This is a genomic window from Paraburkholderia sp. RL17-380-BIE-A (assembly GCF_046028085.1).
GTDB lineage: Bacteria > Pseudomonadota > Gammaproteobacteria > Burkholderiales > Burkholderiaceae > Paraburkholderia.
Window position 1 is genome coordinate 1 of sequence record NZ_JARESQ010000004.1, and the last position, 57,671, is coordinate 57,671.

The following is a 57,671-nucleotide window of genomic DNA, read 5'->3' on the forward strand; positions in this document are numbered from 1 at the left end:
CTGCTTTGCGCCAGATTCCGAAGAATCCGGCCCGCATCGCGCATCAAGCGCCCACACTTATCGGCTGTTAATTTTTAAAGATCATTCGCTTGGAGAGCTCTGCTTTCTTCGCGTCCGTCATCTAACGGGAGGCGAATTATGAAGATCAGCCACCACCCCGTCAAGTACATTTGAAAATTTCTTTTTGGGGGCTGCTGAATTGGATTTCGTCACTGAGAAGTCAGGCATTGTCAACATCAAGTCACGCACGAGCGTCATGCGTAGTTCCAAGCAATTCAGGAACGCCGCGATCACGCTGGCGGGTGTTGAATTGATGCATCGCCTTCGCAAAGGACAATTTAGCCTCACCCAACTTCGCCTCGAGGACATCACTGTGCCTGTGGTTTGGAATGTGCTCCTCTCGGATCAATGAGGCATCCTATCAAAACAGATTTCCTCGACAAGCTCCGCCATTTGCACCAGAGCCGATCAATCTGCAAATGATTCCGCGCTTCAACTACGGTTCGAATCTCGCCGCGCATTGGGGCCATCTGTTCACTGACTTCGAGAAGGAACGCGTCACTATCTACGAACTCGATCAGGCATCGAACACGGCTCACGCGCTGTATGCGTATGACTATCCCGGCAAATATCTCGTGCCGGGCAAACGCTCGGAGATCCGCGACCGCTGCCGCGAACCCGCGCTCGAAGGCATTCGCGTACCGGTGCGCCGTCATCTGGGCACGGCAGGCGTCGCGCCTGACGTGGCAGGTCGCGTGAGCACCGTGCCGCCGGGCGCGCACGGCGGCAATATCGATAACTGGCGCATCGGCACGGGCTCCAGCATGTACTACCCGGTCGCCGTGGACGGCGGATTGTTCTCGATCGGCGACCCGCATGTATCGCAAGGCGATGGCGAAATCAGCGGCACCGCGATCGAGGCGTCGCTCAATGTGATGTTCCAGATCGTGCTGCGGCGTGACTTCAGATTTCCCTCGCCGCGGCCGGAAACGTCGGACTACTGGATCGTCCACGGCTTCGACGAAGACCTCGACGTCGCGACCAAAAACGCTTCACGCGGCATGTTGCTGCTGCTTACGGAACAGCAAGGCCTCTCACGCGACTACGCCTATTCGCTAATGAGCGTCGCCGCGGACTTCTCCGTCACGCAGGTGGTCGATGCCCGCCAGGGAATTCACTGCAAGATCCCCCGCAGCATCTTTCCTCCGAAATGGAAAACAGCCCCCCCCAGCATTTCTCTCAGGCAGAGCCGGGGCGTCGCGGGGGCGTTGAAACGACTACCTCCTGGCACGCGCGGCGAGTCGCTTGACTTTACCGGTCATCGTTGTCGACAGCGGTCACGTTCTGGTTTGATGGACGGGACGTTCCCGGATATACGCTAGTGCCGGCGCCGCACCGTTCCCCGACGCTGCCCGGCCACCGGCAATCCTGCCGAAACAGGTGTTCGTTCGGAGTTCTGACAAGGACAGCGCCTATCCGTCGATCGGTTTGGATCCGAGCAATAGTATGCCCACCAGTCGCCTGGCACTTTGTTGCCAGTCTGGAGCCGAAGCTACGTTCGATACTCCAACCAGTGCGCGCAGAAGGTCCAGTGGCTCGAGATCTGCACGGACATCTCCACTCTCAACCGCTCGGTCAACCAGCGTCCGGATTGCAGCCTTGATTTGTTTTCCCGAGCACTCGAACAGTTCGGACGACGCCCCGCCCACTATCGAATTCAGCGCAGGCGCAATGATCTTCTTTGTCGCAATGTAATCGACGAACAGCAGCATCCATTCTCTGAGAGCGTCGAGTGCAGGCAACTCGTCTGTCAGGCGGAGCTGCTCTTGCGCGAGCCGCTCGACCTCCGCGCGATAAACGCTCTCCAGCAAAGCTTCGCGCGTGGGGAAATGGCGATACAGCGTTCCTGGACCAACGCCGGCCTGGCGGGCGACATCATCCAGGCTGATATCGCTGCCTTCGTGTGAGAAAGCCTCCTTTGCAACCTCAAGGATGCGCTCGCGATTGCGCTGAGCGTCCGCTCTCGGTTTCCGTTCTTTCGGTATGGAATCAGTCATGGGCGAATCGGCACTTGCAAACGGAGAGATACTCCGTTTATTATGTATGAAACGGAGGATGTCTCCGCTTTATCGGATGGCAGGGTGGCGTCAATCTTACAGTGACGGAGAGATGACATGAGCGAACATTTTGGTGCGACATCAACAACCGACGACGTACTGTCTGGCATCAAGCTTCACGGAAAACGAATTCTGGTGACAGGCGTATCTGCCGGGCTTGGCGTGGAGACGGCAAGAGCCCTCGCTGCCCGCGGCGCGACCGTCGTCGGAGCAGCGCGCGATTTGAGTAAAGCGGAACGAGCAATCAGCGGCGTGCAGAGAGAAGCGGCAGCAGGTGGCGGGAGTATCGAGCTCATCGAGCTTGACCTGGCAAGCGCAGCGGCTGGGAGCGCCTCGCGCGCGAAATCACTGATGCGGTAGATGAGGTGCGCCGAAGCGGCTTCTGCGCTACAAGCTGGCAGCCGGAAGTGATCGCACTCGCGACGCCGCTCGCCATTCCCGGTCATCGTTTGCTGGTGCTCAACTTTAGCGTCCGCACAGCGGCGTCAAAAGACAGCGTTGTCAGCGAGCTCGGGGCGCCCCTGCTGCGTCTACGCGACGACATTACAGCCGCATGCGCGCGCCAGGAAGGCTGAAGACAGCCAGCGTCTCCTTCATTCCCGGCGTTCACTGATCGCGCGCGCTGGAATACCCAGTACCACTGCAAGACCGCCAAGAACGGAGACGACTGCAACGGCATAGAGGCCCACGGCGCTGCTACCAAAGTGCGTCGATGCGTAACCGATCACCGAGGGCGCAGAAATCCCGCCAAACTGCCCGAGGCTGCTAATGAGGCCAATGCCGCTTGCGGCGACCGAGCTCGACAGATACGCGGGTGGCATTGTCCAGAACAGCGACAGCATGCCCAGATAACCTGCAGTCGCAACGCAAAGCAGTGCCACCAGAATCGCTGCGTGATTCGCCGCCGCCGGCAGAAGCACGACGCCCAGCGCGGCCATCAATGCGCTTGCCATGAAGTGCCACCGCCTCTCCAGCATACGATCCGAGTTCCGGCCGAGCAGATACATCACCACTGCGCCGACCACATAAGGAATCGCGGAAAGAAGCCCAATGTGCCAGTAGTTCGACACACCGCTTTTCTGGATTACGCTCGGCGCCCAGATATGCACGACGATGCTCGCCCACGGCACGCTGAAATAGGCGAACGTCAGGAAATAGAACTTCGGCTCCTTCAACGCAACCCAGATCGAACCATGAGCGCGTGCAGCCTTCGTTTGCGCATCGCGGTTGAGCTCTGCCAGAAGGAGGGTCTTCTCGTCGTCCGTGAGCCAGGTTGCCTGCTCGGGCCGGTCCGTCAGATAGACATAGGCAAAGACACCGGCGATCACGGACGGAAGTCCTTCGAGAAGGAACAGCCATTGCCAGCCGTTGTAGCCAAGCAAGCCCGACATGCTATTGAGAATCCATCCCGACACCGGCCCACTGATAATGCCGGATACACAGATCGCCGTCATGAAGATGGACGTGACCCGCGCCCGGCGCGCGGCCGGAAACCAGTAGGTGAAGTAGAGAATCACGCCGGGAAAAAATCCTGCTTCCGCTGCGCCCAGCAACACCCGCGCGATGTAAAACTGCGCCGGCGTTTGCACGAACGCGGTGCCCGCCGAAACGATGCCCCATAACGCCATGATCCGCATGAGCGTTTTTCTCACGCCGACTCGCGCGAGCCACAAGTTGCTCGGTACTTCAAAGAGCATGTAACCGACGTAGAAGAGGCCTACGCCCAAACCGAATGCGGCGTCGGAAAGACCGATGTCGCGCGAGAACTGCAGATGCGCAAAGCCGATATTGGCGCGATCCAGATAAGCGAAGACGTAACAGATAAAGAGGAACGGCAGCAGCCGCCAGGTGACTTTCCGGTAGACGGCCTCTGCCTGTGGTTGCGCGACGGCGCTGACGTCGATTGGATTGGAACGGGCTGCGTGCATCATGTCTCCAGACTTGTATTGGGCCGCAGGTTAGTCATGGCCAGTGTCCTGCGTTGGAATCCATTATCGGCGCCGAACGCGCGATGACAATCTTCCAATTCCATGCAGTGGAATTGCTCGATCCCTCGGATGAAATACGCTCCGTTCCACAGAGTGGAATTGACGGGGTGTCCTGGGATGGCAGGTGGGGCTAAGCTGCATCAGCAGATCGACCTTCTCGGTCGACTCCAATTCAACCATCGAGACACGCATGACCACATCCACTATTCAACTCACTATCGACTCGCAGATCGCCACGATCGCGCTGAATCGTCCTGAAAAGCGTAACGCCATCACCAACGAAATGCGCGCCGAACTGATCGCGGCGCTGGAGACTGTGTCGCGCGACCGGGAGGTACGCGCCGTGGTGTTGACCGGCAACGGTAAGGGGTTTTGCGCTGGCGGTGACGTCAGCGGTATGGCGCAGCGCATGGAAGCCCCAGCGGGCGAGGTTGCGTTCAATGGCTGGTCACGTCAGCAGATCGTTCATCACACGGTCAATCTGCTTTACTCGATGCCCAAACCGACCATCGCGGCAGTCAACGGCGCAGCGGCGGGCCTGGGTGCCGATATGGCGCTCTCCTGTGACTTTATCCTCGCGTCGCACGAGGCGAGCTTCACGTGGAGCTACATCAAACGCGGGCTGATTCCCGATGGTGGCGGCATGTACTTCTTGCCGCGACGGGTCGGCCTCGCGCGGGCGAAGGAACTGATCTTCAGCGGGCGCAAGGTGGATGCGAAGGAAGCGCTGGAAATCGGGATCGCGGATCGCCTGAGCGAGCCTGATTCGCTCATTGCCGACGCCCACACCTGGGCCGCCGAATTGAGCCAGGGTTCGGCCACGGCACTCGCGCTTGGCAAGAGCATCCTCAATCAGAGCTACGAGCTGTCCGCGCATCAGGTGTTTGCACAAGGCAGCCAGGCACAGGCTGTCTGCTACACAAGCAGTGAACATCGCGACTCGGTGCTCGCATTCCTGAACAAAGCCCGGTGAGCACGAAGGAGATCGACATGAACGCAATTTCAAAGTTGATGCGCCCGACGAGCGTAGCAGTGATCGGCGCATCGGCGGACGCAGCCAAGACTTCAGGCCGCCCGGTGGCTTACCTCAGGAAGCACGGATTCGACGGCGACATCTACCCTGTCAACCCGCGCTACGACTCGATCGACGGCTTGCCCTGCTATCCCGACGTAGCGTCGTTGCCGCATGCGCCCGATGTCGGTATCGTCCTGCTCGGCGCTGAGCGCGCCCACATTGCGGTGCGGGATCTGGCAAGCCGCGGGACGAGCGCTGCAATCGTGCTGGCGAGCGGCTATGCGGAAATTGGCGAGGAAGGTGCGAGGCGTCAGGCGCAATTGATCGAGGCAGCAGGATCCATGCGCTTGCTCGGCCCCAATACGATCGGACTCGTCAATCTCACCGATCGCATCACGCTGTCGGCAAGCGGGGCGCTGGAGACCGACGCTTTCACGGTCGGCGGGATCGGCGTGATTTCACAAAGCGGCGGGATTCTTGGCTCGCTGTTGTCGCGCGCGGCGGCGCGCGGCATTGGCCTGTCAAAGCTGGTGTCGACGAGCAATGAAGCAGATCTCGACATGGCGGACTTTGTCGATTATCTGGTTGACGATGATTCGACTTCCGTTATCGCGCTCTACATGGAAGGGCTGCGTCATCCGGACCGGTTCCGGCGCGCGGCGCTAAGGGCGGCGGCAGCAGGCAAGCCGGTCGTGGTCTTCAAGATCGGGCGCTCCGAATCAGGCGCGCGCTCGGCGGTCTCGCATACGGGCGCGCTGGCAGGTTCCGACCGCATGTACGACGCGCTTTTCAGCATGGTCGGCGTGATTCGCGCCCAGACGTTCTCCGACTTGCTCGATATTCCTCATGCACTCGCGACGCGCCGCAAGCTCTCCGGGCGAAGGGTGGCGATTCTGACCTCGACCGGCGGTGCCGGCACGCTCGTCACCGATAGCCTGGGCATGGCGAACTTCGACACCCCGCCTCCTGACGAGGTGACGGCCGCGAAGCTGCGCGCGCTCCAGACCGGCGACCATGCGGTGCTCGACCGCAATCCGATCGATGTGACACTTGCTGGTCTGCAACCGGCTCTCCTGCGCGGCGCGATTGGCACGCTACTCGACAGTCCGGCTTACGATGCGGTCGTGGTTATCATTGGATCGTCGGGCCTCGCGATGCCTGACCTGATGGCCGGCGCAATCCGCGATTCGTTGCCCGGTAGTGACAAACCCGTGATGGCATTTGTGAGCCCTCACGCCCCGGAGATCATGCGGTTGCTTAACGAGCAGGGAGTGCCGGCCTTCCCTTCGCCCGAAAGCGTGACGAGCGCACTTGCGGCGATGTGGCAGCACGGCAAGTCCATGCAATGCCCCGTAAGTGTGGCCGAACGACACGCTGAATCAGAAGTCAACGTAAACGATCTGCCCGCCGGATCACTCAACGAAGCGCAGGCGAAAGAGCTTTTTGCCCGCTTTGGTGTGACAGCGGTACGCGAGCGTGTCGTTACGAACGCGCATGAAGCCGAGAGCGCCGCTCGCGAGTTGGGTAACAAGGTCGTGCTCAAACTGCTGTCGAACACGATCACCCACAAGAGCGATGTCGGCGGCGTAGCGGTTGGCGTCACGGCTGACAGCATCGGCGCGCGCCTGAACCGCATGCGGGACGACGTTGAAACCGCAACTGGCTTATCCGCGAATGCGTTTCTCGTTCAGGAAATGGTGGCCGGTGGAACGGAACTGATTCTCGGCCTTCATCGAGACCCGTTGGGCACAGCGTTGCTGCTGGGCATGGGCGGCGTCACCGCAGAATTGTTCAAGGACACGACGATGCGACTCCTCTCTGCCGACGCACCGCTGTCCCGCGATGACGCACTCGGGATGATTCACGAACTGAAAACCTGGCCTTTGCTCGATGGGTATCGTGGACGGCCGCGCGCTGATATTGATGCCCTTGTGACCGCCATCGTCGCGTTTGCGCGAATGGCGCTGCAGCTTGACGGACGCATTGTCGAAGCGGAAATCAATCCGCTCTTCGTGCTGCCAGCGGGCCAAGGGGTGCGGGCCGCTGACGGCGTTGCGGTACTCACATCGGAGGCTCACGAAGGGTGAGGGTCTTCGGGTCGCACTCGACTGGCTCGCCGAGGTAAGCGGCCCCGGGTTCAAGCCGGCCGCCTCGACCTGGTGTCGGGGATGGCCCTCACCTCGTGGCAATACCGTCGCCCCCAACTGAAGCGCTAGCACGACATCTATGATCGGCGCAGAACGCTCTCCCGCGTACAGGAGTTTTTTTTGCACTCGCGACCGCCCCCGTGCATACTTTCTTTCCGCCACGAGAAAGTACGGCGCGACGAGAAGACCGCGCCTCGGGAGACTCAATGCGTTTTGATTTCCAGTCGCTGAAACTATTCGTTGCCGTCTGCGAGCACGGCAGTATTGCCCGCGCGGCAGAAGCCGAAAACATCGCGCCTTCTGCGCTCAGCAAGCGTATGTCTCAACTTGAGGACACCCTCAAGACCCCCCTCTTTGTGCGGAGCAACAAAGGGCTCGAGTTGACGATCGCGGCTACCGCCCTCTTGCAGCACGCCCGCGTGCTGCTGCGCGATGTCAAACAAATGGAAAGTGAACTGCTCGACCATGCCGAGGGCGTGCGTGGACAGATCCGGCTACATGCGAGCCTCTCGACCATCGTCCAGTACATTGCCAACGACATTCGCGACTTCCTGGCACTGCACCCGGGACTGCGCATCGACCTGCAGGAAAGTTTAAGCCCAGCCGTGGTCCGCGCAGTCGCGGAGAACACAGCCGACATTGGCGTGTTCGGCGGCACGACGGTGACCGCCGGCCTGCAGGTATTTCCCTATCACAGTGACCGGCTGGTGGTGATCATGCCGCCCGATCATCCACTCAGCCATGCAGACAAGGTGAAATTTCGCGAGATGGCCCAGTACCCACTGGTGGGACCACAAGCTGGTAGCTATCTGAATTCGCTCGTCTTGCGCGCGGCAGCAGACCTGGACCACCCGCTCAAGCTGTCGATCCGGGTAAATGGTTTTGAACCCGTGCGCAGCATGGTCGAAGCGCGGCTTGGCATAGGGCTGGTGCCTGAACATCATGCCCGCCGCTATGTGAGCTCGGGGCCCCTCGTCGCCGTGCAGCTCGACGAGGTCTGGGCCGAACGACACTGGAAGATCTGCGTGCGCGAGGCCGAAACGCTCCCCGCACCGGTCCAACTGTTCCTCAAGCACTTGCTTGCACGTAGCCATCAGGAATGAGCCAGTCTCAACCCCGCTTGCGGCCAGTTCAAGGTCCCCAGGCGCCCCGTGCCCGACAGCGTGACGTAAGCGGTCTTCATGTCGGCGCCACCAAAGCAGATGTTGGTCACCATGCCATCGGGCACCGTCACTTGCCGCAGTACCTCACCGGAAGGCGCCACCACCGTGATGCAACCCGTGACCAGCGTTGCCACGCAGATATTTCCTTCTGCGTCCACGGCCAGGCTGTCAAAGCGTTGGTAGCCCGGTAGCCCGCAAATCAGGCGACCACCATGCGGAGACGGATAAGGATGCTTGCGGGCCCTGCCGGGCGCCTCGAGATCGAATGCCCATAAGCGCGCGGTTTCGGTTTCCGCCACGTACACGACACGATCGTCAGGCGACAGGCCAACTCCGTTCGCCGTCGTGAGCGGGTAGGCTACTTCGACGATCATTGATCCGTCGGCTCGCCCGTAATAGAGGCCGGCATGATCGCGCTCGCGCAGCCGGTTCTTGCCGAAGTCGGTGAAGTAAAAGCCGCCGTTGTGGTCAAACACGATGTCGTTGGGACCGCATAGCGGGTATTCACCACAGCGGTCGTACACAGTCTTCAGATCCCCCGTGTGTGGGTCGAAACGCTCGATGCGCCCGCTGGTATAACGCGGATGTACGCCTGGTTTGGTGCGATTCAGACCGGCAATGGTACGGAACAGGAAACCACCGTTATTGCAGATGTAGAAGGCTCCATCCGGGCCCAAGGCCAACCCGTTGGGCCCGCCACCCACCTCCTTCAATACGCTGACCGTGCCGTCGGGCGTCACGCGGCTGATGGTCTCGCGCTCGATTTCGACCAGCACGATTGAGCCATCGGCCATCGCCACGGGTCCTTCGGGAAACTTGAGCCCTTCAGCCACGATATGGATGCCGTTCTCCATCATTGACCTCCGTGCAAGTCACCGCTTGCTGGCATTTTCGACGAAATGATTGTCATACGTAGCTTTCAGGTCAATCGAGGCCTTGCCGATGTCGGGATCGAATGCGGCAAGCACATCGCGTACGGTGTGCGCCGCGGCGTCCGTCATCAGTCCATCGCGCGAAATGCAGTTCTGCATGTTGCCGTAGGCTCGAGCGAAGACATTCTTGTCGGCGAGAGCATATTGGGCGGGTACTGCTTCGACCACCTGCTCAGGCGTGGCGTGCGCCATCCAGCGCTCGGCCTCGAGGACAGCGTTTGTCACGGCTTGCACCGTATTGGGATACCTGGCCGCGAATTCCCTCGTGGTGTAGACAGAGGCTTCCGGGTAGTCGCCGCCCAGCGTCGCACGGGTTGCGGCGGGGTCGCGCATCACGGCCAGAGGGAAAAGATCGCCGCTGCCCTGCAGTACGGTCGCGACCGGGTCGTTGCTCATCAATGCATCGATCTGCCCGCTGCGTGCCGCTGCAATCGCACCGGCAGACGAACCCACGCCTATGATCGAGACATCCCCCGTTTTGAGGCCGGCCCTGTTAAGCAGATAATTGACGCCCATGTGGAAGCTCGAACCGGGCGAACTCACGCCGATGCGCATCCCCTTAAGATCCGCATAGGTCTTGACCTTGTCACGGCTGGCACGTGTCACACCGAACACCCAGCCAGGGCAAGAAGCCAGGGTCACGAACGAGACCAACTTCTGCCCCTTGACCGCCATCGTGATCGTGTTGGAATAAGCACCCGCGACCATGTCGGCGCTGCCGCCCAACATTGCCTGCAGCGCCTTCGCGCCGCCGCTAAATACACCAATGTCGACGTCCAGCCCCGCCTGCTTGAAATAGCCCCGGCTTTGCGCAATGACGAAGGGTAAGTAGGGAAAGCCAACGCCAGCGGCGGCCAGGTGAAGTGTTGGTTTCTCCGGCGCTGGCGCCGGGGCAGCGCTCGCGCCCGAGTGGCTCGTCAGCGCGAGGCAGGCAGCTAATATCGGCAACAGCAGGCGCCTGATCGTTAGCACGATGTTGTCTCCTTGTTGTCCAGATCGGTTCGACGGCGACTCTTTAGCCCTGTACGACGTTCTGGCGTTGCTGCCCCAGGCCCTCGATGCCGAGTGTCACCACGTCACCGGGTTTCAGATACACGGGCGGCTTCTGCCCCAACCCAACGCCCGGCGGCGTGCCGGTGGATATGATATCGCCCGGTTGCAGCGACATGAACTGCGACAGGTAGGCTACAAGGTAACGCACGCCGTAAATCATGGTGGCCGTATTACCGTTCTGGTAGCGGTGGCCATTCACCTCCAGCCACATGGGCAGTGCTTGCGGATCGCGCACTTCGTCTGAAGTCACCAGCCACGGGCCTGTTGGACCGAAAGTGTCGGCCGACTTACCCTTGGTCCACTGCCCCTGGCGCTCCGCCTGAAACGCGCGCTCGGACACGTCATTGATCACGCAGTAGCCGGCCACGTGATCCATCGCACTGCTCTCGCTCACGTACTTCGCGGGCTTGCCGATCACGACACCCAGTTCCACCTCCCAATCCGTCTTGAGAGAGTTGCGCGGGATCTCGATGGCATCGCCCGGACCCACGATCGCGCTGACAGCCTTCATAAAGACGATGGGCTCCGGCGGTATCGCAGCGCCCGTTTCGGCGGCATGGTCGGAGTAGTTCAGCCCGATGCAGATGAATTTTCGCGTACCGCCCACGCATGGACCCAGGCGCGGATTGCCTTCCACGCGCGGCAGCGAAGTGACGTCGAGCGCTTTCAGGCGGGCCAGACTCGCGGGCAGCAGCGTGTCGCCGGAGATGTCGGCCACATGGCCCGACAAGTCTCGCAAGTTTCCATCGGCGTCGAGCAGTCCCGGCTTCTCTTCGCCGGGCGGACCGTAGCGCAATAGCTTCATTTTCTATGTTCCCTTCAATAGGTCGCGCGGCCACCCGACAGATCAAAAACCGAGGCCGTGGTAAATGAATTCTCTTCACTGACAAGCCAGGCAATCATCGCGGCTGCTTCGTCTAGTTCGAGAAAACGGCCACGCGGAATCTTGCCCAGCATGTAGCGGATATGCTCGGGCGACTGCTCCATCGCGCCTGGCGTACGCGCCACTGCGGGCGTCACGCAGTTGACCGCGATGTCGTGGCTCGCCAGTTCCTTTCCAAGCGACTTGGTCATGGCAATCACGGCAGCCTTCGCCGAGCTGTACGCCGCGGCGTTGGGGTTGCCTTCCTTGCCAGCGACAGAAGCCAGATTCACGATGCGGCCGTAGTTCTGTCGGATCATCACGGGTACCACGGCGCGGCAACAGTGGAAGGTGCCATTGACGTCGATGTCGATCACCTGTTTCCAGACGTCGACGGGATACTCGGCCAAGGTCGCATTAGGGCCAACGATCGCCGCGTTATTGATCAGGATATCGATGCGTCCCGCCTCATTCAGCGTACCCGAGACGGCAGCTTCGACGCTCGCATAGTCGGCGATATCAACACGCTCGACGTGAACATCGGGGTGTCCCAGTTCTGTACGGGCCCGCTCCAGGCCCGCGGCATTGATATCCCAGATCACGAGGCGCGCGCCAGAGGCCAGCAGCCGGCGGCCGACCTCCAGGCCGATGCCTTGTGCGCCGCCGGTCACAACAGCGATGCGATCCTTCAGGTTGATTGCGTTGGTCTGCAAGATAGATTCCTTGATGTTGGATTGTCGAGCGCGGCCGGCACACTCATGCGCTCACGGCAACGGTCTGCCCGGCGACAGGGCGCCAGCGCAGCAGATAGTCTTCGACGACGGATACCGCTGTATCGAGCACCAGTGCAAACAAGGTCAGCACCAGAATGCCCGCGATCACCGAGTTGATGTCGAACACGCCCTCAGCCAGCAGAATCAGATACCCTACGCCCTTCTCCGAGCCCAGATACTCACCGACCACGCTTCCGACAAACGCGATACCAATCGCGTTGTGCAGGCTTGAGAACACCCAGCTCGTCGCCGAAGGCAGATAGACGTGCCGCATCAGCTGACGTGCATTGGCGCCCAGCATGCGGGTGTTGGACAACACCGCAGGGCTGACCTCGCGCACGCCCTGGAAGACGTTGAAGAACACCACGAAGAAGACGAGCGTCACGCCCAGCGCCACCTTCGACCAGATGCCGAGGCCAAACCAGAGCGCGAAGATCGGCGCAAAGATCAGGCGTGGCATGGAATTCATGGCCTTTATAAATGGATCGAACACGACCGCGAGGAACGGATTGAGCGCGAGCCATAGTCCGCACGCGAGACCAGACACCGTACCGATGGCGAACGCCAGCATGGTTTCGAGCAAAGTCGTGTACAGGTGGCGAAACACCGAGCCGGTCACGGTCCATTCGACGATGCGACGCGCAACGCCCAACGGATCGCCGAAGAAGAAAGGCGACAACCATTTCTGACTGGTGCCGATCCACCACAGAAACAGAACGCCGAACAGAAGTGCGAGCCGCGTGACGAGAACGACAACGCGATTGTTTGGGTCAAACACGATTGCGCGCATAGCTTTTCAGAACCTCCCCTCGAAGCACGTCCCAGATCTGGGTGTGCAGTTGCAGGAACCGCTGCGTCATACGGATTTCTGACATTTCGCGTGGACGCACGAGGTCGATTTCAAACTCGGCGATAGGCCGCGTACCCGGGCCCGCCGACAGCACGATGACGCGGTCCGATAAGGAAATAGCCTCCTCCAGATCGTGGGTCACGAACATCACGGACTTACGGTCGCGCGACCACAGCCTCAGCAGCTCGTTTTCCATCAGGTGCCGGGTCTGGATGTCCAGCGCACTGAACGGTTCGTCCATCAGAATGATGCGAGGATTCAGCGCCAGTGCCTGCGCCAGGCCGGCGCGCTTGCGCATGCCGCCCGACATCTGGTGCGGATACTTTTTGCCATGGCCTTGCAGCCCCACCCGCTCAATCCACTCGTGCGCCACCTCAAGCGCCTCATCGCGAGGCGTGCCACGGAAGATGAGGCCCATCGCGATGTTCTCTTCGGCCGTCTTCCAGGGCATGAGTGCATCGACCTGGAACAGGTAGGCAGCTTGCGTGTTCAGGCCATTGCTCAGTTTCTCGCCGAACACGCTCAAGCTGCCCGACGAAGGCCGGGTGAGCCCGGCCGCCACGTTCAGCAACGTGGACTTGCCACAGCCCGTAGGGCCGACGATCGAGACGAACTCGCCGTCGCCGATCGTCAGATTCCCGCCGGAAACGGCGGTGTAGGTCTGAGCGTTCTTGCCATTGCCGGCGAAGGTGCAGGTCACGTTGTCAAAGCGCAAAGCCTCACGCATCGCTGTCTGGCCATGCTCGAGAGTGATAGTGCACGGCGCGGTACTCATGGCTGGATCTCCGCCGCTTTCTCGACAAACCGGTTGTCATAGGTCGAGGCGAGATCGATTTTGGCCGACGCCACGGTGGGGTCGAACGCCGACAGCACATCACGCACGGTCTGTGCGCCTTTTACGGTGATCTCTCCGTTCTGTGCGATGCAACGGCGGCTGTTCGTGAAGGCATCCGCATACAGTGCCTTGTTCTCGCCCAGGTACTCAGGCGGCACATTGTCAGCGACTTGCTGAGGCGTGGCTTTGGCGATCCACTTCTCCGCGCGCACGATCGCATTGGCGACTGCCTGTACCGTCTTCGGATTCTTATTGATGAAATCCTGAGTCGCGAACAGGCTCGACTCGGGATAATCCGAGCCGAACACCTTGACGTTACCCTCCGCGGTACGCATGTTCTCCAAAGGTTTGAGGCTGCCGTCTTTGGTCAGGATCGTGGCGCTCGGATCATTGACGATCAGCGCATCGATCTGACCCGCCCTCACTGCCGCTACCGCTCCCGCAGCCTGGCCAACACCGATGATGGAGACGTCCGAGGGCTGAAGGCCCGCCTTGTGCAGGATGTAGTTCAGTGCCATGTGAGTGCTGGAGCCGGGCGCACTCACGCCGATACGCATACCCTTCAGATCCTTCGTCGACTTGACTTCGGCCTGACGCTTCTGGGACACGCCAAAGATCCAGCCGGGACAAATGACCTGCGCCGCGATCACCACGAGGTGCTGCCCCTTGGTAGCCATCGTGATGGTGTTCGAATAGGCGCCCGCTACCATGTCGGAGCTCCCACCCAACAACGCCTCCAATGTCTTGGACCCACCGGAGAAGGCAGCGATGTGCACATCCAGCCCCTCGTCCTTGAAGTAGCCGCGTTGCATCGCGACGAGCATGGGCAGATAGGTGATGCCGACGGAGGCGGCCGCAATGTGAAGTTCGGGTTTTTCAGGCACGTCCTTGGCCACGGCCGCGACAGAACCGCAGCCAAGCTCGAACGCGACGCAAAGCGCGATGGCAAATTTCAGCTTCATGGTTGTCTCCTCCCTTTCCGGGGATATTTGGGTGCGACCTACCACCGAGGACGGACCGGGTCTTCACGACCCCGATTCCTGTGATGCTGAGAACGGCCGAGGATCATCGGCTCCTCATGCTCCCGACCCTCGTGCTTCTGACTTTTGTCCTGCTTGGCAATGCGCGCTTACGCTGCCTGCTTGCGCAGTGCCTCGACTACCGCATCGCCCATGTCTCGGGTGCCCACGGATTGCGTGCCCTCCTGATGGATGTCCGCAGTTCGATAGCCGGCGGCTAGCACTGCACGCACGGCCCGCTCGACGCGGATCGCGGCATCTTCCATGCCGAAGCTCTCACGCAGCATCATCGCAAGCGACAGGATCGCGGCGAGCGGATTGGCGATATCCTTGCCTGCAATGTCCGGCGCCGAGCCGTGCACAGGTTCGTACAAACCCTTCCGGTTATAGCCCAGCGATGCTGAAGGCAGCATGCCGATTGAACCGGTCAACATGGCCGCAGCATCCGAGAGAATGTCTCCAAACAGGTTGCCCGTGACGATTACGTCGAACTGCTTGGGTCGACGCATGAGCATCATCGAGGCGGCATCCACGAAGAGATGACTCAGTTCGACATCCGGGTACTCATCGCGCCCGACGCGCGTAACCACTTCGCGCCACAACTGGCTCGCCTCCAGCACATTCGCCTTGTCCACCGAGCACAACTTGCGGCTGCGGCGTCGCGCGCTTTCGAAGGCAGCACGCGCAACCCGCTCGACCTCTGATTCCGAATAGCGCATTGTGTTGAAACCTACGCGCTCTCCGGCCTGGTTGGTTTCGAACCCGCGCGGTTGGCCGAAATAAGCGTCGCCATTCAATTCACGCACGATGACGATATCCAGCCCATCGACGACCTCGGGCCGCAAGGTCGAAGCGCCGATCAGTTCCGGGAACATGTAGGCCGGCCGGAAGTTGGCATATAGCGTCAGCGCCTCGCGCAATTGCAGCAATCCTGTACCGGGACGACGTTCACGCGGGATATCGGCCTCGTCGGCCACCCCCACCGAACCGAACAGGATCGCATCGGCCTTGCGCGCCAACGCCAGCGTGGGTTCGGGAAGCGGCACACCATGGGCCTGAATGCCCGCCTCGCCGATGGGCGCCTCCTGAGTCTCGGCATGAGGAGCCAGGATCCGCAGTACCTTGACAGCCTGCGCCACCACCTCTGTGCCGATACCGTCACCCGGCATGACTGCAATCTTCATCTGAACTTCTCCTTGGTTGTTATCCGTGAGAGTGCGTCTTCAATAAGCTTGGGCACGGTTGCGCTCGAACCCGTCAATGCGGTCCTGATGCGACAGTGTGTAGTCGATCTCGTCCATGCCGCGCAGCAGACACTGCTTCGCAAAGGGCTCCAACTCGAAGACATGGACAGAGCCGTCGGGCAACGTCGCCGTCTGTGCGGGCACGTCGATGGCAATGCGGCTACCCGGACTGGCCACCAGGGTGTCCAGCAGTGGCAAAACCACGGCCTCGGGCAGCACGATCGGTAACAGCCCGTTTTTCAGGCAGTTGATGAAAAAGATGTCGCCGAAGCGTGGCGAGATCGCCGCACGGATACCGTAGTCATACAGCGCCCAGACGGCGTGCTCCCGCGACGAACCGCATCCGAAATTGTGGTTCGCTACGACGATGCGAGACTCCCGGTAAGGCATCTGGTTGAGCACGAAGTCCGGTCGCTCCGCACCGTCGTGGTCGAAGCGCAGCGCACGGAACAGAAACTGGCCGAAATCGTCGGAACGAGGTTTCTGGAGGAAGCGTGCCGGCAGTATCTGGTCGGTATCGCAGTTGATGGCTGCAATCGGCACCGCGGCTGAGTCAAGGTAGTTCAGGCTGTCCATCTTCAGACTCCCATGAGGCGGCGCACGTCCGTCAGGCGACCTGTCACCGCGGCGGCGGCAGCCATGGACGGGCTCATCAGGTGCGTGCGCACACCCGGCCCCTGGCGTCCCACGAAATTACGGTTTGAGGTCGAGGCACAGCGCTGGCCAGGGGCAGCGATATCGCCGTTGGTCGCGAGGCACATCGAACAGCCGGGGAAGCGCCACTCGAAACCGGCTTCCCTGAACACGTGGTCCAGCCCTTCGGCTTCGGCCTGCGCGCGTACCTGGTGCGATCCGGGCACCACCCATGCCTCGACGCCGGGTGCAACGCGGCGACCGCGCGCGACCTCGGCCGCGCTGCGCAGGTCCTCAATCCGCCCGTTGGTGCATGAGCCGATAAAAACTCTATCGATCGCCACGCCTTCGAGCGCCTCGTGCGGGTTCAGTCCCATGTATTCGAGTGCCCGCAACATTGACGCCCGGAGATCGGGGTCAGCCTCATCCGCAGGATCGGGCACGCGGCGATCGATCGCGCATGCGTATTCAGGCGTGGTTCCCCATGTCACCATGGGCGCAATATCAGCCACGTCGATATACACCTCGCGATCGAACACCGCGCCTGCGTCGGTGAACAACTCGCGCCAGTGCGCCATCGCCCGCTCCCACTGTGCGCCTCTGGGGGCGTAAGGACGGCCGGACAGATAAGCGAACGTGGTGTCGTCGGGAGCGATCATTCCGGCACGGCCGCCCGCCTCGATGGTCATGTTGCACAGCGTCAACCGCCCTTCCATCGATAAACCCGCGATGGCCGAGCCGGTGTACTCAATCACGTGGCCTGCCGCGCCGGCCACGCCAATCCGCGCGATCACGGCAAGAACCAGGTCTTTGGCGGTAACGCCCTGCCCCGGCCTTCCGTCGAGGACGACGCGCATATTGCTCGATTTGCGCTGCCACAGGCATTGTGTGGCGAGCACGTGCGCCACTTCGGTTGCGCCGATGCCGAATGCCAGCGCACCGAGCGCGCCGTGGGTCGATGTGTGGCTGTCGGCGCAGACGACGGTCATGCCAGGCAGACTTAATCCTTGCTCGGGTCCGACGACGTGGACGATTCCGCGCCGCGAGTCATCCATGTCGAAGAGCGTGATGCGCGACTCCGCTGAATCACGTTGCAAAGCCGTGATCATGCCTCGCCGCTCGGGGTCCTCCACGGACGCCAGATCGTTCGCCATGCTGGAAACGTAGTGATCAACCGTGCCGAAGATACGCTTGGGGGAGCGTGGTTTGAGTCCACGCTCACGCAACATGTCGAACGATTGAGCCGTGACGTCGTGGACGAAATGCCGGTCTATGAACAGCAGGTCCTGCCCATCGTCGCGGGTCATGACCCGGTGAGCTTCCCAGATCTTGTCGTAAAGGGTTCGCGGACCACTCATCGCTTGGTCGAATTGCATTGCTTCGTCTCACTCCATCAATTTATCGACCGTGATCAACACGGCCATGCGGTTTCGCAATTGATTCTGGTGTGGAAGCATCATGCATCAGGCACGCCGGCTCGTTCGTGGTCTTTTGGAAAGGCACCATCGCCGATCGCGATGACGAGATTCATCGCTTTCGACGTTCTCGACGACGCGACAAAATTTCGTGGCCTGTCGGGATCAAGGACGCAATGGCCGGCAAGACGCGTCAACGGCTCGTAGCAAAAGCGCCGTGCGGGCAACCGCTCGATCCGCAAACGCTTCGCGATTGGGGTGTGAGCCCTTAGCAGACCACCCGTCCGGTCAACGCCGGATCGTTGCAACGCCTGTTCAAAGGTGCCTATTTGTTAGCGGGCGACACGCCCACCCGCGATGGAAACATGAGTTCCCGGCGCAGCGAAATCGCTGTCAACTTGAGCGGCATCGCGTCGAGCGTTTTCGGATCGTCGATGACGCCAAGCTGGCGCCCCGGATGTTTTCCAATCACGGCACCGCTCGCGTCATTCCGTTGCCCGCGCAATCGCCTGACAATCCGGTCAAACGCGTGCCATTGCTGTGCGAGCAATCCGCCACTAGCGATGACACGCAACGCGAGGCCGAATGCGGAAATTGCCGGGTAACGGGGCAATCGACAACGGCTCGCCGTCGATCGCCCCTTAGCCACTGTTGAATCCGCCCTGTGAAGCGGACGCCGGTCAAAGCAACCCACCTTGGGACTGCTTATGTTGATTACGAATGGAGGTCGAAGAGCGGCAGCCCGCAGGCGCTTACATCCCGTCTGCCCGCTCAGCGAGTCGTGAAGGCGCGAATCCTTCGTCGCCCACGATCTTTCTTTGCCGCGCACAATACTTCGCAAATAGTGCGGTCAACAACGGCGCCAGCAGCGACGTGACAATCGTCGACGCGGCAATCTGCGGTGTGGCGACCGCGACGAGCGACGCGAGGTGCGGATCGACGGCTGCAATGGCGATTGGCGTCGCGACCGCGTTGCCGGCGGTCGTCGACACGGCGACACCGGCCACGCCTGAACCACCGGCGAGACGGGACGCCGCGATGTTGACCACGCCGCCAATGATGAGCGTTACGAGCCCGAGCAGGATGCCCGACGCGCCCGCGCCAAGGATCGAGTGCAGGTTGATCTGCGCGCCGAGGCCGAAAGCAAAGAAAGGAATCAGGAGATCACTGCCTGATTTCAGAAACGCGCGCATGTTGCGATCGAGGTTGCCGAGCAGCATGCCGATCAGAATCGGCAGGATTGTCGCGATCAGGTCGATAAAGGGAATCCTGGCGAGACCGGACATGCCGAGCGCGAGCATGGTCACGAATGGGCCTTCAAGAATCGACAGTACCGCGAGCGCGCCACGATCGACCTCGTCACCAAACTGTTTGGTCAGCGCCGCGTAGAGCCCCATGTTCGCGTTGGTCATCGCCGCGATGATCGCCATGCTGGACAGCCCGAACACCGGGCGCCCCTTGAACAGATAACTGACCAGCAAGCCGATCGCCACCCCGCTCGCGAGCTTGGCGAGCGTGATCGCCGCGCCGTTCTTCAGCGCGCGCGGCGCGGTTTTCAACTGTATTTCGGCACCCATGCAGACGAAGAACGCCGCGAGAATCGGCAGCGCTCCGTGCGCGAGCGAGGTTGAGAAACTGCCGATGGTCAGTACATGCGGGAAGAACGTGTTAAGCAGGCTGCCCCACAGCAGCGGAATCACCATCATGCCACCGGGAAATCTCTCGATGGTTTCCTTGATCTTCATTTCGATTCGTCTCCGTCGGAGGACGCGCCCGGTCGGGTGAGCGTGGCGCCCCACCGTTGTCCATATTCAATAAGGCAACTTCACGGACTGCGCAGGCTGCCAGGGCTCTGCCGCAGTCCGCTTCAAGGATGCGTTACATCTGCGCGCCGATCATCCAGGGCACGAACTCTTCGTTGCCGACCCCGAGCGCTTCACTCTTGCTCTGCGCGCCAGATGCGACTTCGATGATCATCTCGAAGATCTCGCGGCCCTTCTGCTCGACCGTCGTCTTGCCATCCATGATGTCGCCGCAGTTGATGTCCATGTCGTCGACCATGCGTGTGTACATCTTCGTGTTCGTCGCGAGCTTGATTGACGGCGCCGGCTTTGCCCCAAAGCATGAGCCGCGGCCGGTTGTGAACAGAACGAGGTTCGCGCCGCTCGCAATCTGGCCAGTCGCGCCCATCGGGTCGTAGCCTGGCGCATCCATGAACACGAGTCCCTTCGTGTCGACTGGCTCGGCATAGCGGTACACCCCCATCAGCGGCGTCGAGCCGCTCTTGGCGACCGCGCCGAGCGACTTCTCGAGAATCGTGGTGAGCCCGCCCGCCTTGTTGCCCGGCGTCGGGTTATTGTCGATGCTGCCCTTTTCCCGCTCCGCGTAGCTTTCCCACCAGTGGATCCGCTCGACGATTTTCTCGCCGACCTCCGCGGTAATCGCGCGGCGCGTCAGCAGGTGCTCAGCACCATAGATCTCCGGCGTCTCACTGAGGATGGCGGTGCCCCCGTGTTGAACGAGCAGATCGACCGCGGCGCCAAGCGCCGGGTTCGCCGTAATGCCCGAGTAACCGTCCGAGCCGCCGCATTGCAGTGCGATGTTGAGGTTGGAGATCGGCAAGGGCTCGCGCTTGACCTCATTCGCAGCCGGCAGCATCGCCTCGATCGCCGAGATTGCCGCATCGACGGTCTTCTGTGTGCCGCCATGCTCCTGGATCACGAGCGGCACCATGGTTGCACCCGGCTCGACACCTTCCGCGATAAACAGCGCACCCATCTGGTTCGCTTCACAGCCGAGCCCGATCACCAGTACGCCCGCGAAATTCGGGTGGCGGATATAGCCACCAATCGTACGACGTAATTGCTGCACGCCTTCGCCATTGTGATCAATGCAGCAACCGAAACTGTGCGTGACCGGCACGATGCCATCGACGTTCGGATACGCATCCAGCCTGCCGGGCGCGGAGAAGTGCTGCGCGACGAGCTTGGTCACGGTTGCCGAACAGTTGACCGTGCTGACCACGCCAATGTAGTTTCGCGTAGCCACCCGGCCATCGGTACGACGAAAGCCCATGAACGTCCGCGATTCTCCGGCAGGCGCAACCGCCTTGACGTCCTTGCCGAACGCGTAATCGCGCGCGAAATCGCCCATCGACACGTTCTGGGTATGCACGTGCGCACCCGGTTGGATATCCTGCGTGACGAAACCGATGATCTGCCCATAGCGCCGCACCGGATCGCCGGCTTTCAGCGCGCGCAGCGCAACCTTGTGCGCACCGGGGATATCGTCGCGCGTAACGATGCCGCCGGCCTCGGCGAGCGTCGTGTCCGCAGGTATCGGACCGCGCGCGATTGCGACGTCGTCGTCCGCATGCAGCCTGATGACCAGTGAAGTAGAATCCGTCATGTTTTTCTCCTGAATCGTGGGGGACGGACGCACCCGAGATTGATGCATCTCTTCAATGTGCCCGTTCTGCCAAATGGTCGTTTCTTGCCAGGAGCGGCGCAAATTGGTCAGGCCACTTCGGCCGGAGCAGAGATGGGATTTCACAGACTTTCATCCGGCATCCTCGACAAGGTTGTGCGGCAGATCGAGGAAAACGTGCTTGACGGCACTTGGGCTTTATCTGCGCGCCTGCCGGCCGAGCGCGTGCTCGCGGAGCATTTCGGTGTGTCGCGTCCGACCGTGCGTGAGGCGATCCGTCACCTGATCAGCAAGGGGATGCTCGAAGCGAAGCGTGGCAGCGGTGTATATGTGGTGCAGAAGCAGCTTCCCGCACTGACTTCGCCGTGGCTCCAACTTGTCGCCGAGCACCCGCCGCTGCGCGAGGAGACACTCGAGTTCCGAATGGTGTTTGAGTGCGCGGCAGCACGTTTCGCAGCGCAGCGCTCCACACCCGAAGAGCTACGCCGGTTGGAGTCTCTGCTTGCGCGGATGCACGATGCGGTGATCGGGCACGATGTCGATACCGAGGCGCGAATGGACGGTGAGTTTCACACCGCGCTGACCGCAGCGGCGCATAACCGCATGCTCGGGCAGTTCTATGCCAGCGTGATCACCATGTTGCGTGACCATATCGCCGCGAACACCTTCGACGCCACCGCGAACAACGCGAATGCAGCCGTGCAATCCGCCATGCGCATGCGCCAGCACGAATTGATTTTCCTCGCAGTGCGTGAACGCAATCCGGAAGCCGCGCAGCAGGCGATGTTCGCGCACATCGATTTTGTTGGGCGGCAGTTCATGCCCGCTACGAGCGCGTAAGGCAAACAAACGGCAAGGTTGCCGTCGCCGGCACTATCGTACTGATTGAAGACACGCCCCACGAGCGAGGCAGATCCGGCGTCGAGCACCGAGGCATGTCACGTCGGTTCGACCAATAGCCGCCACGAAGGCAATCCGCGCGAAATACCTTGTCGCTGCGACTATCGCTGCACATTCGTCATCACCTCCGCTTGAGCCGTGACCGAACCCGCGCCAGCTTCATGACGCAAACACGACACGGCAACTAAGCGCGTGGGTCGTGAAGCGCATCACGCCGCGCTGCGCTTTCGGCATGCGTTCACTGATCTCCGAGCGTCCCGCTAGACGCTATGCCGCTCTTCCAGGCCGCACTCTCGCGAACAGCGGATCGCCGTCCGCGAGAGCCCAGGCGTCCGGGACAGCTGCCCGCATCAGAACCCTGCGGCCAGGCCGTCGCGCCGGGTGTCGCTCGCGGCAACATAACCGCGCTCGGGGTCGTTGCGGTCGAGCTTCCAGATGTACTGCCCGGAACCGAAATCCATATACGGATCCTCAATCGACTTGATCGTATGACCGAGCTCCTGGAGTGCGCGCACGGTGTCCCGATCGAGCGTCGCCTCGACGTCGACTGTGAAGTCCCGATTGACCTTCCAGCGCGGCGCGTCACACGCGGCCTGCGGCTGCTGACCGTAGTCGAGCATGCGTACGATGGATTGCAGATGCCCTTGCGGCTGCATGTCGCCACCCATCACGCCGAAGCTCATCACCGCTTCCTGGCGGCCGTCCACCTGCTGGGTCAGGAAAGCGGGGATGATCGTATGGAACGGCCGCTTGCCGCCTTCCACCACGTTCGCCGATTTCGGATCCATCGAGAAACCGTAGCCACGGTTCTGCAGCGAAATGCCGGCGTCCGGCACGACGATGCCCGAGCCGAAGCCCATGTAGTTCGACTGGATGAAGCTGACCATCATGCCGCGCTCGTCGGCCACCGACATATAGATGGTGCCGCCCGCCTTCGGCATGCCGAAATCGAACTGCGTGGCGCGCTTCGGATCGATCAGTTTGGCGCGCGACTTCAGGTACGCGTCGTCAAGCATCTGCTCGGGCGTGACTTCCATCGAACGCGGATCGGCAACGTAGCGGTAGACGTCGGCGAACGCCAGCTTCATGGCTTCGATCTGCAGGTGCTGCGATTCGATGCCGTCGACCGGCAACGCACCCACGTCGAACTGTTCGAGAATGCCCAGTGCGATCAACGCGGCGATGCCCTGCCCGTTCGGCGGAATCTCGTGCACCGTATGACCGCGATAGTCCTTGCTGATCGGTTCGACCCAGTCGGCGCGGTAATTGCGCAGGTCGTCCATTGTGAGCGCGCCGCCGCCTTGACGCGAGAACGCGGCAATCTGCTCGGCGATCTCGCCTTCGTAGTACGCGCGCGGACCCTGCTCGGCCAGCTTGCGCAGCGTCATCGCGTGGCCCGGAAAGCGCACCAGTTCACTCACTTCCGGCGCGCGGCCGCGCGGCATGAAGGTGTCGGCAAAGCCCGGCTGATCTTTCAACTCGGGCACGGCCGCCGCCCACTTGTACGCGACGACGCTCGCCACCGCGTGCCCGCGCTCGGCGATCTCGATGGCCGGCTCCATCAGGTCCGCAAACGGCAGCGACCCGAACTTCTGATGCAGCGCCTCCCAGCCGGCGATCACACCCGGCACCGTCACCGCATCCCAGCCGCGTTTGGGCTGCTTCGCGAGACCGTTTTCCTCACCGTACTTACGCTTGAAGTAATCGACACTCCATGCGGCGGGCGACACGCCCGACGCATTCAGCCCATGCAGCTTCGCGCCGTCCCACACCAGAGCGAACGCGTCGCTGCCGAGACCGCACGAGACCGGCTCGACCACCGTGATGGCGGCCGCCGCCGCGATAGCCGCATCGACGGCGTTACCGCCTTTCCACAACATCCGCAAGCCGGCTTGCGCCGCAAGCGGATGGGAAGTCGAAACAATGTTGCGCGCGAAGACGGGCAAACGGGGGGTGGGATACGGGTTTTGCCAATTGAAACGTGTCATTGCAAACTCAAACGAAAGTGATGAGGGAGCCGCTGCCCAGCGAAGCGGTCATGGGATCCGGTTACGACTCGCGCGGATCGAGCGCATCGCGCAAACCGTCGCCGAGCAGGTTGAAACCGAGCACAGCCAGAAAGATCGCGATGCCCGGAAAAATCGACATCCACGGCGCCTGACTGACAAAGTCCTTCGCGGTGTTGAGCATCGAACCCCACGACGGCGCCGGCGGCAGTTGGCCGAGCCCGAGGAACGACAGGCTCGCTTCGGCGATGATCGCGGTCGCGATCGTCAGGCTTGCCTGCACGATGATCGGCGGCAGCACGTTCGGCAGAATGTAGCGCATGATGATCCGTGCATGGCCGAGCCCGATTGCGCGCGCGCCTTCAACGTATTCCTCAGCCTTCACGGTGATCGCCTGGCCGCGCGTCAAGCGGACAAAGCGCGGCATCGCAGAGATGCCGATCGCGGCCATCGCGTTGGTCAGGCTTGGTCCGAGGAACGCGGCGAGCGCGATAGCGAGAATCAGGAATGGAATCGACAACAACGCATCGGCGATTCGCGAGATCACGCCGTCGACGAGCTTGCCGAAGTAACCCGCCAGCAAACCGAGTGGCACGCCGATCAAGACCGCAATGCCAACCGATACGACACCAGCAAGCAGCGACGCGCGCGCGCCCCACAGCAGACGGCTCAACACGTCGCGGCCAAGTTCGTCGGTGCCGAACCAATGCGCCGCCGAAGGCGCCTGACGCACGGTCATGAAGCTCGCCTGCACCGGGTCGTAATGTGACAGCCAGGGTGCGAATACCGCCATCAGGACGATGAGCAGCACGAGCGCCGCGCCAAGAACGGCAGCGCGATTGCGCATGAATTTCGCGATTCCGCGGCGCTTGCGGCGCGGCAAGCCGGCCGCCTGCGATGCGGCGCGCGCGTGAGCGGGGGTTGTGGGAGTAGCCATCAGCCGCGCCTAAGTCGGGGATTGAGGAGGACGTACAGAACGTCGGCGCACAGGTTCACGACGATAAAGCACAATGCGGTGACGAGCACGACGCCCTGCACGACCGCGTAGTCGCGATTGAACACGGCATCGACGATAAGCTTGCCGAAGCCGGGGATCGTGAAAACCTGCTCGGTCAGCACCGCGCCCGCCAGCAGTTCGCCGAACAGCAGCGCGAGCACGGTGACGATCGGAATCAGCGCGTTGCGAAGAGCGTGCTTGACGACCACGGTGCCGCGCAGCAGCCCTTTGGCGCGCGCGGTCCGAATATAGTCGGTGCGCAGCACGCTCAGCATCGCGCTGCGCGTGTGGCGCATCAACTGCGCGCCGAGCGACGCGCCGAGCACCAGCGCGGGCATCAGCATCGTCTTGATGCTCAGCCAGAAGTCTTCGGTCGGCGACACGTAGCCGGACGACGGCAGCAGATGCCAGCGCACCGATACGATGAAGATCATCATGATCCCGAGCCAGAAGTTCGGGATCGACATGCCAGACAGCGCGAAAATGTTCGCGCCGTAATCGAGCGCTCCACCGCGGCTTGCAGCGGAAATGACGCCGGCCGGAATACCGATGCCGATCGCGAAGATCATCGCCATCGCCGCGAGTTGCAGCGTGACCGGCAACTTCTGCGCGATCAGCGAAGTGACCGGCACGTCGGTTCGCAGCGACGCGCCGAGATCGCCGTGCACGACGTCGCGAACCCATAGAACGTATTGCGTCGGCACCGGCTCGTCGAGATGGTACTTGACGCGCAGCGACGCGATCAGCTGTGGATCCTGATCTTCCCCGGCCATCGCCGTCACCGGATCGCCGGGCAGCAGCTTCTGCAGGCCGAAGATCAGCATCGACACGAGAATCAGCGTTGGAATGGCGACCAGCATGCGATTGGCGATGATCCGCAGCATGATCGGTCAGCCTTTGATGCTAACGCCGCGCAGGCGGATCAGGCCGTCCGGATAGGGCGTGAAGCCTTGCACCTTCTTCGACAGCTCGAACGGCCAGGGCTGGCTATAGACATAGACGATCGGATCGTCCTCGGCGAGCAGCTTCGACGCCGCGTCGTAATCCGTTTTGCGGTCCGCCGCAGTCAGTTTCACGCGCGCGGCGTCGAGATACCGGTCGACGTCAGGGTTGCAGTAATGCGCGTAATTGAGGTTGCCGGCGCACGTATTGAACTGATGCAGGTTGCCGTCGGGGTCGACGCGGCCCGACCAGCCGAGGTACATCGCCTCGAAGTCGCCGCTATGGGCGGCATTGAGCTCCGTCGCGTAGTCGGTCGGCCGCAGCTTCAGGTTGAAGCCGGCTTCGCCGACCATCGCCTGCATCATCTGCACGATCTGGCTCGACACCGTGTTGTTCGGATAAGTGAACTCGATGTCGACGTGCTCGTGGCCCGCCGCCTTCAGTAGCGCCTTCGCTTTCCCAACGTCGCGATGCGGCATTGGCAGCGACGCGTTGTAGTACGGGCTCGACTTCGGTATCGCCTGGTTCGCCGGCGTGAAGATGCCGGCACCGATCACCTGGTTGATCGCATCACGGTCGATCGCGAGGTCGAACGCCTGCCGCACGCGCTTGTCTTTCAGCAGCGCGTTGCTGCGCTTACCGTTGCCGACATTGAACGTCACGTAGTAATAGCCGAACCCGCTGACCGGCGCGAACTTGCCGCTTGCGTCGCTCTTGACCGACGCGACATCGGACGGCGCGAGGCGTTCGAGCATGTCGAGCGAACCCGAGCGCAGATTGGCGAGCCGCACCGTGCTGTCCGGAATGGGCAGGAAGATCACGCGCTGGACCGGGTATTTATCGGCGTCCCAGTAGCCGGGGAATTTTTCGAGCACGACTCGATCGTTCTGCACGCGCTGGACGAACTTGTACGGGCCCGAACACACCGGATGCGCGGCAACGCCGGCCGGATCGGCCAGCGTCTTCGGCGCGAGCATCATGCCGGCGCGGTCGGTCAGCGTCGCGAGCAGGGCCGCGTCCGGCTGTTTCAACGCGATCGCGACCGTGTAGTCGTCGATTACATCGACGTGATCGACCGACGCCAGTTCGCTCTTCCGGTTGCTCGTCGGCAGCGTGCGGTCGCGGTCCAGGTTCGCCTTGACGGCGGCCGCGTTGAACGGCTCGTCATCCTGGAACTTGACTCCTTGACGCAGCTTGAACGTCAGCGTCTTGCCGTCGGCGCTCGTCGTCCACGACGTCGCCAGCATCGGCACGATCTTCAGGTCCGGCGTGATATCCACCAGCGAGTTGCACAGCGACGCAAACACGATCCGGTCGACGAGTTGCACGCTGCGCGCGGGGTCGAGCGAACCGATGTCGTCCTGCAGGCCGATCCGTATCGTCTGGCTGGTCTGGGCCATCGCGGCAGTGGCGCCGAGCGCGAGCGCCGCGGCAATCAACATTCTTCGCATGAGGACTTCCCTTTCTCTTCTAATTCAAAAAATGGTGCGCTAAACGGCATCGGTGCGTCGGCAACTTGATGCTTCACTCGATCTTCATCTCGGCCAGTGGCTCAATCGCCGCCGGCGGCGGCCAGCGTTGCCTGACGGTCGCGGTAGATCGCGAGCCGCTCGGCCAATTTCGGGCTGACGCTCGTGAGCAGCGGCGCGCCGCCGCCGGTGTTCTGGATCTCGCGCCAGAAATGGCACGCCACCTGCCGTCCGTCTTCGAGCCGCTCGCTGACCGGCCGCACTTGCGCACAGTGCGGCTTCGCGTGCGGACAGCGCGTATGGAAACGGCAACCGGACGGCGGCGCGCTCGGACTCGGCAGATCGCCGGACAACGCTGGCTTCGCGCGCCGCTCGTGCGGGCTGCTCGCCGGAATCGCGCGCAGCAGCGCTTGCGTGTACGGATGCAGCGGCGCGTCGAACAGGGCATCGACATCGGCCAGCTCGACAATCTCGCCCAGATACATCACGGCGACGCGATCGCTCATATGGCGGATCACCGCGAGGTCATGCGCAACCATGATCAGCCTGAGGCCGAGATTCTGTTTCAGTGTTTCGAGCAGATTGATCACCTGCGCCTGCACCGAGACGTCGAGCGCCGACACCGGCTCATCGCCGACGATCAGCTTCGGCTCGCCGGCCAAAGCGCGGGCAATGCCGATCCGTTGTCGCTGGCCGCCCGAGAATTCGTGCGGGTAACGGTCCGCATAGGCCGGTTGCAGGCCAACCGTGCGCAGCAGTTGCGCAACGCGCTCGCGGTGCTCGACGCCGTTGCGCGCGAGCCCGTGCAGCGCGATCGGCTCGCCGACGATCTGACCGATCGTCATGCCCGGATTCAGCGAGGCGAACGGATCCTGAAAGATGATCTGCATTTCGCGACGCAGCCGCCGCAGCGGCGCGCCTTGCTGGTGGGTGATGTCCACGCCTTGATAGAACACCCGGCCGTCTGTCGAGTCGATCAGACGGAGCAGGAGTCGGCCCAGCGTGGACTTGCCACAGCCGGATTCGCCGACGATCGCGAAAGTCTCGCCGGCGTTGACCGCGAACGACACGTCGTTGACCGCATAAACAGTGGGCGTGCGCGTGAAGAGATGCCGCGCACCGCCAAAATGCTTCGTCACTGCGCGCGCCTCGATGATCGGCGACGGCGAACTCGAGGCCGGGTCCGCATGCGGCGTTGCTGGAGTCAACCTCGTCATGCGAATTCCTTGCGTGATAGCGGCGCGGCGACCTGTTCGACCGGCGCTAGCCAGCAGGCGACGCGATGCACAGCGTCGATCACCTTGTCGGGCGGCGCGGCGTCGATGCAGCGTTGCTCCGCGAACGGACAGCGCGGCGCGAAGCGGCAGCCATGCGGCATCATCTCGGGCGACGGCACGGAACCGCGGATCGTCGCGAGCGCGCCTTCACGCTTGCCGACCGACGGAATCGCGCCCATTAGTCCGATCGTGTAGGGATGTTGCGGGTCGTCGAACAGATCGGCGACGGTGCCGTATTCGACGATGCACCCCGCGTACATCACCGCGACATGGTCGGCGACTTCCGCGACGACGCCGAGGTCATGCGTGATCAACACCATCGCGGTGCCGGTCTCGGCTTGCAGATTCTTCACGAGTGACAGCACCTGCGCCTGGATCGTCACGTCCAGCGCGGTGGTCGGCTCGTCGGCGATCAACAGGCGCGGGCGATTCGCGAGCGCCATCGCGATCATCACGCGTTGGCGCATGCCGCCGGAAAGCTGATGCGGGTACGCGTCCAGCCTCGTTTCCGGCGCCGGGATCCGCACGAGCCGCAACATCTCGAGCGCTTGCTCGCGCGCCTGGCCGCGCTCGACATGGCGATGCCGCCGGATGCTTTCGCCGATCTGCTCGCCGACGGTGAACGCCGGGTTCAGCGACGTCATCGGCTCCTGGAAGATCATCGACAGCCGGTTGCCGCGAATATCGGCCAGTTCGCGCTCGGACAGTGAGAACAGGTCCCGGCCTTCGAAGTGCGCGGTGCCGCCGACTCGGTGCGCAGGCGGGCTTGCGAGCAGACCCATCAGCGCGAGCGACGTCACACTCTTGCCGCAGCCCGATTCACCGACGATGCAAAGCGTCTCGCCAGGGCCGACTGAAAACGACACGTCGTGCACGAGGTTCGGCACCTCGGCCGCGCGCGAGAACTTCAACGAGAAGCCGCGGACCTCCAGGACCGGTCGACGGTCGGCATCGGGCATGCTTGAAAGCTCCATATCGGACTAATGGTCCTGTTCAATGCGTCGTTCCGGGACGATTATCTGGTGCGCTTTACGTTGGAAAATATTAATATTTCTTGGTCACACTTAAATTTTTCTTGTGGATGGGCAATGCCAACGCTGCGCATGTTGAGAACCTTCCGGGCCGTCGCACGAACCGGATCATTCGCCGCCGCGGCCGAGAGCGTCGCGCTGACGCAGGCGGCGGTGAGCTTGCAGATGCGCGCGCTCGAGCAGGCACTCGGCCGCCAGCTGTTCGATCGCAGCGGGCGGCAGATCGCATTGAACCGGCACGGGCAAGAGATCTGGCCGAAAGTCGAGCAGATTTTCGATCTGCTGACCGAGCTCGAGGGAACGCCGACGGATTCGATGGTCGGACCTGTGACGATCGGCGCCGTGGTATCGGTGATCGGCGCGCTGTCGCTGGTCGTCGCGCGGCTGAAGGCCGCCCATCCGCAACTGGATGTGCGGCTGCTATCGTCGCGCTCCGACGAACTGGCCAAGATGGTGGAGGCGGGAGAGGTCGATATCGCGGCGATCGTTGCGCGTGCCGACATCACGCTGCCCGACACGCTGAAGTGGACGACGCTCTACACGGAGCCGCTGATGCTGATAGCCAGCCGCAAAATCACCGATACCGATCCGCAGCGCATCCTGCTCAGCCACCCCTTTCTGCGCTTCGACCGTCGGGTGCGCACCGGGCGCGTCGTGGAGCATGCCTTGCAGGCGGCAGGCCTCGCGGTCAACGAGTACCTCGAACTCAATTCGATCGAGACGATCGTGGCGCTGGTGCGCGAAAATATCGGCGTCACGGTGCTGCCACTTTTGCACCGGGGCAACTGGCACAACGATCCGTCGCTACGCGTGCTGTCGATTTCGAATTCACCGGTATTGCGCACGGTCGGCATGATCCATCGCGCGTCGTATGACAGACGCGCCATCACGCAGGCGATTATCGATACGCTGCACGGCAGTTAGGCGGCCCAGCTGTACGCGTGGGGTTGGCTGGCGAGAAGAGAAGAAAGGTGATCGGGAGGCCGGTTAACTGAACCGTTTACCGGTGTGCAATCTGAGCGCGCTCGTCGACCACACCGGCAGGCAGATCCCCGACGCGCTCACAGCGATGACGCGACAATTCCGCGCGACTGCACGCCGCCCATGCCTTGCTCAGGCGCCACGAAGTTTCACGACTTATCCGACGGCCGCGGAGTCAGCATCAGCGCCAGCACCGCGACCCCAATCACCAGCAACACGCCGCCATACACGGTGTCGTTGCGGGTGTCGAACAGAACGCCGTGAATGACCATCGCCATGCCGGCGAGCGCGACGAACACCGCGATGGCCGCGAACACGATCCGACGTTCGGCGCGAATCATGGCGTTCTCCCGCGAGATGGTTGGTGCCGTAAGACGCACAGGAACAACGGAAGACTTCCAACCTCGCACTATTTTCTTTCTATCGACGACAAATCGCGCAGGAAGTCGAGCCGAAACCTCAATCTATCGTAGATGGCGATCGGCCAATAGTAAATACGGATACCGCCTGGCTGCCCTCATACCCAAGGCGGCGGTCTGAGCGTAGCGCAGGCTTTCTTCGAATTGAATGTGTACTCAGGGATGCAGACGATCGACTGCTAAGGTGGCTCATAATTACACGCCACGAGCCGGCGCTGATTGAACGCCTAAAACTTGGGATGACATTCGAAATTCATAGACGACCCATGCTCCGTCAGCACTTGCACGCCGCTGACGGTTTCCGTCGTCACGCTGGCTTGCATGCCGCGACGCTCGCAGTAATCGCGCGCCTGGTTCATGGCCTGTTCGTGCGCGCGCGCCCACGCCATGCGTCCACCGGTAGCGCTTGCCGCGACTGTATAGGTGTTGGGCTTGCTGGTGGCCACCACGTCGCTGGACGTGGCGCATCCCATCAGACTCGCGCACGCGGCGATGGCCACGACAAGGGCGCGCGCGCGTCCCGACAGCGGGTATCGCTCGTTGAGCGCGCCGAATACCGCCGCCCGCCCGGGCGTGCGGTCCGAGACTGAGTTGAACATGTGTCACCTGCACTTCATTACGGATTAGTCGATATCGAATTATCCGTAATCGCGCGCAAGAGATCAGCCTCGCCATCTGAAAACACTGTTGCTTGCGCCTAAACAATCGCACACAGCGAGTCCACTCGGCTCTAACACGACATCAATTCGACCGCCTGTCACGCGTTTTATTGACGCAGGTCCGTCGCACGCGCCAACGGTTGGCCGCATTATTTCTCGCCGTCCATCCAACGCGAACGGTGTCGGCACATTCGTTGCTGTCGGTTCCCGTGTGAGCGCGCTCGGCACCTTTCCGCAGGCCCTGACCCATCTGGCGCTGATCAGCGCGGTCGGTCAGCTCGATCGCAACCTCGATAAGGTCCACACTCCGTGGACCTGAGCGCGGCGCGCCGCGCAAAAAACTTCCGCAATCGCACCTCAGCGTCTAGTCTGTAACCACACCATTCCAACCAGACCGGACATGAACCGGAGGAGACAGTCGATGGATCTCGAAGCACGCACCATGAAACGCGTAACGGTTCGGCTCGTGCCGTTCCTGATGCTCTGCTATTTCATAGCCTATCTCGACCGCGTCAACGTCGGCTTTGCTGCGTTGCAAATGAACAAGGCGCTCGGCTTTTCCGCGAGCGCTTTCGGTTTCGGCGCCGGGATCTTCTTCATCGCCTACTTTTTCTTCGAGGTGCCGTCCAATCTGCTGCTGGAGAAATTCGGCGCGCGCCGCTGGATCGCGCGAATCATGTTCACATGGGGCATTCTCGCGGGCGCGATGGCGTACATCCCAGATATTGCGCGTTACACGGGGTTTTCGGCCGCGCACGTGTTCTACGGCCTGCGCATTTTGCTGGGCGTGGCGGAAGCCGGCTTCTTTCCCGGCATCATCTTCCTGCTCACCTTGTGGTTCCCCGCCGCGTATCGCGGCCGCGTGGTCGGCTACTTCATGGCGGCCATTCCGCTGTCCACGGTGATCGGCGGGCCGATTTCCGGCGCCTTGCTGTCGATGGACGGCTTCGCCGGACTGGCCGGCTGGCAATGGGTCTATCTGATCGAGGCGGCGCCCGCGCTGGTGCTCGCGTTCGCGGTGCTCTACTACCTGACCGACAAGCCCGCCGACGCGAGCTGGCTCGCCGCAGACGAACGCAACTGGCTGGTCGCGCGCCAGAAACAGGAGCGCGATCATCGCGAAGCCGTGCATGCTTTCAGCGTGAAAGAAGCGCTCTTCAATCCGCGCGTGCTCGCGGTCGCACTGATCTATTTCGGTGCGAACGCAACCAACTACGGGCTGAGTTTCTTCCTGCCGCAGATCGTCAAATCGTTCGGCCTCACCAACCTGCAGACAGGCTTCGTGACGTCGCTGCCGTACATCGTCGGCGTAATCAGCATGGTGTTCTGGGGACGGCATTCGGACCGCAAGCTCGAACGCAAACGGCACGTGGCGTTCGCACTGCTGGTGGCGGCCGGCGGCATCGCCGCGGCCGCCGGGCTCGACAATCCGGTGCAGAAGATGATCGCGCTGTCGATCGCCGGGTTCGGCATCTTCGGCTGCCTGCCGGTGATCTGGACCCTGCCGGCGGCATTCCTGTCGGGTGCGGCGGCGGCCGGCGGCATCGCCGCGGTCAACTCGCTCGGCAATCTCGCAGGCTTCTTCGGACCCTACGCGATGGGCTGGATCAAGGACAGCACCGGCGGCTTCGGCGCGGGTCTGTTGTGTCTGTCGGGCGCGGGACTCGTCGGGGTAGCGGCCGTTCTGCTGCTGCATCACGACGCTTCGCTCGAAGCGTCGTCCGGTTTTTCGGAACCTGACATCGCGGACGGCGCGGAGGCGGCGCGGCCCTAGACGCGATTATTTCCGCCGCGACCGGAACGGAACGGGCCACGCCGTGAAAGGCGTGGCCCGTTCCACATCAAGGCGCGCCGCGGCCGCTCGCCGACGTTGCCGGCAGCGCGTTGGCCGGACTGCCGGCATCGGGCGGCACCACGTCGTCCGGCGTGGGTGTCGGCGCCAAGGCCGGCTCGCCACCCCCGCGCGCTTCACCATCCACCGCCCCGCTCGCGGCCACCGGCGCCGAGCCCGGCGTAGGAAGCAGCGGCGGTTGCGGCAACGCACGCGGCTGCGCGGCCGCAGCGGACGCCGACGGCTCCACAGGCGCCGTCGGCGGCGCATGACGTGTCGTACTGCGCGGCGCAACCGGCGCCTCCGGCTTGGCCGGCGACGCCGCGAACAGATTCTGGAACCACTCGCGCAATCTGCCCGAGCGCTCGGCAAACCAGCCCGGCTTCTCGTCGGTCGCGAACTTGACGCGCGTATCGACCAGCCTCGAGCGCTGCGCGCGCTGGAAGAAATCGCCGACGATCGGCAGCGCGCTGTGCGCCCCTTGCCCCCAATAATCGCTGCGCAAGGTCACGCGGCTGTCGTTGAAGCCCACCCACGCGCCCGCCACGAGTTGCGGATGAATCAGGATGAACCAGCCGTCCGCATTGCCTTGCGTCGTCCCCGTCTTGCCCGCGACGTCGCCGCGCACGCCGAAACGGCTGCGAATGCTCGACCCCGTGCCGCGGTTCACCACGTCGCGCATGACGTCGATGAGCACGCGGTCGGCGTCGGCGGATACCTCCTGCTTGGGCGGCACCGGCGCGAATTCGGCCAGCACCTCGCCCTTGCGGTTCTCGATGCGCGTCACCATTACCGGTTCCACGTAGCCGCCCAGATTGGCGATCGTGCCGTAGGCCGCGACCATCTCCTTCAGCGTGACGGGGCTCGTGCCGAGCGCGAGCGACGGCACCGGGTCCAGTTCGCTGTCGCGCACGCCCATGGCGCGGGCGAGACGCGCGACCTTGTTCGGCCCGACCGTCTCCATCAACTGCGCGGTAATCCGGTTGCGCGAATACGCGAGGCCGTCGCGCAGGCTGATCTTGCGCTCGCTCGGCTCGTCCTCGTCGCTCGGACGCCAGACTTCGCCGCCCGCCAGCGGGATTTCCACGGGCTTGTCCACGAAGGTGTCGGCGGGCTTCGCGCCCGACTCGAAGGCCGCCGCGTAGACGAACGGCTTGAAGGTCGAGCCCGGCTGGCGCCGCGCCTGCTGGACGTGATCGAACGGATCCTGGCTGAAGTCGCGGCTGCCCACCCACGCTCTGATCTGGCCGTTGCGCGGGTCCATCGCCAGAAAGTCCGCCTGCACGCGAGTCTTGGTCTCGCAGAGCGACTTGACCAGTTCGCGGTCGGACGAGACGCGCTTGAGCGCGTCGTCGTCGCTCAGTCCCGCGTCTTTGGCGGCGCGGTAGTCCGGTGTTTCGCGCAGGAAGGTCTGCAGCAGATCGCGGCCATTCGAGCAGCCCGAACGCGTGCCCCACGCGGCGTTGGCGATCCCCTGCAACTGGTTGCCCTGCAAGGTGACGGCTTGAGTGGCCATGGTCTGCAGACGCGAGTCGATGGTGGTGCGCACCACCAGCCCGTCGGCGTACATGTTGTAGTCGTTGCGATCCGCCCATGAGGCGAGCCACTTGCGCAACTGCTGCGCGAAGTGCGGTGCGGGTCCGGGCGGCTCGGTCTGGCGCTCGAAATCGATGCGCAAAGGCCGGCGGCTGAGCGTGGCATAGGCCGCCGGCGTCAGCTTGCCGTACTTGACCATCTGCCCGAGCACCGTATTGCGGCGCTGCAACGCGCGTTCCGGGTTGATCACCGGGTTGTAATAGCTATTGCCCTTGAGCATGCCGGTGAGCGTCGCGCTTTCCAGCACGGTCAGATCGGAGGCCGATTTGTCGAAATAGGTGCGGGCCGCCATCTCGATGCCGTAGGCGTTGTAGAGGAACGGCACCGTGTTCAGGTAGGTCTCGAGAATCTCGTCCTTGGTGTAGAGCGCCTCGATCTTGAACGCCGTGATCGCTTCCTTGAGCTTGCGCGTGAGCGTCGGCGCGCGGCCGATCTCGTCAGGATAGAGATTGCGGGCCAACTGCTGGGTAATGGTCGAGCCGCCCTGCCGGTCGCCGGAAAAGGTGTGCAGCGCGGCCGAGGCCGTGCGCCGCCAGTCGAGACCCCAATGCTGGTAGAAGCGGTGATCTTCAGTGGCGATCAGCGCATTCACCACGTTGGGCGAGATGTCCTTGAGCTTGACCCACTCGCGGTTGGAGGGCTTGAATTCCGCCAGCAGCTTGCCGTCCGCCGACAGAATCTGCGCGGGCTGCTCGACCTTGGCCTTGCGGATGTCGCCGATGCCCGGCGTGAACGGGATCAGGATCAGCACATAGAGCACGAACAGCAGCGGCAGCGCCGCGCAAGCCTTCAGCACGCCGCGCCAGGTAGGATGGCGCACGTGCCACAAGGCTTGGGCGATCAGGGGGTTCGCCAGAGTCAGCCCTTTTTCAAGGGTCTCCAGAAATGAGGGGATCAGGCGCTTCACGCTAGCTTCGAGTCGGCTTGGAAAGGCGCAATCCTACCAAGATGCGCGGCGGCGGCCGATTTTTGTAGCGCCAGCGCGTCGCGAGGGGCCAAACCAGCGGGGTGCGCCCGCATCAATCGAGGCCCACTATAATGTCGCCAATTCCGACAAGAGGTGCTTCATGATCATCAAACCGCGCGTGCGTGGCTTCATCTGCGTTTCCACCCATCCGACCGGCTGCGAGGCCAACGTCAAGGAACAGATCGAGTACGTCAAGGCACGCGGCCCCATCGCCAACGGCCCGAAGAAGGTGCTCGTGATCGGCGCATCCACGGGCTACGGCCTCGCCGCCCGCATCAGCGCGGCGTTCGGCTCTAACGCCGACACGCTCGGCGTGTTCTTCGAGCGCGCCGGCAGCGAGACCAAGGCAGGCACGGCCGGCTGGTACAACACCGCCGCCTTCGAGAAATTCGCCACGGAGAAAGGCCTGTACGCCACGAGCATCAACGGCGACGCCTTCTCCGACGAAGTCAAGCAGCGCACCATCGAAGTCATCAAGCGCGATCTCGGCCAGGTCGATCTGGTCGTCTACAGCCTCGCCGCGCCCAAGCGCACGCATCCGAAAAGCGGCCAGGTGTTCAGCTCGACGCTCAAGCCGGTCGGCCGTGCCGTGAATCTGCGCGGCATCGACACGGACAAGGAAGTCATCAAGGAAACCGTGCTCGAACCCGCCACGCAGGACGAAATCGACCACACCGTCGCGGTAATGGGCGGCGAAGACTGGCAGATGTGGATCGACGCCCTGCTCGAAGCCGGCGTGCTCGCGGACGGCGCGAAGACCACCGCGTTCACCTACCTCGGCGAAAAGATCACCCACGACATCTACTGGAACGGCTCGATTGGCGCGGCCAAGAAAGACCTCGACCAGAAGGTGCTCGGCATTCGCGAGAAGCTGGCGGCCAAAGGCGGCGATGCGCGCGTCTCCGTGCTCAAGGCGGTCGTCACCCAGGCGAGCTCCGCGATCCCGATGATGCCGCTGTACCTGTCGCTGCTCTTCAAGGTCATGAAGGAAAAAGGCACGCATGAAGGCTGCATCGAACAGGTCTACGGCCTGTACAAGGACAGCCTGTACGGCACGGCGCCGCATCTCGACGACGAAGGACGTTTGCGCGCGGACTACAAGGAACTCGATCCTGAAGTGCAAGACCGCGTGCAGGCGCTCTGGACTCAGGTGACCAACGACAATATCTACGAACTCACCGATTTCACCGGCTACAAGACGGATTTCCTGCGTCTGTTCGGCTTCGAAATCGCGGGCGTGGATTATGAAGCGGACGTCAATCCGGACGTGCAGATTCCGAAGCTCGTTCAGGTTTGACAGACGGCGGGGCCGACGGTGGCCCCGCCTCGTTGACGCCTGGTCGACGCCTGCTGGCCGGGCATGTCCCAGAGCCTTTGCTTCGAGATCGTGGAGATTCTGCCGGGCGTGGAGAACGCTTACGCGAAAAGCTGCGCGCGCGAAGCGCCGGCCGCAGCCTGAGCCGCGCGTGCCACGCAGTCCCGCTCGGCCTCAGCAGGGAAACGCGCCCTGCAGCGAACGGAGAATCGCGAGACCGATCGGAAAGTCGTCCGAAATGCTCGGGTGATTGTTGAAAAACTCGTCGAGCAACGGATAGACGTTCTGGTTGCCGATCGCGAGATTTTGCGGCGGGCAGAAGAGCGCCGGACGCTTCTTCGCCACCAGATCTCCATTCGCCCAGCCGAACGCATTGATCGTGCCGGTGATGTACGCCGCGTAGATCGAGTTGTTATCGGCATGCGCCCATTTTTTGTACTGGGCGGCCGTCATCTCGGCACTCGCATTCAGAGTGAAACACGCTGTCAGTAACGCCAGCGCAACTTTCGATACCCGCATCGTGGAACCTTCAATCGGTGTCGCAAAAGCGGCCATTGTAGGCGACTCGGGGCGTGCCACGCAGAAGCGCTTGCACAGGCAGGAATCCGCAAGCACCGTGCATGGTTTTTGTAAGCGGCGCAGGTGTCCGCGAGCGCGTGTGCAAAGCCCGCCGCGGTCACTCGCGGACGTTACGGTGTGCCGTTGCGGCAATACGTTCGGTAAGCTTCGCGCGGGGCAAGACGCGCCATATAGGCGGCGACCGCGGGCAAATCGCCGTGCTGCAACGGCGTCTCAAGCCAACGGTTGATAGACAGCGCGATCGGAATGTCCGCGAGCGAAAACGTCTCTCCCGCGATGAACGCGCCAGTCTGTTCCAGTTGACCTTCGATCACGGCCATATGCCTCGCCCAGTTCTCGCAAGACAGCTCGATCTGCCGCGGGTCCTGGTGGGCCGGAGAATGCCTGACCAACGCCAGAAAAGCATCGCTCCACGAGCGGTTCAATTCGCTCGCCTGCCAGTCGATCCATTGATCGCAGCGGGCGCGCTCGCGAGGGTCGACGGGATACAACGACTCGCCCTGATAGCGGCCGGCGAGGTAACGGATGATCGAATTCGACTCCCACAACACGAACTCGCCGTCCTTGATGACGGGGACCATCGCGTTGGGATTCAGCGCGAGGAACTCCGGCACGCCGGTCGCGCGAAATCCGGAGCCCCAGTCTTCCTGCTCGAATGGAAGCGCGAGTTCCGCACAGGTCCACAGGACTTTGCGGACGTTGATGGACGAGGTCTTGCCGAGGATCTGTAGCATGGGTTCAAACTGTATCGGCGGCGTGCTGAAGCCGACAGGCACGATTTGCGTCGTGCGCACCGGGCCAGCTGTGCTCAGTGCGAAGCGACAAAGATCGAGCCCGGCGCGGGCGGCGGCATGGCGAAGGTCTTGCGCAACCGGTCGGCCTCCTCGACCGGACTGCGGCCGAATAAGCGCTTGAATTCGCGGCTGAACTGGGAAGCGCTTTCATAACCCACCTGCGCGCACGCTAGCGCTGCCGTCATCTCGTTTCTCACCATGAGAAGGCGCGCCTGATGAAGCCGCGTCGACTTCAGATATTGCATGGGCGACGAGCGCGTGACTGCCTTGAAGTGAAAGTGGAAGGTGGGCACGCTCATGTTCGCCTCCAGCGCCAGTTGCTCGACGCCCAGGGGCTCGCCATAACACGCGTGAATCTTGCGGATGGCCTTGGCGATCCTCGCGAATTGTCCTTGCGCGGTCAGGGCGGCGCGCAGCGCCCCGCCCTGCTCCCCCGTCAGCACGTGGAAATAGATTTCGCGCACCAGCGCCGGCCCGAGCAGCTCGGCCTCCAGCGGCACGCTCATCGCCTCCAGGAAACGCAGCACTGAAGCGCTCAACTTCGCATCGAGCGGCGTCGACATCATGCCGAGCGGCTCGGCTCGCACGCCCGCGTTCCGCTCGTCGAGTTGCAGCATCAGATCGGCCGCCACCTTGAAGTCGAGGCGCAAATAGATCGCGAGCAAAGGCTCCGCCTCGCTCGCTTCGGTTTCCATCGAGAACGGCACCGGCACCGAGACGGCCAGATAGTGCTGCGCGTCGTACACGTAGACCGTATTGCCGAGAAAGCCCCGTTTGCGGCCCTGGCACACGATCACCACGCCCGGGTCGTACAGCACGGGCGTGCGACTGAGCGGCCGGTTCGAACGCAAAAAGCGCACGTCGGGCAACACGGTGAGGTTGTAGCCTTCCACCGGCGCGAGATTTTCGAGCAAGGCCACCATGCGTTGCCGCGCGCCTGGATTACGGTGTTTGGCCGTCACTTTTGAGCCCCTTCCAAAACATGCATAACCAGACGGCAATGTGCCACCGCCGCGCTGGAAAATCCATCGACTCATAGGATTAGGCAATCACCGCAGACGAACCGGCATTCGCACCGGACCTGGCCGCCCCTACCATGCAGTCCTGGGCTGGCTTCCGTCGAGGCCGTGCGCTTTCGCCCGAAGGCGCCGCGTGACGGCGGATAAACAAAGGAGTGGATCATCATGAGCAAAACGTTTCTGATCACCGGCGTGAGTTCCGGTTTCGGCCGCGCGTTCGCGCAGGCTGCGCTCGACGCGGGCCATATCGTCGTCGGCACGGTGCGCAATCAGGCCGCGCGCGACGCCTTCATGGCGCTGGCGGCTGGACGGGCCCACGCCATCGTGCTCGACGTAACGGAGTTCGACGCCATCGCGCCCGCCGTCGCGACGATCACGCAAACGGTCGGCCCGATCGACGTCCTCGTCAACAACGCGGGCTACGGGCACGAGGGTACGCTGGAAGAGTCGCCGCTCGACGATATACGCCGGCAATTCGACGTCAACGTGTTCGGCGCGGTGGCGATGATCAAAGCCGTCTTGCCGGCCATGCGTGAGCGTCGCTCGGGTCACATCATCAATATCACCTCGATGGGCGGCTTCATCACGTTGCCCGGCATTGCGTACTACTGCGGTAGCAAATTCGCGCTCGAAGGCATCACCGAGACGTTGGCGAAAGAAGTGGCAGGCTTTGGCATCAAGGTGACGGCCGTCGCGCCCGGGTCATTCCGCACTGACTGGGCCGGCCGCTCGATGATCCGCGCTGGCCGCAGCGTTGCCGACTACGACGCCCTGTTCGACCCGATCCGCGAGGCGCGCGAGGCGAAGAGTGGCAAGCAGGCCGGCGATCCGCGCAAAGCGGCGCAAACACTGTTGACGATCGTCGCAGCGGAGAATCCGCCGGTGCACCTGCTGCTCGGCAACGACGCGTTCGATCTGGTGAAAGCGAAGCTCGCTGCACTGAACGCGGAGATTGAAACGTGGGAGGCGTTGTCGCGTTCGACCGATTTCGGCTGAAAACAACGATGCATATGCGTGGGCATGGGCGTATCGAAAGCCCATAAAAACAGGGCGCGCGCAATCAATCTGCCGATTGCGCGCGCCGATACACTGTCTTGATTGCCTCTACCGCTTACTGATTCCGAATCCGGATCGGCCCGCCGATGCTGTTGAACAGCAAATCGCCGTTCGGGAACAGTTGCGGTTGAGCGTAGCCGCCGTTACCCCAATTGGACTTGCCGAAAATCGCGCGATACACGACCTTGCCGGTATTCCAGTCGAGGCCGTCCATTTCCCAGCCGTCTTTCTCGTAGTAGCCATTGGTCATCACAATGCCGGAAGGGCCGCTCATGGTCGGCGCCATGCTGATCGACACCACCGAAGCGTTGGTCCACGCCGACTTCCACTGATGCTTCACCGGATCCCAGTCGATCCGCTCGGCCCCATGCGCCGGCTTGTTGATCGGACCGAGCGACAGGACGTCGACCAGTTTGTCCTTTTCGCCGTGCTCGGCAATGTTGTTGACCACGAATGCGCCATATCCGTTGACAACCACCGACTGCTCGGACTGGATGTATTTCGTGCTCGACGGCAAGCCGGCAGTCACGAGAATCTGGCCCGCGATCCGGTTCGATTTCGTGCCCGACTGTTTCTTGAAGCCCTCGGGAATCTGGTCGCGCCAGAACGCCACGAGTTTCATGCGATCCGCGCCGTCCGTTATCACGACGAGCCGGTCGTCATCTTTGCCAAAGCCCATCAAGGTCGGCGTCGAGCCGGTTCCGGTGCCGAACTTGACGGTCGGCATCCAGTCGCCCGTGTCGTATGGCGAACTCCACGCGCCGTCAGACGCGTCGTTGGAGAGTTTGGTCCCCGTCCAGACGACCTTGTGCATCTTCTTGTCGGAGGCGAAATAGAGGCCGTTCCTGTCGTCGACCGCAACCGAATTGCTGACGAATTCGTTCTCGTCGAGGTGGATGGTGTGCGCCTGGCCGCTCAGATCGCGGTTGATCACGGAGACCGAGTTGTTGCCCAGCACGACGAGCTTGCCGTCATAAGTCAGATTCAGACCCATGATGCCTTCCTTGCCGGAGAAGCCGTGCTGGCCCGTCAGCACATCTTTGCTCAGATCGCGCGATGCGACCACTTCGATACCCGCTGCGGGATTGCGCGGATCCTTCAGGCCATAGACGAAGATCCGGCCGTCCGCGGTGTTGTAGTAGACGCGGTTGTCCTTGTCGACCAGACCGTAGATGCCATTGCCCACGCGCGTCTGATCGAGGCCCAGCCGGTTGAAGACGGCGTCCTTCACCTGATCGACGTTAGCGAAATGCTGATCCAACACCTTGCCGAGCACTGCAGGCTCGATCACCTTGACGCCCGGCGGCGTGATGCGCGCGACTTCCCTGAATCCGCCGTTCGAGACGTCGATGTACGTCGCACCTTCGCTCGACACTCCCCACATAAAGTCTTTCGATGTGGACTCGAGCGTCATGATGTTGACGGGGCCGCGAATCACGCGTGGCTCTTTGGCCGGGTCGATGTGGAACGTGCCGCGCGTTAGAGGATAGGGTGCGACGTCGGTAGCTGCCGGATCGACGTGAGTCAACGCATAGGTCTTCGACGAAAAAAACGGATTCGGTGCGGGCTCGCTAACAACAGCAAACGCGGATGACACACTCAGAGATACCACAGCCGCAATCGCGCCAAGCCGCAGCGCCATTTTTTTGTTACTTTGCATTCAGTTCTATCCTCACAATGTGGGTGGTGACGCGGGCGCTATGTTCAACTGATCGTCTTCACAACACAATGCTGCGCCGGTTAAAACTCAATTTGCGCTTATGAAATTGAAAGACGATTGGCTTTCCGAAACAAAGCAAGCTGAATAAGAAAGTCATTGAGCAGGCGCCCAACTGCCCGTCACTAACGCCGACCGGCATGATCAGTGCGATCTGGATAATCAGGATCGCGAAAATATCCGCGAAGCCGGTCGAGCGGCAACGGATTGTTCCGCATACCTTGGCTCCGTGAGAGTGACATCGCGTCGCATAGGCGAGTGGGTGGCGCTTTCGTCGAGCAACCAACGGGTTACGCTTAAGTGAAGTGGAGACGCGCAGGCGGAACGCGGCCTGACGACCTTGCTTCCTGGCCGTCGCCGCCTTCACGGCTTCACGCTTTCACGCTTTGAGCGTCGCCTGCTCGAGAATCATGTCGTAGAGCGCCTGCGCCGCCGGCGACAACTGCGCGGTCTTGCGCGCCACGAGGACGAGTGTGCGCGACACGACGGGTTGCGTGAGTTCGACGGTGCGCACCGTCGCATACGCGCCCTTCTGGAGCGCGAGCGCCGGCACCACGGCCGCGCCCACACCTTGCGCGACCAGGCCGACAGCGGTCGAACTGCGCTGGACCTCGTAAAAGGAGCGCAAGGCCAGCTCGCTCGACTCCAGTGCGACATCCAGTAACGCGCGGTTGCCGCTCACCTCGCCCGCGAGAATCAGCGGATAGGATTGCAGTTGCCGCCAGGCAATGCGGCGCCGCTTCGCGAGCGGATGATCTTCATGGCAGATCAAGACGTAGCGGTCCTCCGTGAGCGGCACGCTGACCAGATCCGGATGCGCCTCGCGCGCGATATTGATGCCGAATTCCACCTCCCGGCGCAGCACGGCCTCCTCCACCGCGGCCGAAGCGTGATCGAGAATCCTGATCCGGTTATGCGGGTAGCGCGCGGAATAGGCCTGCAGAATGCGCGGCAAATACTGCACGCCCACCGTCGGCACACAGGCGATCGAGACATCGCCACGCCGCGCCTCGCCCGTCTCGCGGATTTCCACCAGCGCGTCGGCGAGTTCGCCGAGCAGGCGGCGCGCCTGCGGCAAAAAACTGCGCCCGATTTGGGTGAGGGCCATGGACCGCGTGGTCCGCTCGATCAGCGTGACGCCGAGGTAGGTTTCGAGCTTGCGCAGACGCTGCGTAATCGCCGTTTGCGTGACGTGCAATGAATCGGCGGCGCTCTGGAAGCTGCCGCGATCCGCAATGGCGACGAATGCCTGGACGCCGAGCGTGTCGATTTTCATTAGAAAAATGAAGGAATCGGAATGATAAATTCATTTTACTCCGCGCTCGGCGCCACTGAAAATGAACGGATTGGATCGGTTCGGGGCACGGTGCAGACGGAGTCCCCGACAACCGGTCCGGCCATCACGCACACGAGGAGCAACAGATGACGTCGAAGCAGGATTGGCAAGCAAAGCAATACGTGTTGTTCGAAAACGAGCGCACGCGTCCGGTCAGGGATCTGCTGGCGGCCGTGCCGGCAACGGACGTACGGAGCGCGGTGGACATTGGCTGCGGCCCGGGCAACTCGACCGAAGCGCTCGCCGCGCGTCTGCCGGGCGCCGTGGTCAGCGGCATGGACAGCTCGCCGGACATGATCGAGGCAGCCCGCAAGCGCATGCCGCAATTCCAGTTCGAGGTGAGCGACATTTCCACGTGGGACGCGCATGGGCCGTATGACCTGATTCTTGCCAATGCGGTGCTGCAATGGGTGCCCGATCATGAGCGGGTGTTTCCGTCGCTCGTGGCGAAGCTCGCGCCGGGCGGCAGTCTCGCCGTGCAGATGCCCGACAACCTGGACGAGCCCGCACACCGTCTGCTGCGCGAAATCGCTGCGGACGGCCCGTGGGCTGCCAGACTCACCGGCCTCGAGCGCACCCTGCGCTACGACGCCGGCTGGTACTACGCGTTGCTCGAGCCGCTGTGCGCGCGGGTCGACGTGTGGCGCACCGTCTACCACCACCCGCTCGCGGGCGGCGCGGACGCGGTGGTCGAATGGTTCAAGGGCAGCGCGCTACGGCCCTTCCTCGCCGAACTCGACGCCGCCGGGCAAGCCGCCTTCCTGCGGCGATACCGCGACGCGATCGCCGAGGCTTATCCGGCGCTCGCCGACGGCACGGTGCTGTTGCCGTTTCCGCGGTTGTTCATCGTCGCCACCCGCTAGCGCAGCGGGCCCGCGAGTCGGCTGGCGTGCCGGTAGTCGCACCGGCACGCCAGGGAACGTCAGGAATTGCCGCGCTTGAATTCTGCGTGATATTGTTCAATCAAAGCGGAGGATGGCGGCTCGCCGTCCTCACCGGAACGCAATTTACAGCAGCGAGCGTCGCCATGAGTGATGTACGCCATCATCTGAGTCCACGTGACCGTTTGGAGCTGTTGTGCTGGCTCACATGCGGCAGTCTTGGCGCTTATTACCTGAATGAGGACTGGCCCGACGCGGCGTTTCACGTGCAGGCGGCCCACAAATGGCTCGACCGGCGCGCGCGCGAGGCCGACTGGCTGAGTATCGCGAAACTGTCGGCCACCGCGGTGGAGATTGCGCGGCGGCACGCACAGTTTGTCGAGACCGATTGGGCTAGAGACGCGGTCGAGGAGATTCTTGATACGGACGAGCTGGATCCTCAGGCCCGGCTCGTAAGGCAGGTGATCGCCGATTGTCAGAATGCTTTGGCGGATAAAAGGCTGGCGGATTAGCTTAGGTTTTTGCCTTGGCCGGGGTGCATCAAAAGTTATGCCGCAGCCCCAAAATCACCGAAACCTGCCGCTCCGTATCCGAATTGACGATATTGGGAATCTGCGCCAGATTCTCCGTCCCTCCTGTCGCCGGATCCACTCCCAACCCGGCCCCTGAAGACTTTTGCCCGATCGCCACGGCATAAACAGCGGTGCGCTTCGACAGGCTGTACACCGCGCCAAGATTGACCTGGTGCACCCGGGTAGAAGCCCCGCCGCTCGGTTTGGCATCATTGAAGATATACGCCAGCCCAAGCTGCAAATCCGGCGCAACCATATAAGTCGTATTCAACTCGGCAATATCGAACGAAACATCGGCTCCCGCGGGTCGCGCGGCGCTCGCGAAGTACTGGCTTTGCGACAGCCGTGTGTGCGTATAAGTCACCGCCACACTCGCCTTGCCGAACGCGTACGAGCCCCCTGCCCCAAGAATGCGCACCTTGCTCGCATCCTGCAACAGACAATACGACGCGTCCGCGTTAGCGCAACTCAGATCGCCGATATAGCTGCTGGTGCCGCCCAACGCCGCCTGCAACGGCTGATTCAACTCCAGATAACCCGCGCTCAGCGACAACGGTCCCTGCGCGTAATTCGCCGCCAGCGCCCACCCCTTGTTCTGCGAAAAATGACCCGCCACGCCGCCCAGACTGAACAGGCCACCCACCGTGAAGCCACCGAAACTCGGACTGATGTACTTGATCGAATTATTGAAGTTGAATGCTTCGTTCAGATTGTCGATGTCGCCGAAATGCGAACCGTATAGCGTCGCCCAGTTGTTGCTCGACGCGTACGCACCCATATAGTCCGAGAACGGATCGTATTGACGCCCGAACGTCAACGCCCCATACGTGCCGTTGTTCAAACCGACCCACGCATTGCGGTTGAACAGCGTATTCGATTGCAGCATCGCGCCGTTGCCGATCAGAAAGCTGTTCTCCAGCGCGAAGTTGACGCTCGTCCCGCCGCCAATGTCCTCCGTGCCCATCAAGCCCCAGCGCGACGGCACCAGATTGCCGCCCGCCAGCTGGTAGTTCGCGTGCCCGTTGGTGCTGCCGTCGGCGAGCGTCGTTTGCTGGTTGTTCGTGTAGACGACACCGGCGTCGACCGTGCCGTAAAGCGTCACCGAAGATTGCGCGTGCGCGCCCATCGCAAGGCCGAACGCGGCCAGCGCAAGCGCCGGGCGCTTGACGAAATTGTCTGCCATGATTTTCCTGCCGGGAAGTAAGGGGAGTGGTAGTCGGGCGACGCGATTACTGGCCGAAGCGTGCGTAGATATCCGGGCGCTTCCTGCGAAGAATGAGACCGATCACCACGCCGACGCACGCCACCGAGAACACGATCCACGGAAAGGATTTGACGATCGGACTATCGGAGCCGCTGAGCGCGTCGAGATTGCGCACCAGAATCACGCCGATATAGAGCAGGCCCACACCACCCACCAGCGGTGCGACGAACGAGTGCCATACGCGCGTGTCCTTACGCGTTTTGCGGAAGAACGCGATCACCGAAAAACTCGTCACCGCCTGCAACATCACAATGCCGATCGTGCCGAGCGCGGAACTCCAGCTGAACACGATGTTGAACACATCGCTGCCCGCCGCGATGAATAGCCCGAGCAGCACGCAAACGGACAGCGTTTGCAGATAGCTCGCCCTATACGGCGAACGGTACTTTTCGTGCACGCGGGTAAGCACTTGCGGCAGGATGCCCTCGAGACTCAGCGCGTGGATATAACGCACCAGCGTGTTATGAAACGACAACAGACTCGCGAAGATACTGCTGAGCAACAGGAAGCTCATCACCGTCGTCACCGCTTCGCCCAGATATTTGCCGGACTGGATGAACCAGAAATCGCCGGGCTGTTTGGTGGCGACCGTGACCACATCGGCAAGACCGTACGCGCAGACAATCGTCCACGTGACAAAGGCGAAGAACACGAGAATCAGCATGACCGATACGTACGTCGCGCGAGGCACCGTCACTTTCGGATCGCGGCATTCCTTACCGTAAATCGCGGTGGCCTCGAAGCCGATGAATGACGCAAACGCGAACATCACCGCAATGCCGAGGTGGCCGCTGAACACATGTTGCGGCGTGAACGGCGCGAGCGTGAGGCCGTTGGGTCCGCCGCCATGCACGACGATCGCGATCGCGAGCAGCAGCAGAATGCCCAGTTCAAGACACATCAGCACGCCGAGCAGGCGGCTATTCAGATCGATACCGCGTATTCCGGTGAATTGCACCACCGCTACGCAGATCAACGAATAGCCGTACCAGGGTAAGTCGGTATGCAGCAGCGGCGAGAGAATCACGGTGCAGAAGAATCCAAACAGCCCGTACAGCGCGATCTGGATGAACGTGTACGACATCAGTGCGACGAGCGCGCCGGCCATGCCCAACGGCCGCCCGAGTCCGGCGGTGATGTACGCATAGAACGCACCGGCTCGCACCACGTGCCGGCTCATCGACGCAAAGCCGACGCTGAAGATCAGCAACACCACGCCCGCAACCACGAACGCGCCCGGAATGCCCGCGCCGTTACCCAGACTGATCGCGGGCGGCACCGCGCCGAGCATGCCGGTCAGCGGCGCGGCCGCCGAAATCACGAGGAAAACGATCTGCCACAGGCCCAGCGTATTGCCTTTCAATTCCACGCCGTTCTCCGCGTCGACCGCACGGGTCGGAGAATAAGGTTCACTCATCGCTGCCTCTGTTGTGTTGGCTAGTCTGGAACACGTCCTGAACCCCAGCACGGCTGATCCAGGCACCCGGTTGACCGACGTCCGAAGCTTCGGTGTGAGCGCATGGTAGGTAGCTAAAAAATAAAGCGACTTCGCGAACCGCGCCAAATTTTCGATAATGTGCGCCAATGCGCGGGGAAGCCACAATTCAGCGGCTTACCGTGGATATTTAGGAACCTGAACTATTTTCGAGCGGCAACATCTGGCCTGCACGATGCTTTCACAATGAAAGAAAATGCCATGAGGTCCGGCGCTATTGTTTTTTCCAGTTGCGCGTGGCGCGCCACAAGACGGTCGCATCGGCATAACCGACAGCGCGGGCGATCGCCGCATTGGTGAGTTCTTCCCGTTCGAGCAGCCCCTCCACACTGCGCTGCCGCTCCTCGCGCAGGATTTGCCGCACGGACGTGCCCTGCTCCGCAAGGTGCCGCTGCAATGAGCGGTGCGAGAGACCGAGATCTTTCGCAATGTCGGCGACGATCAGCTTTTCGTGCGCGAGACGCCGCGTAACCAGATCGCGAACCTGCTCGACGATACTGTGCGGCATCGCATCGCGTGCAATCAGGTCGGTCGCGTGGCGCTCCATCATGCGCGCCATTTGCGAGTCGGCGCTCTTGAGCGGTGCGTCGAGATCCTGCGGACGCAGAATCATCCCGTTGAAAGGCTGCTGAAAGCGCACCGGCACACGAAAGATCCGCGCATACGGTTTGAGATCCGCGGGCGCTGCGTGCTCGAAATGGACTTCGACCGGATTCCACGCTGCGCCCCTCACCAGCCGGAACATGTGGCACATGGTCGAGAGGCTGTATTCCGCATCCTGCCGGCGCGGCCAGATTTGCGGACTGGCGATCTGATAAGTCCACATCGGCCATTCGTCGTCGCGTAGCAATTCGCAGGTCGTGGTGTTCTGCCACGACGCGAGCGCGAGCGAAAACTTGCGCAACGCCGCATTCAAGGTGGGGGACGAAAAGAACACCAGACCCGCCGGCCCGAGTTCCGTCACTTGTAATTCGCTGCCAAGGCGCAAGCCGAGTGCGGACTCGCCGAGCACTTCGGCGGCACGTTCGAACGCGGCCACATAACGCGTGAGCGGCAGAATTTCATACGGATTGGACAGGAGCCGCCGGTTCATGCCGAACTCCTCCAGCAGCGCGTCGCATTGCGCGCCCGATGCGTCGAGAGCGCGCACAACCGGTCCCATGACCGCGGCGCGAATCATCGGGAAACTGCCGTTGAGCGTGACTTTTTTCATGTTGAGCGTCTCCTCCTCAGTCTTCGCTGATGTGTTGCCCGAGTCATTCCTCTTGGCGCACTTTATCGTTCATTTGGCGCGATAAGCAAGCGCGAAAATAATATTGGGTTCCTACGATTTGCCATCGACTCAGCGTTTGCCGCGCGCCATTTGCCGCGCGAGCACGCTGTCCGGCCCAGCAACTCCTTACGGGAATCTTATGAACACGAATGCCACGAAAGCCGCTCACGTCCCCGTTCATCCGCTCGATCCGCTGAGCGGCGCAGAAATGCAGCTAGCGTGCGATCTCGTGAAGGCCGCGGAAAAACTCGATTCGCACGCGCGCTTTCCAATGGTTGAGCTGCGCGAGCCGCCGAAAGCCGAAGTCGTGGCGTTCAAGACCGGCGAGTATTTTTCGCGCACGGCCTTCGTGCTCGCAATCGATCGGACGAATGGCGCGACGATCGAATTCGAGGTGGACCTGAGAGAAAAGAAGATCGCCGCGCGCCGCGTCATGCCGTTCGGCGAGGCGCCTTACGGCCAGCCGCCGATCATGATCGACGACTTCATGAACGCGGAACAGATCGTCAAGAGCGACGAAGCGTGGCGCGTAGCCGTGATGAAACGCGGCCTCAGCGAAAAAGATCTGGAACGCGTTCAGGTCGATCCGTTCTCGGCGGGCTGTTTCGATCGCGAGAACGAGAACGGCCGGCGTCTCGTGCGTTGCGTGAGCTACTACCGCGAAACGCTGACCGATAACGGCTATGCGCATCCTATTGAAGGCGTGCTCGCCGTGGTCGATCTGCTCGAAAAGAAGGTGATCGAACTCGTGGACGACGGCCGCATCATTCCGATTCCGCGCGCCAAACACAACTACGACACGCCGAGCCTCGGCGAGCCGCGCAGCACGCTCAAACCGCTCTCGATCAACCAGCCCGACGGCCCGAGCTTTACGATCGACGGCTGGCACGTGAACTGGCAGAACTGGAACTTTCGCGTCGGCTTTACGCCGCGTGAAGGACTCGTCCTGCATCAACTTTCGTGGGACGACGGCAAGAGCGCGCGACCGATCGTCTACCGTGCGAGCGTCACGGAAATGTGCGTGCCCTACTCCGACCCGAGCACCAACCATTACTGGAAAAGCGCCTTCGACGCCGGCGAATACGGTCTCGGCAAACTCGCGAACCAGCTCGAACTGGGTTGCGATTGCCTCGGCACGATCCGCTATTTCGACATTCCGTCCGCGGACGACTTCGGCAATGCGTTCGTGATGAAGAACGCCGTCTGCATGCACGAAGAAGACTACGGCACGCTGTGGAAGCACTATGAATTCCGCACCGGCGTGTTCGAAATGCGCCGCTCGCGTCGTCTCGTGATTTCCTTCTTCGCCACGGTCGGCAACTACGACTACGGCTTCTACTGGTATCTCTACCAGGACGGCACGATCCAGCTCGAATGCAAGCTGACCGGCATCGTGCAGACCTCGGCGGTCGCCGACGGCGATACCTATCCGTGGGGCGGCATGATCACGGAGAACCTCGGCGGCCCGACTCACCAGCACTTCTTCAATGCCCGCATGCATATGATGGTGGACGGCGAGCACAACACCGTGACCGAACATGAATTCGTGCCTCGTCCAATGGGCGACACCAACCCGTACGGCAACGTGTTCGACACGACGAAGCGCGTGTTGAAAACCGAAAGCGAAGCGGCCCGTGTCGCGAACGGCAACACCGGCCGTTACTGGAAGGTCTTCAACCCGAACGTGAAGAATGCCGTCGGCGCGAATCCAGGCTACAAGCTGGTCGTGAACGACTCGCCGCTGATGCTCGCCGATGAACGTTCCAAGGTGCGCCAGCGCGGCGGCTTTGCCACGCGTCACGTATGGGTCACGCCGTTCGATCCGGCCGAGCGCTATGCCAGCGGCGATTACCCGAATCAGCATTCAGGCGGTGGCGGACTGCCGCGCTATATCGAAGCGAACCGCAACATCGAGAACGAAGACATCGTGCTGTGGCATAGCTTCGGCCACACACACGTGTGCAAGCCGGAGGACTTCCCGGTGATGCCGGTGGAATACGCGGGCTTCATGCTCAAGCCGAACAACTTCTTCTCGGCGAACCCGACCATGGACTTGCCGGCCGAGCGTGATCTGAACAGCGTTGAAGACGGCAAGTCCCCGGATCATGGTTGCTGCAAGCACTGATCCGATCGTGCCTCGTGCCCGGCACACCGCCCTCGCGCGCGTGCTGTGCGCGAGTTCGGCATGCGTGGGGCTCGCGAGCGGCGGCGCTACGCTGCTGATGCAGGCCGGTATCGGTCCGCGCGCTACTTCGCTGTGGATGAGCGCGCTGATGCTGCTGGTCATGATGAGCGTGCCACTGCTGATGTCACGCTCATGCGCCCGCCACACCCTGCTGGCGAGCGCCACGACGTTGATCGCGACGCTTACCGCGATGAACCATGTGCCGGCGTATCTGAACAGTTCGGCGCACGGCACTGTCATTGCAGTGCTGATGATGGCAATGGCCATCGGAATGTCGTTCTATAGACTGTGTGTGCTCGGCCCCTCCGTCAAACAGCGTCACGACCTGCATCGCCGCACGCACGACTCGGTCAACACGGCGCCACATTCAGCCGCAACGGCTTTGCTCGCCCTGCTGGCGGGACTGTCGAGCGGCAGCCTTGCCCGCTTCCAGCTCTTTGCGATTTGCGGCGTAAGCGGCGCGCAGCCGTTCTGGCAAATCGCGCTTTTGCTTGCCGCCGTCTGCGCGCTCGCATTCATCGCCGACCGTTCACGCGGCAATCGCATGCTGATCGCGTTGTACGTCGCGCGTGCGGCGCTGATCGGCACACTCGCGGCGAGCGACAATCCCGCGCTTGCCCCGCTCGCGGCGACTCTCTTTCTGGCTCTCGACTGCCTGACGATTCCAGCGCTCGTCAACTTGCGCGGACGCTCGAACAGCGTATCGAGCGCAAGCTGTCCCGGCCTCGCGCATCACGTCGGCATGGTGTTCGGCGCGGCGTTGTCGACCACTCCCTACTTTTTCGGCGATGGCTTTGTCGAGCTGTATGCATTGGGCGCGGCAGCGAACCTGATCTGCGCTGCGTCTTTAGCAGTGCGTTGGCGTGCAACGCAGCTCTTTTATCCGCATTCGAACCCATATCGGCGTCAAACGAATCCTTCCGGCTAGCGCAACGGCCACAACCCCAACGGAGACAAAACATCATGACTGAACACAAGCCAGCGATGACGCTGCCACATACCATGTTCATCAACGGCGAAAAGACCGGTAGCGCCGCGGGCAAAACCTTCCCGATCTTCAACCCGGCCACCGCGGAAGCAATCGCGCAGATCCCCGACGCGTCGGAAGCGGATATCGATCACGCCGTTAGAACCTCGAAAGCCGCCTTCGAATCCGACGCGTGGCGCAGAATGCCGCCGGCCATGCGCGAAGGATTGCTGCTCAAGCTCGCCGACCTCGTCGAGCAGCATAGCGACGAACTTGCCACGCTGGAAACGCTGAATCAAGGCAAGCTCATCGGCTTCTCGAAGATGCTGGAAGTCGCGGGCAGCGTGCAATGGTTGCGCTATATGGCCGGCTGGGCGACCAAGATCGAAGGCACGACGTTCGATCTGTCGATCCCCTTCCCGCCGGGCACGCGCTACAACGCGTCGACGAGGCGCGTGCCGGCCGGCGTGGTCGCAGCAATCGTTCCGTGGAATTTCCCGCTGCTGATGGCGGTATGGAAAATCGCCCCGGCGCTGGCCTGCGGTTGCACGGTGGTGCTCAAACCGGCAGAAGAAACGCCGTTGACCGCCATCCGGCTCGCTGAACTGGCGTATGAAGCGGGCTTCCCTGCCGGCGTCTTCAACGTGGTCACCGGCCGAGGCGAAACCGCCGGCGCGGCGCTCGTCCGGCATCCGCTGGTGAACAAGGTCACGTTCACCGGATCGACTGAAGTCGGGCGCATCATCGGCCGGCAATGCGCCGACGATCTGAAGCGCGCGTCGCTCGAATTGGGCGGCAAGAGCCCCGTGATCGTGCTCGACGACTGCGACCCGCGCAAGGCGATCGAAGGCGCGGCCGGCGCGATCTTTTTCAACCATGGGCAGGTTTGCACGGCAGGCTCGCGCCTGTACGTCGCACGTTCGATCTATGACGAAGTCGTGCAAGGCATCGCAGCCGTTGCCGACGGCATCACACTCGGCTCCGGTTTCGATGCCGCGACGCAGATGGGCCCGATGGTTTCCGCGCGGCACCGCGACAAGGTGGCAAGCATGATCGCGCAGGGCAAGGACGAAGGCGGTGAGATCCTGTCGCGCGATGCGCGCGTGGAGAGCGACGGCTACTTCGTGCGGCCGACCGTGATCGCCAATCGCACCCGCAAGCCGCTTTCCGTCGTCAAGGAAGAGGTGTTCGGTCCGGTGCTGGTGGCCATGCCCTACGACGACATCGATGAAGTGCTGATTGAGGCGAACGCCTCCGAGTACGGACTCGGCGCGAGCGTCTGGACCAACCAGCTCGACAAGGCGTTGCGGCTGGTGGATGGCATCGAGGCCGGAACCGTCTGGGTCAACACGCACAACATGGTCGATCCGGCCATGCCGTTCGGCGGCTTCAAGGCGTCCGGCATCGGCCGCGAACACGGCAAGGCGATCATCGACACCTATACGGAGAGCAAGTCGGTCTGTATTGCTTATTGATGACGGGCCCCGCCTGCGCGCCGCTTGTCAGGCAGGCGCCGCGCAGGCAAACCAGTAAAATACCGGGACATCGCGCTACCGCGCCTCACCTCCCGGTCGAACATCTTGAAACGCAAAATGCCCGCGCTGAATGCGCTCAAAGCCTTCGAAGTGGCCGGCCGCACGGGCAGCTTCACCCGCGCCGCGGAACTGCTCAACGTCACGCAAAGCGCGGTCAGCCGCCAGGTCCGGCAACTCGAGGCACAACTGGGCGAGACGCTGTTGCAGCGTCATCACCATCATCTGGAACTCTCCGCCGCCGGCCGGATTCTTCTGCAGGCGTTGCAGCAATCGTTCGACCGGATCGAACTCACGGTTCGCGGGCTGCAGGAGAAAACTCACCGCAACCGTCTGCGTATCAATGCGCCGCCCACCTTCACGAGCCGCTGGCTGATGCCGCGTCTCGGCCGCTTGCGCGACGCGCATCCGCAGCTCGAACTGAGTCTGTCGACGCGCGTCGACGATAACCTCGCGGAATCCGGCGTGCTCGACTGCGCGATCCGCTTTGGCAATGGCGAGTGGGAAGGCGTGGACAGCCGGCTACTGCTGAGCGAGCGGCATATCGCCGTCTGCTCGCCCGCCTTGCTCGCGCGCGAGGCGGGGCGTGCGGCGATCGACCTGAATCAGTTCACGCTGCTGCACGTGCTGGCGAGCGCCGATCAGCGCTACCTCACCTGGCAGCATTGGTTGAAAGCGGCGGGAATTGAAAACGTCGATACGCGCGGCGGCTACGAATTCGATCTGCTCGACCACGCGATTCGCGCGGCGATCGACGGACTCGGCGTGACGATCGCCGACCGTCACATGATCGCGCGCGAACTCGCGGAAGGCCAACTCGTGCAGGTGCTGAACGTGCATGTGGACGGGCATCAGTCGTACTGGTTCGTCACCCGTAGCGAGCAGGACGATCTGCCACACGTCGCGCTGTTTCGCGACTGGCTGCAGCAGGAGATCTGGTTGAGCGGACGCGCGCTCGATGCGTCGGAATCGGCGCCTATGAGCGACGAGGATTGAGGCGTGCGTTGCCGCACCGAGCGGCATTGCGACGCGTCACGCACGCCACATCGCATGAAATAGAAACCGCGCCGATGGCATCGCATCGGCGCGGCTTCTTACTGTGCGGTGGCCGGCCCGACAACCGCCGGGTCCATCACGCCGTCAAGCCGCGGCAGCCAGCTCGGTCACGTCGGGACGGTACGCAGCCTGACTCGCCGCGTCCTCGAGAATCATGTCGGCGCCCTTTTCCGCGACCATCATGGTGGGCGCATTGATATTGCCCGACGTGATATTCGGAAAGATCGACGCATCGACCACGCGCAGTGCAGCAAGGCCATGCACGCGCAAACGCGCATCGACCACCGAGGTGCGCGGATCGTCGCCCATCGCGCACGAACCGCACAGGTGGTAGATCGACCCCGATTGCTCGCGGAAGTACTGCAGAAAACCTTCCCGCGTGTTCACCTGCGGTCCCGGCGAAATCTCCTCGACCGTAATCGCCTTCAGTGCCGGCGAAGCCATCACCTTGCGCACCAGTTCGCAACCCTGGATCACTTCGCTGATGTCTTTCTCCGTGCTCAGCGCATTGATACGGATCTTCGCGGCGTCCTCGGCGCGATTCGATGCGATCTCGATCGAACCACGGCTTGTCGGCCGGCACGGATTGAATGCCAGCAGAAAGCCCGAATACGGTTCAGGTTCGAGATTCGCCTTATTGCTCTTCGGAATCCGGTACGACAGCGGATTGAAGTACAACTGCAGGTTCGGCTGCGCCTCGCGCTCGCTGCCCTTGAAGAAGCCGCCCGACTGGTTCACGCTCATCGCGAGCGGTCCCTTGCGCGTCAGCAGATATTGCAGACCGAGCTTGAGCTTGCCGAGCAACGGCCGCATCTCGTCGTTCAGCGTCTTCATGTTCGAGCGGTAGTAGAAGCTCACGCACAGATGATCTTGCAGGTTCTGGCCCACGGCGGGCAGATCCTTGACCATTGCGATGCGATGCTTCGCCAGTAACGCGCTGTCACCCACGCCGGAGAGTTGCAGCAGCTTCGGCGAATCGACCGCGCCCGCGGACAGGATCACTTCGCGCGTCGCCATGAATTGCCGTGCGACACCGTTCTGCGTGACGCTCACGCCGATCGCGCGTTGGTTGCCGTCGAATAGAACGCGGCTTACCAGCACGTCGCGCTCGACCCGCAGGTTCTTGCGTGAGAGCACCGGATGCAGATACTCGAAGCTGCTTGATGAGCGCTGCCCGTTTCGCGTATTCACGTCGTAAATACCGGCGCCTTCGAATTGCGCGCCGTTGAAGTCGTCGCTGCGCTGGTAGCCCGCCTGATCACAGCCCTTGAGGAACACGTGGCAGATCGGATGCACCGCGTCTTTCATCGGGGAGATGCGGATCGGGCCGTCGGCACCGTGATATTCCGTGTTGCCGAGCGGATGCGATTCGAGCTTGCGGAAATACGGCAGCACGTCGCGAAACGCCCAGCCCCTGTTGCCGGCGGCGGCCCAATCGTCGAAATCGTGCGGCTGGCCGCGCACGAAGATCATCGCGTTGATCGAGCCCGAGCCGCCTTGCACCTTGCCGCGCGGACAATAAATCGGCCGGTTGTCGAGTTCCTTTTCCGGCTCGCTGTAGTACATCCAGTTGTAGGTTTCGTTGTAGTACGTCTTGGTGAAACCCACTGGAATCTTGAACCAGAACGAGCTGTCCTTGCCGCCTGCTTCGAGCAGCAGCACCGAGTATTGGCCCGACGCCGACAGGCGATTGGCGAGAATGCAGCCCGCCGAACCCGCGCCGACGATGATGTAATCGTAGTTCATGCTCTATATCGCCAGACGGCGCTCAATCCATTGAAAGCGTATTGGTGAAACTCGCCAGATCAAACCACGCTCAACCCTTTGCCGGCGCGAGATCCTTCACGTCGGCCGGCTGCGCCGCCATCTGCAGATGCAGGCGCTCGCCGGTGTAAGGCGTGTGCTGCCTGACGACCTCCATATTCAGCTCGACGCCGAGACCCGGCTCCTGCGAAGGAATGATGTAGCCGTCTTCCCATTGAATCGGCTTCTTCAGCACGGCCGCATGAAAACCGTCCCACGTGCCGATGCTTTCCTGAATCAGGAAGTTCGGTGTGCAGGTGGCGAGCTGGATGCTGGCCGC

At 62.2% G+C, this 57,671-nt stretch carries 49 protein-coding genes and 3 pseudogenes (1 of these 52 running past the window's edge); 17 read left to right on the plus strand and 35 right to left on the minus strand.

Annotated elements, in window-relative coordinates; translation table 11 throughout:
- Positions 1–232: 232 nt before the first annotated feature.
- Positions 233–412 (plus strand): annotated as a pseudogene (locus P0D68_RS35635) (IS6 family transposase); the annotation flags it as partial.
- A 61-nt stretch (positions 413–473) separates the two neighbouring features.
- A pseudogene (locus P0D68_RS07500) lies at positions 474–1,217 on the plus strand (acetamidase/formamidase family protein); the annotation flags it as partial.
- Between the two features lie 255 nt (positions 1,218–1,472).
- Here the strand turns inward: P0D68_RS07500 and P0D68_RS07505 are convergent.
- Positions 1,473–2,057, minus strand: coding sequence for a TetR/AcrR family transcriptional regulator (locus P0D68_RS07505; RefSeq protein ID WP_091794136.1), 585 nt, complete (start codon positions 2,055–2,057; stop codon positions 1,473–1,475).
- A 117-nt stretch (positions 2,058–2,174) separates the two neighbouring features.
- Here P0D68_RS07505 and P0D68_RS07510 point away from each other — a divergent pair.
- Positions 2,175–2,468, plus strand: a pseudogene (locus P0D68_RS07510) (SDR family NAD(P)-dependent oxidoreductase); the annotation flags it as partial.
- 242 nt (positions 2,469–2,710) lie between these two features.
- Here the strand turns inward: P0D68_RS07510 and P0D68_RS07515 are convergent.
- Entirely contained in the window at positions 2,711–4,045 is a 1,335-nt protein-coding gene (locus tag P0D68_RS07515; RefSeq protein ID WP_408303499.1) for an MFS transporter, read from the minus strand.
- Between the two features lie 250 nt (positions 4,046–4,295).
- Here P0D68_RS07515 and P0D68_RS07520 point away from each other — a divergent pair, with 250 nt between their 5' ends.
- From P0D68_RS07520 to P0D68_RS07530, 3 genes are all read left to right on the plus strand, one after another.
- On the plus strand, positions 4,296–5,078 hold the full coding sequence (locus P0D68_RS07520) for an enoyl-CoA hydratase/isomerase family protein (protein ID WP_408303460.1): 783 nt from the start codon (positions 4,296–4,298) through the stop codon (positions 5,076–5,078).
- 17 nt (positions 5,079–5,095) lie between these two features.
- The gene (locus P0D68_RS07525; protein ID WP_408303461.1) at positions 5,096–7,207 is read left to right on the plus strand and encodes an acetate--CoA ligase family protein; all 2,112 of its coding nucleotides are present in this window, start codon (positions 5,096–5,098) and stop codon (positions 7,205–7,207) included.
- Between the two features lie 266 nt (positions 7,208–7,473).
- Complete coding sequence (locus tag P0D68_RS07530; RefSeq protein WP_091794150.1) at positions 7,474–8,370, plus strand: LysR family transcriptional regulator; 897 nt, start codon at positions 7,474–7,476, stop codon at positions 8,368–8,370.
- Here the strand turns inward: P0D68_RS07530 and P0D68_RS07535 are convergent.
- The 13 genes from P0D68_RS07535 to P0D68_RS07595 form a co-directional block, all read right to left on the minus strand.
- Positions 8,361–9,284, minus strand: coding sequence for an SMP-30/gluconolactonase/LRE family protein (locus P0D68_RS07535; protein WP_091794152.1), 924 nt, complete (start codon positions 9,282–9,284; stop codon positions 8,361–8,363). The two genes, P0D68_RS07530 and P0D68_RS07535, sit on opposite strands and share 10 nt — an antisense overlap.
- Positions 9,285–9,302: 18 nt before the next feature.
- Positions 9,303–10,334, minus strand: a complete 1,032-nt coding sequence (locus P0D68_RS07540; RefSeq protein ID WP_408187063.1) for an ABC transporter substrate-binding protein — start codon at positions 10,332–10,334, stop codon at positions 9,303–9,305.
- A gap of 43 nt (positions 10,335–10,377) precedes the next feature.
- The gene (locus tag P0D68_RS07545) at positions 10,378–11,220 is read right to left on the minus strand and encodes a fumarylacetoacetate hydrolase family protein (RefSeq protein ID WP_408303462.1); all 843 of its coding nucleotides are present in this window, start codon (positions 11,218–11,220) and stop codon (positions 10,378–10,380) included.
- Positions 11,221–11,234: 14 nt separating this feature from the next.
- Positions 11,235–11,990 carry an SDR family NAD(P)-dependent oxidoreductase gene (locus P0D68_RS07550; RefSeq protein WP_408303463.1) on the minus strand — a complete coding sequence of 252 codons (756 nt, stop codon included), beginning with the start codon at positions 11,988–11,990 and terminating at the stop codon, positions 11,235–11,237.
- Positions 11,991–12,033: 43 nt separating this feature from the next.
- Positions 12,034–12,840: an ABC transporter permease gene (locus P0D68_RS07555; RefSeq protein ID WP_408187066.1), complete on the minus strand. Its 807-nt coding sequence runs from the start codon at positions 12,838–12,840 to the stop codon at positions 12,034–12,036.
- Positions 12,821–13,675: an ABC transporter ATP-binding protein gene (locus tag P0D68_RS07560; RefSeq protein WP_408187067.1), complete on the minus strand. Its 855-nt coding sequence runs from the start codon at positions 13,673–13,675 to the stop codon at positions 12,821–12,823. Before P0D68_RS07560 ends, P0D68_RS07555 begins: the two co-directional genes overlap by 20 nt.
- Positions 13,672–14,697: an ABC transporter substrate-binding protein gene (locus P0D68_RS07565; RefSeq protein WP_408187068.1), complete on the minus strand. Its 1,026-nt coding sequence runs from the start codon at positions 14,695–14,697 to the stop codon at positions 13,672–13,674. Before P0D68_RS07565 ends, P0D68_RS07560 begins: the two co-directional genes overlap by 4 nt.
- Before the next feature lie 167 nt (positions 14,698–14,864).
- Complete coding sequence (gene leuB / locus P0D68_RS07570) at positions 14,865–15,938, minus strand: 3-isopropylmalate dehydrogenase (protein ID WP_091794168.1); 1,074 nt, start codon at positions 15,936–15,938, stop codon at positions 14,865–14,867.
- Between the two features lie 39 nt (positions 15,939–15,977).
- Positions 15,978–16,574 carry a 3-isopropylmalate dehydratase small subunit gene (gene leuD / locus P0D68_RS07575; protein WP_408187069.1) on the minus strand — a complete coding sequence of 199 codons (597 nt, stop codon included), beginning with the start codon at positions 16,572–16,574 and terminating at the stop codon, positions 15,978–15,980.
- Positions 16,575–16,576: 2 nt separating this feature from the next.
- Positions 16,577–18,007, minus strand: a complete 1,431-nt coding sequence (leuC, locus tag P0D68_RS07580) for a 3-isopropylmalate dehydratase large subunit (protein WP_408303464.1) — start codon at positions 18,005–18,007, stop codon at positions 16,577–16,579.
- Positions 18,008–18,371: 364 nt separating this feature from the next.
- Positions 18,372–18,596, minus strand: coding sequence for a hypothetical protein (locus P0D68_RS07585; protein WP_408187071.1), 225 nt, complete (start codon positions 18,594–18,596; stop codon positions 18,372–18,374).
- 202 nt (positions 18,597–18,798) lie between these two features.
- On the minus strand, positions 18,799–19,791 hold the full coding sequence (locus P0D68_RS07590) for a 2-keto-3-deoxygluconate permease (RefSeq protein WP_091794173.1): 993 nt from the start codon (positions 19,789–19,791) through the stop codon (positions 18,799–18,801).
- A 133-nt stretch (positions 19,792–19,924) separates the two neighbouring features.
- A complete protein-coding gene (locus P0D68_RS07595; RefSeq protein ID WP_408303465.1) occupies positions 19,925–21,454 on the minus strand; it encodes a UxaA family hydrolase in 1,530 nt (509 codons plus the stop codon).
- Positions 21,455–21,586: 132 nt separating this feature from the next.
- On the opposite strand from P0D68_RS07595, the gene P0D68_RS07600 reads away from it, so the two are divergent.
- Positions 21,587–22,312 (plus strand): FadR/GntR family transcriptional regulator, encoded by a 726-nt coding sequence (locus P0D68_RS07600; RefSeq protein WP_091794176.1) that lies wholly within the window; start codon positions 21,587–21,589, stop codon positions 22,310–22,312.
- Positions 22,313–22,722: 410 nt separating this feature from the next.
- On the opposite strand, the gene P0D68_RS07605 is transcribed toward P0D68_RS07600, so the two are convergent.
- The 6 genes from P0D68_RS07605 to P0D68_RS07630 form a co-directional block, all read right to left on the minus strand.
- Complete coding sequence (locus P0D68_RS07605) at positions 22,723–24,360, minus strand: gamma-glutamyltransferase family protein (RefSeq protein ID WP_408303466.1); 1,638 nt, start codon at positions 24,358–24,360, stop codon at positions 22,723–22,725.
- 61 nt (positions 24,361–24,421) lie between these two features.
- Complete coding sequence (locus P0D68_RS07610; protein WP_408187074.1) at positions 24,422–25,315, minus strand: ABC transporter permease; 894 nt, start codon at positions 25,313–25,315, stop codon at positions 24,422–24,424.
- Positions 25,315–26,259: an ABC transporter permease gene (locus tag P0D68_RS07615; RefSeq protein ID WP_091794182.1), complete on the minus strand. Its 945-nt coding sequence runs from the start codon at positions 26,257–26,259 to the stop codon at positions 25,315–25,317. The genes P0D68_RS07610 and P0D68_RS07615 overlap by 1 nt, the downstream gene beginning before the upstream one ends.
- Before the next feature lie 6 nt (positions 26,260–26,265).
- On the minus strand, positions 26,266–27,768 hold the full coding sequence (locus P0D68_RS07620) for an ABC transporter substrate-binding protein (RefSeq protein ID WP_408303467.1): 1,503 nt from the start codon (positions 27,766–27,768) through the stop codon (positions 26,266–26,268).
- Positions 27,769–27,869: 101 nt separating this feature from the next.
- Positions 27,870–29,003 (minus strand): ABC transporter ATP-binding protein, encoded by a 1,134-nt coding sequence (locus P0D68_RS07625; RefSeq protein ID WP_408468224.1) that lies wholly within the window; start codon positions 29,001–29,003, stop codon positions 27,870–27,872.
- The gene (locus P0D68_RS07630) at positions 29,000–30,022 is read right to left on the minus strand and encodes an ABC transporter ATP-binding protein (protein ID WP_408303469.1); all 1,023 of its coding nucleotides are present in this window, start codon (positions 30,020–30,022) and stop codon (positions 29,000–29,002) included. Before P0D68_RS07630 ends, P0D68_RS07625 begins: the two co-directional genes overlap by 4 nt.
- Positions 30,023–30,151: 129 nt before the next feature.
- On the opposite strand from P0D68_RS07630, the gene P0D68_RS07635 reads away from it, so the two are divergent.
- Entirely contained in the window at positions 30,152–31,018 is an 867-nt protein-coding gene (locus tag P0D68_RS07635; RefSeq protein WP_091794190.1) for a LysR substrate-binding domain-containing protein, read from the plus strand.
- A gap of 206 nt (positions 31,019–31,224) precedes the next feature.
- Here the strand turns inward: P0D68_RS07635 and P0D68_RS07640 are convergent, their stop codons facing one another.
- Both P0D68_RS07640 and P0D68_RS07645 read right to left on the minus strand, forming a co-directional pair.
- Entirely contained in the window at positions 31,225–31,416 is a 192-nt protein-coding gene (locus P0D68_RS07640; RefSeq protein WP_091794192.1) for a DUF2964 family protein, read from the minus strand.
- Between the two features lie 305 nt (positions 31,417–31,721).
- The gene (locus P0D68_RS07645) at positions 31,722–32,093 is read right to left on the minus strand and encodes a hypothetical protein (protein WP_408303470.1); all 372 of its coding nucleotides are present in this window, start codon (positions 32,091–32,093) and stop codon (positions 31,722–31,724) included.
- Between the two features lie 481 nt (positions 32,094–32,574).
- Between P0D68_RS07645 and P0D68_RS07650 the strand changes: the two genes are divergently transcribed.
- Complete coding sequence (locus P0D68_RS07650) at positions 32,575–33,927, plus strand: MFS transporter (RefSeq protein ID WP_408303472.1); 1,353 nt, start codon at positions 32,575–32,577, stop codon at positions 33,925–33,927.
- Positions 33,928–33,994: 67 nt separating this feature from the next.
- Here P0D68_RS07650 and P0D68_RS07655 read toward each other — a convergent pair whose 3' ends face one another.
- Positions 33,995–36,487, minus strand: a complete 2,493-nt coding sequence (locus tag P0D68_RS07655; RefSeq protein ID WP_408303473.1) for a penicillin-binding protein 1A — start codon at positions 36,485–36,487, stop codon at positions 33,995–33,997.
- Positions 36,488–36,647: 160 nt separating this feature from the next.
- Between P0D68_RS07655 and fabV the strand changes: the two genes are divergently transcribed.
- Positions 36,648–37,844, plus strand: coding sequence for an enoyl-ACP reductase FabV (gene fabV / locus P0D68_RS07660; protein WP_408303474.1), 1,197 nt, complete (start codon positions 36,648–36,650; stop codon positions 37,842–37,844).
- Positions 37,845–38,036: 192 nt separating this feature from the next.
- On the opposite strand, the gene P0D68_RS07665 is transcribed toward fabV, so the two are convergent.
- The 3 genes from P0D68_RS07665 to P0D68_RS07675 form a co-directional block, all read right to left on the minus strand.
- Positions 38,037–38,315 (minus strand): hypothetical protein, encoded by a 279-nt coding sequence (locus tag P0D68_RS07665; protein WP_286161942.1) that lies wholly within the window; start codon positions 38,313–38,315, stop codon positions 38,037–38,039.
- 236 nt (positions 38,316–38,551) lie between these two features.
- Positions 38,552–39,175, minus strand: a complete 624-nt coding sequence (locus P0D68_RS07670) for a glutathione S-transferase family protein (RefSeq protein ID WP_408303475.1) — start codon at positions 39,173–39,175, stop codon at positions 38,552–38,554.
- A gap of 74 nt (positions 39,176–39,249) precedes the next feature.
- Positions 39,250–40,158 (minus strand): AraC family transcriptional regulator, encoded by a 909-nt coding sequence (locus tag P0D68_RS07675; RefSeq protein WP_408303501.1) that lies wholly within the window; start codon positions 40,156–40,158, stop codon positions 39,250–39,252.
- A gap of 261 nt (positions 40,159–40,419) precedes the next feature.
- Here P0D68_RS07675 and P0D68_RS07680 point away from each other — a divergent pair, with 261 nt between their 5' ends.
- Positions 40,420–41,250, plus strand: a complete 831-nt coding sequence (locus P0D68_RS07680) for an oxidoreductase (protein WP_408303476.1) — start codon at positions 40,420–40,422, stop codon at positions 41,248–41,250.
- A gap of 115 nt (positions 41,251–41,365) precedes the next feature.
- On the opposite strand, the gene P0D68_RS07685 is transcribed toward P0D68_RS07680, so the two are convergent.
- From P0D68_RS07685 to P0D68_RS07695, 3 genes are read right to left on the minus strand one after another with little or no spacing between them, the layout of a single operon-like run.
- Complete coding sequence (locus P0D68_RS07685) at positions 41,366–42,970, minus strand: hypothetical protein (RefSeq protein WP_408303477.1); 1,605 nt, start codon at positions 42,968–42,970, stop codon at positions 41,366–41,368.
- Positions 42,971–43,028: 58 nt separating this feature from the next.
- Positions 43,029–43,394: a hypothetical protein gene (locus tag P0D68_RS07690; RefSeq protein WP_408303478.1), complete on the minus strand. Its 366-nt coding sequence runs from the start codon at positions 43,392–43,394 to the stop codon at positions 43,029–43,031.
- A 12-nt stretch (positions 43,395–43,406) separates the two neighbouring features.
- Positions 43,407–44,303, minus strand: a complete 897-nt coding sequence (locus P0D68_RS07695; RefSeq protein ID WP_408303479.1) for a LysR family transcriptional regulator — start codon at positions 44,301–44,303, stop codon at positions 43,407–43,409.
- Positions 44,304–44,449: 146 nt separating this feature from the next.
- Between P0D68_RS07695 and tam the strand changes: the two genes are divergently transcribed.
- Together tam and P0D68_RS07705 are read left to right on the plus strand one after the other, a co-directional pair.
- Positions 44,450–45,226 (plus strand): trans-aconitate 2-methyltransferase, encoded by a 777-nt coding sequence (tam, locus tag P0D68_RS07700; protein ID WP_408303480.1) that lies wholly within the window; start codon positions 44,450–44,452, stop codon positions 45,224–45,226.
- 164 nt (positions 45,227–45,390) lie between these two features.
- Complete coding sequence (locus P0D68_RS07705) at positions 45,391–45,756, plus strand: hypothetical protein (protein WP_091800518.1); 366 nt, start codon at positions 45,391–45,393, stop codon at positions 45,754–45,756.
- Positions 45,757–45,784: 28 nt separating this feature from the next.
- On the opposite strand, the gene P0D68_RS07710 is transcribed toward P0D68_RS07705, so the two are convergent.
- The 3 genes from P0D68_RS07710 to P0D68_RS07720 form a co-directional block, all read right to left on the minus strand.
- Entirely contained in the window at positions 45,785–46,999 is a 1,215-nt protein-coding gene (locus P0D68_RS07710) for a porin (RefSeq protein ID WP_408303481.1), read from the minus strand.
- 46 nt (positions 47,000–47,045) lie between these two features.
- Complete coding sequence (locus P0D68_RS07715) at positions 47,046–48,497, minus strand: APC family permease (RefSeq protein ID WP_408303482.1); 1,452 nt, start codon at positions 48,495–48,497, stop codon at positions 47,046–47,048.
- 292 nt (positions 48,498–48,789) lie between these two features.
- A complete protein-coding gene (locus P0D68_RS07720; protein ID WP_408303483.1) occupies positions 48,790–49,788 on the minus strand; it encodes an AraC family transcriptional regulator in 999 nt (332 codons plus the stop codon).
- 199 nt (positions 49,789–49,987) lie between these two features.
- Between P0D68_RS07720 and P0D68_RS07725 the strand changes: the two genes are divergently transcribed.
- The 4 genes from P0D68_RS07725 (at position 49,988) to P0D68_RS07740 (ending at position 55,528) form a co-directional block, all read left to right on the plus strand.
- On the plus strand, positions 49,988–51,973 hold the full coding sequence (locus tag P0D68_RS07725; protein ID WP_408303484.1) for a primary-amine oxidase: 1,986 nt from the start codon (positions 49,988–49,990) through the stop codon (positions 51,971–51,973).
- Between the two features lie 7 nt (positions 51,974–51,980).
- The gene (locus tag P0D68_RS07730; RefSeq protein ID WP_408468232.1) at positions 51,981–52,961 is read left to right on the plus strand and encodes a hypothetical protein; all 981 of its coding nucleotides are present in this window, start codon (positions 51,981–51,983) and stop codon (positions 52,959–52,961) included.
- Positions 52,962–52,996: 35 nt separating this feature from the next.
- Complete coding sequence (gene styD, locus P0D68_RS07735; protein WP_408303486.1) at positions 52,997–54,475, plus strand: phenylacetaldehyde dehydrogenase StyD; 1,479 nt, start codon at positions 52,997–52,999, stop codon at positions 54,473–54,475.
- Positions 54,476–54,592: 117 nt separating this feature from the next.
- Complete coding sequence (locus P0D68_RS07740) at positions 54,593–55,528, plus strand: LysR substrate-binding domain-containing protein (RefSeq protein ID WP_408303487.1); 936 nt, start codon at positions 54,593–54,595, stop codon at positions 55,526–55,528.
- 144 nt (positions 55,529–55,672) lie between these two features.
- Here P0D68_RS07740 and P0D68_RS07745 read toward each other — a convergent pair whose 3' ends face one another.
- Positions 55,673–57,334: a GMC family oxidoreductase gene (locus P0D68_RS07745; RefSeq protein ID WP_408303488.1), complete on the minus strand. Its 1,662-nt coding sequence runs from the start codon at positions 57,332–57,334 to the stop codon at positions 55,673–55,675.
- Positions 57,335–57,404: 70 nt separating this feature from the next.
- A protein-coding gene (locus tag P0D68_RS07750; protein ID WP_091794227.1) for a mandelate racemase/muconate lactonizing enzyme family protein crosses the window boundary here: on the minus strand, positions 57,405–57,671 show its 3' end. 951 nt of this gene lie beyond the right edge of the window; only the last 267 of its 1,218 coding nucleotides appear in the window; its start codon lies beyond the right edge, outside the window — the gene reads right to left on this strand; its stop codon occupies positions 57,405–57,407.

Excerpts from the sequence above, each read along its gene's own strand:
- P0D68_RS07505 (WP_091794136.1), bottom strand. The coding sequence starts at position 2,057 with ATGACTGATTCCATACCGAAAGAACGGAAACCGAGAGCGGACGCTCAG.
- P0D68_RS07515 (WP_408303499.1), bottom strand. The coding sequence starts at position 4,045 with ATGCACGCAGCCCGTTCCAATCCAATCGACGTCAGCGCCGTCGCGCAA.
- P0D68_RS07520 (WP_408303460.1), top strand. The coding sequence starts at position 4,296 with ATGACCACATCCACTATTCAACTCACTATCGACTCGCAGATCGCCACG.
- P0D68_RS07525 (WP_408303461.1), top strand. The coding sequence starts at position 5,096 with ATGAACGCAATTTCAAAGTTGATGCGCCCGACGAGCGTAGCAGTGATC.
- P0D68_RS07530 (WP_091794150.1), top strand. The coding sequence starts at position 7,474 with ATGCGTTTTGATTTCCAGTCGCTGAAACTATTCGTTGCCGTCTGCGAG.
- P0D68_RS07535 (WP_091794152.1), bottom strand. The coding sequence starts at position 9,284 with ATGGAGAACGGCATCCATATCGTGGCTGAAGGGCTCAAGTTTCCCGAA.
- P0D68_RS07545 (WP_408303462.1), bottom strand. The coding sequence starts at position 11,220 with ATGAAGCTATTGCGCTACGGTCCGCCCGGCGAAGAGAAGCCGGGACTG.
- P0D68_RS07555 (WP_408187066.1), bottom strand. The coding sequence starts at position 12,840 with ATGCGCGCAATCGTGTTTGACCCAAACAATCGCGTTGTCGTTCTCGTC.
- P0D68_RS07560 (WP_408187067.1), bottom strand. The coding sequence starts at position 13,675 with ATGAGTACCGCGCCGTGCACTATCACTCTCGAGCATGGCCAGACAGCG.
- P0D68_RS07565 (WP_408187068.1), bottom strand. The coding sequence starts at position 14,697 with ATGAAGCTGAAATTTGCCATCGCGCTTTGCGTCGCGTTCGAGCTTGGC.
- leuB (WP_091794168.1), bottom strand. The coding sequence starts at position 15,938 with ATGAAGATTGCAGTCATGCCGGGTGACGGTATCGGCACAGAGGTGGTG.
- leuD (WP_408187069.1), bottom strand. The coding sequence starts at position 16,574 with ATGGACAGCCTGAACTACCTTGACTCAGCCGCGGTGCCGATTGCAGCC.
- leuC (WP_408303464.1), bottom strand. The coding sequence starts at position 18,007 with ATGCAATTCGACCAAGCGATGAGTGGTCCGCGAACCCTTTACGACAAG.
- P0D68_RS07590 (WP_091794173.1), bottom strand. The coding sequence starts at position 19,791 with ATGAAGATCAAGGAAACCATCGAGAGATTTCCCGGTGGCATGATGGTG.
- P0D68_RS07595 (WP_408303465.1), bottom strand. The coding sequence starts at position 21,454 with ATGACGGATTCTACTTCACTGGTCATCAGGCTGCATGCGGACGACGAC.
- P0D68_RS07600 (WP_091794176.1), top strand. The coding sequence starts at position 21,587 with ATGGGATTTCACAGACTTTCATCCGGCATCCTCGACAAGGTTGTGCGG.
- P0D68_RS07605 (WP_408303466.1), bottom strand. The coding sequence starts at position 24,360 with ATGACACGTTTCAATTGGCAAAACCCGTATCCCACCCCCCGTTTGCCC.
- P0D68_RS07610 (WP_408187074.1), bottom strand. The coding sequence starts at position 25,315 with ATGGCTACTCCCACAACCCCCGCTCACGCGCGCGCCGCATCGCAGGCG.
- P0D68_RS07615 (WP_091794182.1), bottom strand. The coding sequence starts at position 26,259 with ATGCTGCGGATCATCGCCAATCGCATGCTGGTCGCCATTCCAACGCTG.
- P0D68_RS07620 (WP_408303467.1), bottom strand. The coding sequence starts at position 27,768 with ATGCGAAGAATGTTGATTGCCGCGGCGCTCGCGCTCGGCGCCACTGCC.
- P0D68_RS07625 (WP_408468224.1), bottom strand. The coding sequence starts at position 29,003 with ATGACGAGGTTGACTCCAGCAACGCCGCATGCGGACCCGGCCTCGAGT.
- P0D68_RS07630 (WP_408303469.1), bottom strand. The coding sequence starts at position 30,022 with ATGCCCGATGCCGACCGTCGACCGGTCCTGGAGGTCCGCGGCTTCTCG.
- P0D68_RS07635 (WP_091794190.1), top strand. The coding sequence starts at position 30,152 with ATGCCAACGCTGCGCATGTTGAGAACCTTCCGGGCCGTCGCACGAACC.
- P0D68_RS07640 (WP_091794192.1), bottom strand. The coding sequence starts at position 31,416 with ATGATTCGCGCCGAACGTCGGATCGTGTTCGCGGCCATCGCGGTGTTC.
- P0D68_RS07645 (WP_408303470.1), bottom strand. The coding sequence starts at position 32,093 with ATGTTCAACTCAGTCTCGGACCGCACGCCCGGGCGGGCGGCGGTATTC.
- P0D68_RS07650 (WP_408303472.1), top strand. The coding sequence starts at position 32,575 with ATGGATCTCGAAGCACGCACCATGAAACGCGTAACGGTTCGGCTCGTG.
- fabV (WP_408303474.1), top strand. The coding sequence starts at position 36,648 with ATGATCATCAAACCGCGCGTGCGTGGCTTCATCTGCGTTTCCACCCAT.
- P0D68_RS07665 (WP_286161942.1), bottom strand. The coding sequence starts at position 38,315 with ATGACGGCCGCCCAGTACAAAAAATGGGCGCATGCCGATAACAACTCG.
- P0D68_RS07670 (WP_408303475.1), bottom strand. The coding sequence starts at position 39,175 with ATGCTACAGATCCTCGGCAAGACCTCGTCCATCAACGTCCGCAAAGTC.
- P0D68_RS07675 (WP_408303501.1), bottom strand. The coding sequence starts at position 40,158 with ATGGTGGCCTTGCTCGAAAATCTCGCGCCGGTGGAAGGCTACAACCTC.
- P0D68_RS07680 (WP_408303476.1), top strand. The coding sequence starts at position 40,420 with ATGAGCAAAACGTTTCTGATCACCGGCGTGAGTTCCGGTTTCGGCCGC.
- P0D68_RS07685 (WP_408303477.1), bottom strand. The coding sequence starts at position 42,970 with ATGCAAAGTAACAAAAAAATGGCGCTGCGGCTTGGCGCGATTGCGGCT.
- P0D68_RS07695 (WP_408303479.1), bottom strand. The coding sequence starts at position 44,303 with ATGAAAATCGACACGCTCGGCGTCCAGGCATTCGTCGCCATTGCGGAT.
- tam (WP_408303480.1), top strand. The coding sequence starts at position 44,450 with ATGACGTCGAAGCAGGATTGGCAAGCAAAGCAATACGTGTTGTTCGAA.
- P0D68_RS07705 (WP_091800518.1), top strand. The coding sequence starts at position 45,391 with ATGAGTGATGTACGCCATCATCTGAGTCCACGTGACCGTTTGGAGCTG.
- P0D68_RS07710 (WP_408303481.1), bottom strand. The coding sequence starts at position 46,999 with ATGGCAGACAATTTCGTCAAGCGCCCGGCGCTTGCGCTGGCCGCGTTC.
- P0D68_RS07715 (WP_408303482.1), bottom strand. The coding sequence starts at position 48,497 with ATGAGTGAACCTTATTCTCCGACCCGTGCGGTCGACGCGGAGAACGGC.
- P0D68_RS07720 (WP_408303483.1), bottom strand. The coding sequence starts at position 49,788 with ATGAAAAAAGTCACGCTCAACGGCAGTTTCCCGATGATTCGCGCCGCG.
- P0D68_RS07725 (WP_408303484.1), top strand. The coding sequence starts at position 49,988 with ATGAACACGAATGCCACGAAAGCCGCTCACGTCCCCGTTCATCCGCTC.
- styD (WP_408303486.1), top strand. The coding sequence starts at position 52,997 with ATGACTGAACACAAGCCAGCGATGACGCTGCCACATACCATGTTCATC.
- P0D68_RS07740 (WP_408303487.1), top strand. The coding sequence starts at position 54,593 with ATGCCCGCGCTGAATGCGCTCAAAGCCTTCGAAGTGGCCGGCCGCACG.
- P0D68_RS07745 (WP_408303488.1), bottom strand. The coding sequence starts at position 57,334 with ATGAACTACGATTACATCATCGTCGGCGCGGGTTCGGCGGGCTGCATT.